The following is a 57,671-nucleotide window of genomic DNA, read 5'->3' on the forward strand; positions in this document are numbered from 1 at the left end:
GCAGGAAATACCCTAGTGGAAACACTTACGCTTTTGACTACTTCAATTACAGCCATTGCGCTCATCCTTACTCTTATTCAAAACAACAATTAATTCCGCTTTATGAGCATCGATCAGGAAGATAAAGACCTTTTTCACGAAGAGGATAGTAGTTTTGATTTAAAGGCCATTTTGCCAAAAATTCTGAAAATTTGGCCTTGGATCATATTAAGTTTGATTTTGGCCTGTTCAATGGCCTTTTACATTACGCAGACTACTCCTCCTAGCTATAGAGTCTCCTCTAAGTTCTTTATCAAAGAAAATGAAAAGTCTATCTCCTTTTTCGAAAACCCAACAATGGGTCAGGAGCAGGGGATGGGATTGACGAATGAAATGATCATTCTCAGATCCAGGCCAATTGCAGAAGCCACCCTTTCAAAATTAGATTTCCAAGTGGAATACTATGAAAAGGGGACTTTCATCAATAAGGAACTCTACAGACAGACGCCCATTGTAGTGGAAGCGGACTGGAAAGCACCTCAATTGTTGAATGGATTGATCGAAATCAATTGGACTAAAATTGATGAGTTTCAAATTGTTTTCCCTCAGGAAAGTTACAGTCAGCTTTTTCCCGATGGCAGCTACGAAGTTGTAAGCAATCTGGAATCCAAGACATTCAAATTTGGGGAATGGGTAGAAACCCCTCAATTCAAATTGAAAATCAACAATACCTCAGGACAGGAATCTGGTTCCTCCATGTTTCTGCTGCGAGATAAAAACTTCCTGATCAATACCTATTCATTGGGGCTGATCATTGAGCTGGCTGAAAAGAATTCCTCCATTCTATCCTTAAGCTTAGTGGTCCAAAATAGAGCGAAGGGTGAAGCCTACCTCAATGCCTTAATGGAAACTTATCTCGAGTTGGAGCTCTTTGAGAAGAATGAAATTGCCAACAGGACAATTAATTTTATCGATTCCCAAGTAGCTGGCGTAGCAGATTCCCTGACATTCTTTGAGACCCAACTCCAGGATTTCAGATCCTCCAACCAGACTTTCAACCTGAGCACAGAAAGCTCCGCTATTTTCAATCAACTGACAGAAATTGAGTCTCAGTTGGCAAATGAAAACCTGAAACGCAGATATTATCAGTCCCTAAAGGATTATTTGGTTCGAGAGAATTACAATGAAATTGTTGTTCCTTCCGGTTTGGGAATAGAAGATCCCTATTTGAATGGGCTCATTGAAAACCTACTTGCAGTGCAGGTAGAACGATCCAGACTGATGGCTACCCAGACCGAACTTTCCCCTCAGGTCAAAGAAGCCAACAAAAAACTTTCTGATCTCAACAAATCGATTTCTGAGATCTTGAATAACGTGGACCTCAACAATAAAATGTCCATCGAAGATCTTGAAAACAGAAAGCGAAACATTGAATCCTCTTTCCGATCGCTCCCTCAGGCTGAGCAAAACCTGATCAGAATTCAGAGACAAGCCACACTCAACGAGAATATTTACAACTTCTTATCTGAGCGAAGAGCTGAGTCCGCGATCTCCAAAGCATCCAATACCCCTGCCAATAAAATCATTGAATACGCAAGGGCAGGTATGCTACAAGTAAGCCCCAAGCCAGGGCGAAATTACCTCGCTGCAATATTTGCCGGTCTTTTGTTTCCAATTCTTTTTGTCTTTGCCAGAGAATTCTTCCAAACCAAAATCGAAGAACCGAAATATTTGGAGCGTAAGCTGAAAATCCCTGTTCTTTCCACCATTCTTCAGAACAAAGGCAAAGAGAACCTAGTCGTCTTTGGTTCAGGAAAATCGGGAATAGCAGAAGGATTTAGATCACTCAGATCCAACATCAAGTTCTTGGTCCCCAAGGAAAAGCAACTCACTTTCATGATCACCTCGACGATTTCGGGTGAAGGAAAGACATTTTGCGCCATGAACCTTGCCTCAGTATATTCCTTGACTGGTAAGAAAACTGTTCTTGTAGGTTGTGATATGCGTAAGCCAAAGATTTTCGAAGATTTTGGACTGAAGAATGATGTGGGTCTTTCAACATACCTCAGTGGACAAGAAGATGATTTCCTCAAGGTGGTAAAGCCAACCAAATTTGAAAATCTAGACTTGATCCTTTCTGGGCCTATTCCTCCAAACCCTTCTGAATTGTTGTTCTCTCCTAACTTTGAAGACCTCATCAACAAACTTAGGGAAACGTATGACGTCGTAATCCTCGATACTCCTCCGGTAGGTTTGGTGTCGGAGACACTCGATCTCCTGACAATGGTGGACTTTACACTTTTCGTATTCAGACAGGGTTATTCTGAAAAGGGCTTCATCGACGCAGTCAATGGGTTGAAGGAACAAAAAGGCGTCAAAAACATTTACGCCATTTTCAATGGCCTAGATGCCAGCAAAGTATCCTATGGCGGATATGGGTATACCTACGGATATGGGTATGGCTACTATGACGAGGATGTGAAAAAGAAAAAGAAATTCCGCATTTAATTACCCTAATTGAAAAAGTTCCTTCAAAAATACTTCAGGTACTTCGCATTCTTCTACGAATACCTGGGGTACAAAGTCTTTTTACTTCTAGCTTCCAGCCTTTTGGTTGGGCTGCTTGATGGATTTGGATTGGCATTGTTTATTCCGGTTTTCCAGATAGCAGCCGATGGAATCACCCAAGAAAACAGAGATGCTCTGGGCAATCTGGAATTTTTGTTGGACTGGATCGAAATGCTGGGATTTGGGCTCAACCTCAATGTAATTCTTGGAGTGATGGTTGCGCTTTTCTTCTTCAAATCTATCCTTAAATTCTACGATGGGATTTTCAAGACCAAACTTCAAATGGAGTTTGTCAGAAAACTCAGGTATGAAATGGTCGATGGGCTTGGCGGAATGAGCTACAAAAACTTTTTGAATCTGGACGCCGGCAAAGTTCAAAATACACTCTCCGGAGAGGTTTTTAAAGTCACCTACAGCTTCCTTACCTTTTTTAGTACCATCCAGTTTTTGGTTCTATTATTGGTCTATGTGGGCTTGGCAATGCTGTCCAATTTCCAGTTTGCCATATTAGTCAGCATCGGAGGCTTTCTGTCAAATTTTATTTTCAAAATAATCTTCAAATTCACTGAAAAAGCCTCTGTGGGAGTGACTGCCTACAACCATGAGTTCCAGTCTTATCTGATTCAGGCAGTCCACAATTTCAAGTACCTAAAGGCCACCGATTATTTTGCTAAGTATAAAAATAAGCTAAAGGCGATTATTGATTCCATCGAAGATCAACAAAAGAAGATTGGCGTCTACAGCGCTTTTTTGGGAGCCACTCGTGAGCCGATTGTCCTGATTATAGTTGTAGCAGTAATCTTGATTCAAGTCAATTATCTGGGTGGGCAAATCGCCACGATCATGGCCAGTTTACTGTTTTTCTATCGCGCCTTGAATTATGTGATTAGTCTCCAGACCAGTTGGCAGGGATTCGTGGCACATTATGGGGGAATTGTCGCTGCCATGGAGCTGATGGATGAGTTTAGGCTCATGAAGGAGCCCACCGAAAGCGTAAACAAAATTTCTAAAATCCACCAGATCGAAATTGCCAATCTAAACTTTGCCTATAATCCTCAGACCCCAGTCTTGAATCAGGTGAATATCCGAATCGAAAACCTCAGCACTCTTGCTTTGGTAGGGGGATCAGGAAGTGGCAAGACGACGATGGTCAATTTGATTATAGGATTGCTGGAGCCTACTTCGGGCCATATTCTGGTCAATGGGAATGAGAGAGCCTATTTTGACAAATCTACCTATCGCATGAGATTTGGCTACATCACTCAGGAACCGGTGATCTTCAATGATAATATTTTTAACAATGTCACCTTCTGGGATGAAAGAAATCCAGAAAATGAAAGGCGATTCAGAGAGGCCATCCGATTGGCAAACATTGAGTCTTTCGTAGAAAATCTCCCGGAAAAAGATCTGACTCGACTTGGCGACAATGGTATGCTCGTCAGTGGAGGTCAAAAACAACGCATCTCTATTGCACGAGAATTGTATAAAGAGGTGGATATCTTGATTCTGGATGAAGCTACCTCCGCGCTAGACAGCGAAACCGAAAGATCCATCCAAGAAAACATCGAAAACCTCAAAGGAAAGTATACCATCATCATTGTTGCCCACAGACTTAGTACAGTCAAAAAGGCCGATAAAATTCTGGTATTGAACAAAGGGATAGTTGATGGTGAAGGTTCTTTTGATCAACTGATAGACCAAAATCTTCTCTTCAAGAGAATGGTTGAACTCCAGGAGTTCTAAAATCCAAGCATGCAAAAAGTAAAAATCCTAATTAGTGGATTAGGCTTACCTCCACACGTGATGGGGAGTTGGTTGTTTCGAATTCATCAGTTTCAGACCAACTTGAATTACTTTGATTTCATCCTTTCTCCGACCACGAAAGCTGACGAGCGCTATATTTTTTGCAAGAAAAAGAGCCTGAACATCTGGAATAAATTCCAAAAACCACATTCTCAAATCACATATGCGGCTTCAGATTATGTGGAGGCTTGCAAAAGACTTGGCCAAGGCAATACGCCGCTGCAAATCGTAGTCATGGATGACAGTTCCTTGCTTCAGGCTATCTGCCAGATCAAGGATTCTTTTCCTCAGGGTTCAGAGATCGTTTTTTCTTTTCACGGACATTGGCTCATCAATCCCAACAATGTTCTCGAAAAAGTGGACAAGGTCCTCTTTCTGACCAAGTCAGGATATAGGAAGTCTTTTCAAGCCAATTTCCAATTTACCCCTCAGGCATTTATCGTTGGCAATGGGGTCGAAGATGGTCTGTTTTTTCCACTAGATCCACTCGAAAAAGCGAATCAAAAGCTAGCCATGGGATACAATTCAGCGGACAGAATTTTAATCTGGATGGCCAATTCTAGAAGGGTAAAGGGGCTCCATTTATTCAAAAAAATTGCGGGTGAAATCCTCAAAAAACACCCAGATACCAAAATTTTATCTATTGGGCACCAGCAGGATGATTCGATCACGCATCCCAATTGGAAGCAGTTGGGTGTGCTGAAGCATGAAGACCTCGCAAAAAATCTGCAAATCGGGGATGTCTATTTCTTTACTTCTCTTTGGCAGGAGGGATTTGGGCTTTCTCTGGTGGAAGCTATGAAATGTGGCAACTGGGCAATTGCATCCAATGCCGGTGGGATCCCGGAGGTTTTGGCTGACCAATCCCGAGCCGCAATCGTAGATGACCCCAATATCGTAGAATCTTGGCTTGAGACGTATGAGACTTTGCTGTCCAGAATGGACACTGAGAACTTGGATTTCTCTAAAATAAAAACGCAATTGTCCGGATGGCATAGCTATTCGGACTGGCAAACCAGATTTTATAACGCATTGACCAACTAGCCATGTGCGGAATAGCAGGAATTTTATCGATTGACTCCGGCTTGCTTGATCAGGACCTTGCACTCCTACAGGAAGCATTGACCCTCCAGCACCATAGAGGTCCTGATGCTACTGGCGTATGGAGCAATCAAAAGGTGGCTCTGGGACACAACAGATTATCCATCATTGATCTTTCCCACGCTGCCGATCAGCCCTTTGTAAGAGAGGATCTGGGACTAAGGATAATTTTCAATGGGGAAATCTACAATTACAAAAGCCTGAAAAAAATCCTGGAATCAAAGGGATATGCCTTCAATACTGATTCTGATACTGAAGTTTTATTGGTTGGATATGCGGAGTTTGGTGAAGCTATCTGCTCCCATCTCATCGGCATGTTTGCCTTTTGCATTTGGGATGAAAGCCAAAACTCATTTTTCATGGCCAGAGATAGATTTGGTGAGAAGCCCATCTTTTTTATTGAAAAGGAAAATCGCTTCTACTGGGCTTCAGAGCTCAACGGTCTGACAACACTATACGATGCGCCGCTTCAGATCAATCAAAATGCAGTAATTGATCTTTTGGAAAACGGATTTATCCACCTCCATCACACGATTTACCAAGAGGTTTCCGTATTCCCTCCAGCACATTACCTCCGTGTTACCAGTTCTGGTGAGAAAAAATGGGTTTCCTATTACGCCTTTCCAACTCGGACTGAGGAACCTGTTTCTTTCCCCGACTTAAAGAAAAAAACCAAAGAACTGCTGTATAAAACCGTGGAGCGAGAGCTGAATGCCGATGTTCCGCTGGCTACCTTCTTGAGTGCCGGAGTTGACTCTGCATTGATTACTGCGGTAGCACATGACATCAAGCCCGACATCTCTGCCATCACTATCGGAACCAATGAGCAGATTACTGATGAAACGGAAGGTGCTAGTCAGCTGGCCAAAAAACTCTCCATCAAACATGAGATTGTACCAGTAAGTACCTCCTCAATAGAAGTTTTGGAGATCTTACTCAAGGATATCCAGCCTCTAGCCGATGCTTCACTTATCCCCAGCTTTTTGGTCACAGAGCAAGTCAAAGACCGGTATCGGGTCATGCTCTCGGGAGACGGAGGAGATGAAATATTCGGATCTTATAATAAGCCAAATCTGTACCTGGCGCTCGATGCTAAAGGTGTTCCCTTCGGTGAGCAACTCGTGGACTTTTTCCTAAATATCAAAAATCAGAAGCTGGCTGCAGGATTCAATGCTAAACTAAATGATGTTCAACGGCTAAAATTAGCCGGATGGGCAGGTCTATATTCCAAAAGCAGCTTGAGTGGAGGATACCTCACCCAAGTCTTCAAAACCGGGAAAATCCACGCTCAACCCAAAAACCTGCTGAAAGATCTCAAGCCACTCTACGTATCCAATCCCGAACGTCTTTCCTTTGGGATGGACTTTAAAGGAAGACTCCCGGGTGACTTTCTTTTCAAAGTAGATTCTGCCTCCATGCATTCTTCTGTGGAAGTACGGGCTCCATTTTTGGATCACGAATTGGTAGACTACCTGATGAAAATACCCACGCGCTCCCTCATGCCTAACGCGATAGATAAGGAACTAAGCAAGTCACTGCTTTCGGATTTCTCAGGTAGCGATTGGTTTCCGCCCAAACGTGGCTTCACCATTCCCTATTGGGAATACTTGCAGGGGAGATGGGGAAATATTTTGGAAGGCTACCTGAAAGAGGGGCTATCAGAAAATCACTTTAATTTCAATCAGCAGGGCATTTTGCAAATCCTTGAAAAGCACCGCAGTTCCCCTTCCATCATTTACGCAAGAATACTTTTTGCCGTATTGGTTATGGAGATTTGGTTGAGAGTGTTTCACCTGAAAGGAAAATATGAAAAGACCTCAAAATCATTTTTGTCAGAAACGAATTGAATCAGGCCACCCGCAATTTCACAACTCTCGCCCTTTCATCCGCTGACTTCTTTTCGATACCTCAACCACTTTTACAATCAACCGAAAAACTTGAATTCAAATATGATTTTAAGTCGATTTTTGACAGCATGATTTATATGGAAATAAAAACGAAAATTGAGCCTAAACAAGATCCCACCAATCTATGAGTAAGGTAAAAGACCTGCTGAGAAACATCATAAATTCCCGCTATAGGGTGTCTTTTTCGAAATCGGGAGAGGATATTCAGTTGTTTAAACTTTTCAATAAGCTCCAGGGAAAATACTTGGACATTGGTTGCTTCGAACCGGTGACGTTCTCTAATACCTATTTCTTCTACCTCAAAGGATGGGACGGATACGTAGTGGATCCCAACCCCACGCTGACAGCGATGTTTAAGAAAATCCGACCAAAGGATGTTTTTATCAACAGAGGGATTTCAGGGGAAGCGGGTACCTTGGATTATTACATGCTGCCACAGAAAATGGCATCCATGAATACCTTCGATTATTCCTTTTTGGAGAAAAACAATCTGACTTCCTACGTGGAAAAAGAGATAAAAATCCCGCTTTGTACCCTAGAGGAGCTAGTCGATGAATTTAAACTGAAAGACAAAATCGACTTCATTGACGTGGATGTGGAGGGTTTGGACCTGGAGGTTCTGCAATCCAATAACTGGGAGACTTTTCGCCCTTCAATCGTCATGGTGGAGACAGACTTAAGTCTGGATCAGGACATGGATTCTCCTGTCACCCGACTCTTGGAAGATAAAGATTACCGAATTCTTGCCAAACTCGTCCAGAGTACCTCAGGTTCAGGAAATTTGATTTTTTGCAAAAAGGAATTCAATCCCAAAAAATAACATGAGAGTAGGGATAAATCCATCGAAGCTAGACCCGAAAATCCCAAAGCAGTTCTATCACAGAATCATTATACCTGTTTTTGTGCCCAATTTCACTGGCTACTTCCAGGATATATTTGAAGTCTACAAGGTCTGCATAGAATCGGCTTTTCTGACTCAGCACAGCAGATCTGCCATTACCCTAGTGGACAACGGATCCTGTCAAGAAGTTAAAGATTGGATGAGACACCTGCTGGAAAAAGGGAAAATAGATACACTAATCACCCATAGCACCAACATTGGAAAGGTCGATGCCATTCTTGGTGCAGCCAGGGGATGCCGAGAGGACCTGATTACAATCTCTGATAGCGACATTCTTTTCAATAATGGATGGCAGGAGGCAGTGGAGTCAGTATTTTTGAATTTTGACAATGCCGGTTCGGTAGCTCCATTCCCTATCTCGAGGCACATGTACTACTATTCCACTGCTGTTCAAAAATCAGTGGTTTTGGGCCAGTTGGGTTTTCAGTTTGAGAAAACGAAAGATTCTAGTTTGATCAAAGAAAATTACGAATGCTACAATTGGAGCTTCGACGAAAGCTACGATTCCATTCTTCCGGTGGTCAAATCAGGGTCAGCTAAAGCGGTCATGGGTAGCGGACATCAGATCATGACGATCCGTAGAGAGGCGATATTCAAAATGCCTACCGATCCCTGTTTTATCAAAATTTCCTCTGGAAGTGAGAACTTCTGGATAGACAAGCCGATCGATGATGCCGGACTATGGAGATTGAGCACAGTAGATACTTGGGTCAATCACATGGGAAATTCACTGACATCCCAGAATAAAAAGGTCTTTCAGGGCTTAAAACAAAGTGATCACCAGCCAGATCTGATTCAGCTCCCAAAACAGAATTCAAAGCCCAACAGTAGTTTCTCCCAGCGGGTATTTGCCAAACTGTTCAAGAAAACCAAAGAAAACCGCCCGCCTGCACCTAAACTCAAAGTTCAGGCAGAACAGGACGGCGTCATCTCCAAAAGCTAATCCTCCAACCTAAAAAATTACCCCGTGATCATCGCAGAAATAGCCCAAGCCCATGACGGTAGCCTAGGTACCGCACATGCCTACATCGATGCTCTGGCAGATACCGGAGTAGATGCTGTGAAGTTTCAGACGCATATCGCTGAGGCTGAAAGTTCTGTCTATGAGCCCTTCCGGGTAAAATTTTCTAAGCAGGATGCGACCAGGTATGACTACTGGAAGCGGATGAGTTTTTCGCCAGAACAATGGAAAGGTTTGAAAGACCACTGTGAGGATAAAAATCTGGAATTCATTTCTTCGCCGTTCAGCAATGCAGCGGTGGATTTGTTGGAGGAATTGGGAGTGAAACGTTATAAGATTGGCTCCGGAGAAGTTTCAAATTGGTTGATGCTGGAGAAAATAGCGAAAACCGGCAAACCCATCATCCTGAGTTCTGGAATGAGTAGCTGGGATGAAATGGATGCCACAGTGGAGTTTTTGCGAGCTTTTGGGAATCCACTTAGCATCTTGCAATGCACCACGGCCTATCCAACCAGACCAGACCAATGGGGCTTGAATGTAATCAGCCAACTCAAAGAACGATACAAGTTGCCGGTTGGCTTCTCGGACCACAGTGGGGAAATTTTTGCTTGTAGCGCAGCTGCTGCCTTGGGTGCGGAGATTTTTGAATTTCATGTGGTCTTTGACAAAAGGCAATTTGGACCGGATACCCTGGCCAGTATCACACTCGACCAAACCATGGAACTGGTGCAAGGGATCAGAAAAATTCAGCAAGCTTTGGCAAATCCTATTCTTAAGGATCAAATTGAGCCATTTAAGGATTTAAAGAAGATTTTTGAAAAAAGCCTCGCCGTCAACAAAACTCTGAACAAAGGGAGTGTCATTACTATAGATGATTTGGAAGCAAAAAAACCTACAGGCTATGGAATCCCAGCCAAAGAATTTGCTGCTGTCGTCGGAAAAAAACTAAAGTCAGACCTTTCTCAATGGGACTTTCTCAATTGGGAAAATATTGAACTAGAATAAATATGTCCAAAAGGAAAATCAGTGTCGTCATCACGGCTAGACCGTCCTATTCACGGATCAAGACGGCATTGAAAGCCATCAAAAATCACCCTGACCTGGAGCTGCAACTCATCGTAGCAGCATCCGCATTGCTGGATCGGTACGGCTCCGCAGTCAATTACATTAAAAAGGACGGCTTTGAAATTGCCGCCAAAGTATTCAATGTCTTAGAAGGAGAAAACCTCACCGCAGCGGCCAAGACTACAGGAATTGGCATCTTGGAGCTCTCCACGGTTTTTGATAATCTGGCACCTGATATCGTGGTCACGATAGCGGATCGGTTTGAAACTATGGCCACCGCTATATCGGCCAGTTTCATGAATATTCCATTAGCTCACGTTCAGGGCGGAGAGGTCACGGGCAATATTGATGAAAAGGTAAGACACTCGATCACCAAGCTTTCAGATTACCACTTTGTAGCATCCCAAAGTGCCTATGAGAGAGTAATCCGACTAGGTGAAGATCCCGAATCGGTATTCAATACCGGCTGCCCAAGCATTGACTTAGCAGCAGAAGTCAAAGCTTCACCCGCTTTTGATTTTGACATCTATCAGAAATATGGTGGAGTAGGTGCCTTTCCTGATTTATCAGAAGGATATTGGGTGGTGATGCAGCATCCGGTGACTACAGAGGTGACCTCTTCCCGCAAGCAAATCGAAGAGACGCTCTTTGCCCTGATGGAATCCAATCAACCAGTGCTTTGGTTTTGGCCGAATGTAGATGCTGGTGCTGATGGTACCAGCACGGGTATTCGTGCATTTCGAGAAAAGTACAAGCTCGATAAGTTTCATTTTTTCAAAAACATGGAGCCCAATGACTTCCTCAGACTATTGGTTAATAGCAAAGGACTCATCGGCAACAGCAGCGTGGGAATTAGAGAGTGCGCTTTCCTCGGTGTGCCTGTAGTCAATATTGGTACCCGTCAGAATGCTCGGGATAGAGGACAAAATGTAATTGACGTTGACTACGATCGAATTGCAATCGCCGCCGCGCTCCAAAAACACCAAACTATCGAAAGACCGGATCCTTCCTATGTCTACGGTGGAGGAGATGCAGGGGAGAAAATTGCGGACCTTTTGGCCTCGCTTCCCCTGAAATTCCACAAAACAATTCAGTATTAATCTTCGGAATAACCGGATTCCATCTGACCAATAAAATCAAATTATAAACAGATGAAAATATTAGGGCTGATACCTGCCAGAGGAGGATCAAAAGGTATCCCTGGAAAGAATATTAAATCCTTGGCAGGTCAGCCACTCTTGGCCTATACCTTGAATTCTGCCCGGGAGTCCTCTCTTTTAACCAAAGTAATTCTCAGCTCAGATGATGCCGAGATCATACAGGTAGCAAGGCAGCTAAATCTGGAAGTACCCTTTGTCAGACCATCAGATTTTGCTTCTGATGCGGCTCCTACACTTCCTGTAATCATCCATGCCCTACAGTTTTTTGAAGAACAGGGACAGCAGTTTGATGCCGTTTGCCTGCTTCAGGTCACCAGTCCATTTCGCAGACCTGGGATGGTGGACGAAGCAATCCAACGATTTATCGATACTAGGGCAGATTCTTTGATTTCAGTTTTGCCTGTTCCTCATGAATTTAACCCCCATTGGGTTTTTGAGCCGGGAAGCAATGGATTACTTGAAATAGCCACAGGAGAAAAAACGATTATTCCCAGACGACAAGATTTGCCTCCTGCCTATTTTCGAGACGGGTCCATTTACCTGACTAAAACAGCCGTGCTTCTGAATCAGCACTCACTCTACGGTGAGAAAATCGCTCATATCTTAGGCGATCCCGAGCGCTATGTCAATCTGGACACAATGAAGGACTGGGAAAAGGCCGAATCCTTAATAACTAAGCTCCAATTCTGATATGTGTGGAATAGCAGGTATAGTCGGACCTCTGAGCAACCCCCAGACCATCACTGCGATGCTCAAAAGTCAGGCGCATCGTGGGCCTGACAATGAGGGGCACTGGAATGTAGACACCGAAATCAGCTTAGGGCACAACAGGCTCTCGATTTTGGATCTCTCGGAGGCGGCCAATCAACCTTTTCACTTCTCCGACGGCAGATACGTCATGGTGTTCAATGGAGAGATTTACAATTATTTGGAAATCAGACAAAGACTGGCCACCAAGTATTCATTTCGAACCCAATCTGATTCAGAAGTATTGCTCTATGCATTCATCGAATCGGGGCTGGAGTGCCTCCACGAACTCAACGGCATGTTTGCATTTGCCATTTGGGACAAAAAGGAGAAAAAACTCAGTGCAGCCAGAGACAGATTTGGAGTCAAACCATTCCATTATGCCCTTTGGCAGGGATCATTTTTGTTTTCCTCTGAAATCAATCCCATTTGGGCTGCCGGATTTCCAAAGAAAACCAAAGATTCAGTATGGGCAGGTTTTTTCACCAAAGGCACTTATGGAAGCCCTGAAGAAACCTTCTGGGAAGGAATCCACCAACTTCCGGCTGGACATACCTTGGAATGGAAGGCAGGAAAGAGCAGCATTCAGCCTTGGTATGATTTTGTAAAAAATGTCAACAGTCAACCTGAAATAAAGCCCGAAGAACAGTCCGAATACATCTTATGGCTCCTCAAAGATGCCGTAAGTCTGAGATTCCGATCGGATGTACCTGTTGGATTCAACCTAAGTGGAGGACTGGATTCCAGTACGCTTTTAGCCTTGGTTTCCGTCTTGTTTCCTGACAAGGAACAAATTGAGGCATTTACCTTCGTGACAGGTGATGATCGATATGACGAAGTACATTGGGTTAAAGAAATGCTTAAAGGAAGACCCTATCCGCTCAATACCTGCTTATTGACGCCTGAAGAGGTACCTTCATTAACTCAGAAGATCAGCCATCTCCAGTCTGAGCCTTTTGGAGGAATTCCTACATTGGCCTACAGCAAAGTATTTCAATCAGCCAGACAAAAGGGAATCCTGGTGCTCTTGGATGGGCAAGGTTCGGATGAAGCCTGGGCCGGATACGATTATTACCTCAACAAATCCGATAGCGTAGTTCAGGGAGTCAAGTCTTCTCCAGTAAAACCAGAGGCTTTAATAAAAGATTTTTCTGGAAAATATACCCACACCCCATATCCATCTTTGTTTAGTGATCCGCTGCTCAACCTCCAATACCGGGACCTGTTCTATACCAAAATCCCTCGCGCGTTACGCTTCAATGACCGGGTGAGTATGGCACATGGCACTGAGTTGAGAGAACCGTTTTTGGATTACAGGTTGGTGGAATATGTGTTTTCAAGGCCTACTGATTTTAAAATCAAAGATGGAAACCAAAAATGGCTTCTGCGGCAACTTGCCAAAACGTACCTCGGTGACCAGATCGCCTTGGCACCTAAGCGACCCCTTCAAACCCCTCAGCGGGAATGGCTGGGAGGCGAACTCACAGACTGGGTAGACGCTCAGCTGCATACCTTGGTTTCCAAATCGAATTGGTTTGACTCCAAAACAGTTTTCAGACTTTGGGAGGATTACAAAAAAGGGGACCAAGACAATAGTTTTTACCTGTGGCAATGGATAAATGCCGCTGAATTATTAAAATGAGCAAAATCTGTTTTTTGATTCCTGACGGAGTAGGAATTAGGAATTACTTATACTCCACTGTTTTAAAGGAACTCCACGACCAAGGTCACCAAATCCATATTTGGCATTCTTTGGAAGAAGAGGTTGTTTCTCTGACAGAAAGCATCAATGGTTTTAGACCCTACTCACACTCGCTATCCTCATTTCCTGAAGATGCTGTGACTCAGATTCTTCGCGAATCCGTTGCATTTGCAAGGCTGGTAAACAATGTGAAGCTCACTGGTAATCAGACCCTGATGTCCAATTGGTCTTTTGGCAATCCTGGCCTAAAGAAAAAGATCCTGATAAAACTGGCTGCCTGGCTGGGAGGAAGCCTCAAAAAGTACGATTCCATCTTGGCCGTTGAAAGCCTGCTCTGGAAAAAACTCCGAAACACGTATTCATACAAGTACAGTCAGGAAAAGCTCAAGGAGATTGCTCCGGACTTCCTCTTCTGTACCCATCAGCGTATGCCTGGCGCCAGCGCTGCAATGCTTGCGGCCAAAGACATGGGAATTCAGACTGCATCTGCGATTTTCTCTTGGGACAATCTGCCCAAAGCAAGATTGGCTATGCGACCCCACCACTATTTGGTCTGGTCGGAATACATGAAGGAGGAGTTGAAATTGTACTATCCAGAGCTTCCGCAAGATTCCATTCAGATTACGGGTACCCCCCAGTTTGACTACTATTCTGATCCTAGTCTGATTCAGTCTAGGGAGGATTTTGCTGCCGAGTTTGGCTTAGACCCATCCAAGCACTGGATTTTGTTTTCAGGCGATGACATCAAGACTTCACCTTATGATGCAGACTACTTGAGAGATATCGCTAATGCGCTCAAAGGTGAAGAAAACCTGCAAATCATATTCAGACAAGTGCCAGTGGAAACTACCGCAAGGTACAAATCTGTACTTCAGGCATTTCCTAATATTATTCATATCAATCCCTTTTGGAAAAGAGGGGAATTTTGGCAGCAATTTTTCCCTTATCCCAAAGATCTCTCACACTTGGTCAATTTGGCCTTTCATTGTGATACAGTAATCAATTTAGGTTCAACTATGGCCTTGGATTTTGCATTCTTTGATAAGCCTGCCCTGTATCTGAACTATGATCATACCCCTGATCAAACGTGGACTGTAAAGGAAATCTACGGGTTTCAGCATTTCCGAAGTATGGATGGCCTAGATCCGGTAGGATGGATTTCTGACCCAAACACCATCCTGAGTCAAGTGAAAAAGGCGATTGACTTTCCTCAGGAGGTTGGCAAGGATAGACGGAAATGGCTTGAGAAAATTGTAGATCTATCCACTGAAAAAACCGCCTCAGCTAAAATTGCGGCCTTTATTGACCAACTAGTACCTAACCTACAGACCAAGTAGTAGTTAATGCATATCTTTTTTCTTTCTCCTGAATTCCCTAGAAAAAATGCCGTTCACGGCGGCATAGGAACTTTTCTTTTGACTTTTTCCAAAAAGCTCATTGAAAATGGCCACCAAGTCACCGTGGCAGGAATCAATGGCAACTCCTATGTAGATGAAATAATCGATGGCGTGCGGGTGGTGATTTTTCCAAACAGCAAAGCCAAATTGGTGGGCTGGTGGAGGAACTTCTCCAAAATTTCCAAGTTCATTGACAAACTGAACAAAGTCCAGCCCATCGATATTGTAGAAGGCTCGGAGCTTTCCTTGGCTTTTCTGGATAAGAATCCTGCCATTAAATATGTTATTAGACTACATGGCGGCCATCATTTCTTTGCCGAAGGAGAGAAAAGAGGAATAAATAAGTGGAAGGGTTTCCAAGAAGTAAAGTCCTTTCAAAAGGCAGACGCTTTTGTGGCGGTTTCTGACTACGTCAAAGTCCACACAGCCAAGTACCTCTCGTACCATGGCAAACCGATTGAAATCATCAACTACCCCATTTCTTTCGATAAATTCTATCCGGCGGATCCCAAGAAAGCCGTCAAAAACAGATTGGTTTTCGCCGGGACGGTATGTGAAAAAAAAGGGATCAGACAACTGATCGAGGCTTTGCCTTTGATCGCAAAAAAAGTCCCGGATATTTCACTGGAAGTCTATGGGAGGGATTGGGCATTTCCAGATGGTAAATCCTACAAAGCTTTTCTCAAGGAGACAATTGCTCCGGAAATTCTTAAGCGGGTTCGATTTCATGGTGCAGTAAGCCATGAACAATTGCCCGGATTTTATGAAATGGCAGAAATCTGCATCTTTCCTTCCCACATGGAGACCCAGGGCTTGGTGGCGCCAGAAGCCATGGCCATGGAAAAGCCTGTGATTTTCTCCCAAACCGGGCCTGGCCCAGAGACCATTGATAATGGGGTAAACGGTTGGTTATGTGATCCTCTCCAGCCTGAAAGTATTGCAAATACGGTCTTGTTGGCATTGGAGGCTAAGGATCGCTTTCCCGAAATTGGAAAAGCTGCCCGAGCCAAAGCCCTTAGGAAATTCGACCCAGATCGGATAACCCAAGCAAATCTGGATTTTTTCAAAAAAATTCTTCAGCCCTAGGTGCATTTACTGGTAATCGGTCATGTGGTACACAAACTTCATGATGGTGTGTATTTTGCCTATGGTCCCTATGTGAGGGAGATGAATTTATGGTTTCGCCACGTGGATGCCGTCACTGTTGTGGCTCCCATTGACCATAACCTTCCACCTGATCCGATCGATTTACCTTACATGCATCCTTCCTTGAATTTGGTGGAGGTTTCGGAGTTTTCCATTCAATCTCCTGCCGAAATCCTTCGAACCTTAGGTAAGCTTCCGGGGATTTGGTCAAAGACTTGGAAGGAAATGCAGAAAGCCGACCATATTCATCTCAGATGCCCAGGCAATATGGGACTTCTGGGGGCCATTGTTCAGGTGTTTTTCTCGCATAAAATCAAATCTGCAAAATATGCAGGCAACTGGGATCGCAAAAGCAATCAGCCATTTACCTACAGACTTCAACAAAAAATCCTGAGCAATACCACGCTTTCAAAAAATATGCAGGTACTGGTCTATGGTGAATGGCCAAATGAAAGTCAAAACATTCGCCCATTTTTCACAGCCTCTTACTCAGAGTCAGAAAAGGAAGAGTGCCCGCCAAGACCACTGGATCCTGACAAAGAAATTCGCTTACTATTTGTGGGTGGACTAAACTCCGGTAAGCAACCCATCATCTCTGCCCAAGTCGTATCAAGACTCATCTCTGAAGGTAAAAATGTTAAATTGGACTACTTCGGTGAAGGTCCCGAGCGTGCTGCTATTGAATCGTTCATTGCAGAAAAAAAACTAGAGCACGCAATCACCATTCATGGGAACGTATCCGCAAATACGGTTAAGGAAGCTTTCCAAAAAGCTCACTTTCTGATATTTATCTCCAAAAGTGAAGGCTGGCCAAAGGTAGTGGCTGAAGCGATGTTTTGGGCTTGTCTGCCCATCACCACTGCCGTTTCCTGTGTCCCTCAAATGCTCGGTTTCGGGACTAGGGGAGAACTCGTACACGAAAATGAAGAAGAGGTATGTGCTGCAATCAATAGGTATCTGAATCAACCTGCAGGCTACGCAGCAAAAGCAACCGCAGCCATGGAATGGTCCAGGCAATATACCTTGGAAAGGTTCGATAGGGAAATTCAAACCCTCTTGCAGACCACATGAGAGAGGGAGGTTTGAGAATTATCCAATTGATCGATACCCTGGATACAGGGGGAGCAGAACGGATGGCTCTGAATATGGCCAATGCATTTGCAGCTCAAAATATTCCCAACCTATTGATTGTAAGCAGAAGAAAAGGTAGCCTCCATTCACTCCTTCATCAAGAGGATACTCTGAGAGTTTTAGGGAAAAACAGCACTTTGGATATCAAGGCCTTCAAAAAGCTTTTGGCAGAAGTGGATGAATTCCAACCGGATTTGATTCATGCTCATGGTACATCAGTCTATTGGGGAATTGGACTCAAACTTCTCAGGCCAGCTATAAAACTAATCTGGCATGACCACCTCGGGATTTCGGAGGAAGTAATTCAAAACAACCCGAGAAGAGAACTCCTTTGGATTGGAAAAAGACTGGATTTTGTCTTTACTGCCGATGAATCAACCCAAACCTATTGGCAGCAAAAAAAACTTTTAGCAAAAGACCGAATCGCCTATTTGCCTAATTTCCCTAGCCTTTCACCTTCAGTTAAAAAGCAAACTGAAAAATTCACCTTTCTCCACCTTGCCAACTATCGATCCGAAAAGGGACAGCTTAACCTGATCCACGCTGCAAAAATACTTCGTGATCAGGGTTTGGAATTTGTTGTAAGGATGGTTGGAAAAGAGGTAGATTCGTCTTGGAAAAAGGAGGTTCTAAAGCAGAGAGCCGACTTTGGACTCGAAGATTCAGTACTAGTGGAAGATACTGTCCATGATGTTTCCGGTCTTCTGTCGGAAGTGAATGCAGGATTGGTGGCCTCTGACCGGGAAGGCCTTCCAGTATCTTTGCTTGAATATGGTCTGGCTGACTTGCCAGTAATTTCCACCAAGGTAGGGCAATGTTCAGAAGTCTTGGGTAATGGAAAGTTTGGGAGAATTGTAGCTGTCGGAAGACCTGATCTCTTGGCCGAGCAAATGGAAGCGTTCATCCGTAACCCCTCAGAGGCACTTGCTCTGGGAAAGTCTTTCGGCAAGCAGGTAGCCGAAAATTACGGGGAAGCCCAGTTTAAAAAGACCTATTTCAGCGTAGTAGAAAGAATTTTAACCTTAAAGCAAAAAACTAGTTGATAAAGCAACTGATATTAAACAGATACCCGCTTTTTTGGATTGTATTCCATATCGGGCTAGGCTTGTCAGCTACTTTTTCGCCGATTCCGGTGATTGCCTGGTTTTATCTGGTCATTCTCACTTCCTTAGGTCTGATCCTGAGACGCACCCAATCTCCGTTTTTATTGATTGGAATCTTACTTTACCTCATCTCATTTGAGCTTTTAGCTCGGATGGCCCGGACTTCTCCATTTATACCTTATGAATTGGGGAAATATCTGCTCTGTGCCGGGATGATTTGGGGAATATTCAAATTTAAGCCCAAAGGAAAAGAAGGATGGATCATGCTGCTTTGCCTAATCCCTTCTGCATTCATTGATTTTTCAGGACAAGTCTCTAGTTCGGATTTGGTCTTTAATATTCTTGGACCCATCAATGTGGCCCTTGTCGTGATTTTTTTCTACAAACAGCGGATAACCACCCGACAATTAAGCCATTTGATTAGACTGGTAATCTATCCAATGCTCGGAGTATTGGGCTATACCATTATCAAGTCCCCCGATTTTAAAGACGTGGAATTTGCTCTCGGAGCCAATGTGGACTGGAGTGGAGGCTTTGGTTCCAATCAGGTTTCTACCCTGTTTGGTCTTGGCGCGTTTTTCATGTTTATCCTGATGATCAACAGGTGGAAATTTTCAGGATATCTCCTTTTGGATGCCTTGATATTATTTGCTTTCACCTTTCAGGGTCTACTTACTTTTTCAAGAGGAGGGATGCTCGGAGCAGTCTTGGGAATCATCATAGTCTTATTTTTCCTCAGGAAAGCTCCGCTCAAAGAGCGAAAGAAATATGGGCTGCCAAATATTGGGAAATACGTTCTTCCAGCCATACTTGTGGCAGTAGTCGCTTACATTACCGTAGATGAAATCACCGGAGGTATGCTCAGCCTGAGGTATCAGGGTGAGACCATGGGAACTCTGGCAGGAAGCAAAGCGAAGTCTATCAATACCGTGACTACAGGAAGGTTTGAAATTTTCGAAGGTGATATCAGCCTATGGGTAGATCATTTCTTTCTCGGTGTAGGTGCCGGAGCTTCCCGGTTTTTGCGTGAAACTATGACCGGAACTGTGGCACACGTAGAACTCAGCCGCTTGCTTGCCGAGCATGGGGTTCTGGGTTTTATCTATTTCCTGATTTTGTGCAGGTTGGGGATTCAACTCTTTAAGTCCAGTCCCAATCCGCTGATTAAGGGGATTCTCATGGCTTTGTTTTTGGTGGCCATGTACACCTCATTCCATGCCGCGATGCGGACCTTTGTCACTCCGGCTTTGATCGGTCTATCCCTGCTCAGTATCAAACTTCCCGAACCCAAGAAAATTTCTCCGACTAAGGGAAGGGCTAAGGTAGAAATGCTGAGTTAAGAGAATTTTCCACAAGTATCGAATGAACCTTTTTACTTCTATCCTTGAAAACTTCCTCTTGCCCCTAGGGGATAGGATGCTCGGTGCTACGTTCATGACTAGCCTGAAGTCCTGGAGGAGTACTTTGTCTAGAAGTGCATCTCAACTTGAAGATCTCCAAAGGCAAAAACTCAAAGATCTTCTGAATCACGCTACTAAAAATTCACCCTTTTACGAGCTTCAGCACATCCCCGAAAGTAGGGATCCCTACATTTGGCTCAAGTCTTATCCTATCCTTTCCAAAAAATCCTTCAAGCATAATCTGGAGTATATCCTTACCAAGCCTATTGATCAAAACATCACCTCTGTGATGTCATCAGGCTCAACTGGGCCACCCTCACAGGTGTATTTTTCAAAAACCGAACTATCAAATAACCGGGCACTCCAAATAATCTGGTGGGAATGGGCAGGCTATCGCTTTGGTAATTCTCTCCTCCAAACTGGAGTGAACATGAAGCGATCCAAAGAAAAACTCATCAAGGATAAGCTGCTCAGGACGAGATACATTGACGCGATGAGCCATTCAGAAGCTCAAATCCTGAATGAATTGAAGCTGTTAAGAAGCAATCCTCGGCAACATTTTGTCGCTTACGCGTCCAGTCTTTACCTATTTGCAAAGACAGCTCTCGCACATAATATCCGAGATGTCAAGTTTCAATCGGTCATTTCTCTCGGAGAAAAATTACTTCCTCAGTTTAGGGAGGCCATCGAAACTGCATTTTCCTGCAAGGTCTATGACACCTATGGAGCATCGGAGGGTTTTCTCATCGCCTCCCAATGCAGCGAAGGACGGTACCACATCATGACACCTCATGTGGTCGTGGAAATATTGGATGAAAAAAACCATGAAGTGCAACCTGGTCAGACAGGCAGAGTGGTGCTGACAGGCTTGGATAATTTCACTACGCCTTTGATCCGCTACGAGGTAGGAGACCTGGCTGTAAAAGGACACCCAGTCAAATGTAATTGCGGACTGGAATTACCCGTTTTGGGAGAAATAATCGGCAGGATGACTGAATTTTTACTAACACCCTCAGGTAAGTTTATCACAGTACAGACAGTCGTCAGGGTATTAAAGCAATTTCCTGAAATTGACCAATTCAAAGTCATCCAATTGGATGCTGACCTTTACAAACTCATTTACATTTCCCCTAAAAGCCAATCTGATTCGATGGAAAAGCGAGTAAAAGAGATGTTTGAGGACGTGTTTGGTGAGCCACTTCGTTTTGAATTTGAAAAGGTCAGAGAATTGCCAAAAGCAAAAACAGGAAAATTCCAACTCATCGAAAATCAGTTCACGTCAATCTAATGTTGAAGCAACTAAAAAGACTTCGTTCGCAGTCCATTGATATGCTGGTTTTTTCTTTTCCTGATGGAGCCACGTCCAGCCAAGAAAACTTGAATTGGAAAATTGAATATGATCAGGCAACTCAGGAATACAGAATCATGGATCAGGATATCCTGGTTCACCGAAGCCGGGTTTTTCACAGCAGTAGGTTATTGAGGAACTTTCATTTTGAAAAGCCTCTGATCACCATCGGAGATTGTTTCACCGATGACCGCTACCGCGGAAAAGGAATCTATCCGTATGTTTTGGGCAAAATTGCCAAGCAATATGCCCACACGACGCAAGTATTCATCTTAGTCGCCCCGGATAATATCCCTTCTATCAAAGGCATAGAAAAGGCAGGTTTTCAGTTCACGGCAAGACTTCGCAGCTTCAGATTTTTAGTGTTTTATTTTCGCAAAAGAATTTCAATCACCAGAAAATGATCAAAGCCATTCGGGCGAATTTTCTGGTAGATGGAGTTTCCAAAGAATTTCAAGATCAGATTGATTCTCAAATTAAAATCGAAAAGGGCTCTTGTAGTTTTCGGTTTGAGTTTACTGAGGACATTTGGGTATCTGAGTTGTTTCTTGATATCGAGTTTGATGATCCCATAGCTTTTTGGAGATTTTTGGATTATTCCTGGGTAAAGCCAGGCAAAGACCACCTGATTGCCAATACGCATAGTCCAAAAATCCTCAAACTCAGCTCGGGCTTGACGGTGGTGGCCAGCCAAACTTCCGGATGCTGGGAATACCAGCCCGATTCAGGCTCACTTCGTTGGTATTTTTATCATCCCATGCTCAGTCCAACGATGGTGTATGATCAAAATGATCAGCGGATATTTTTGAAAAAACAACTTGTCCCAAAAGGGACACTTATTCAAAATGGCCTGCTCTCGGCTGCCGGAAGTGTGGAAGAATGGGCCAGAACCCCCATAGGCTTTTTGCCTACGGTCTGTTTTACGGATCACTCTGACTTTGATACCACCTCCTTACTCAAGGTTCAGCGCAAGCTGTTTTCAGACTTGGGAATCAAAGTGACCAAAGGTTTTTTTCTTTATGATTACACCCATAAAGCAGAGAATGCCAGCTTTGAAGCTGAAGATTCCAGAAATGAGCTGATTCTTTGGGCTGAAGAAGGTCATGAACTTGCCTACCACGCCCTCAGTCAAAGCTATCGGGGCGAAGTAAGCGAAACAGAATTTCAGAAATTTGAAAGTCCAGCGGCTCTTCCTAAGATCAACTGCTACATCGACCATGGTTTTCACCCATACAATTACACCAAACAGCCACTAGGGCAATGGGAAAAATGGTATTCACATATCGTACCTAAAGGAATCAACCTGATTTGGAGTTATATCGATGCAGGTGAGGGCAACCTCTTCACAGTAAATCAGCTCAATCCTCAAGGATACACCTTAGAAGCGATATCCAAATCTTCTTCGTACTTCAGCTCAAAAGGTAAAAAAAGGAGTAGAAAGACGGATCTGAGGAATTTCCTCATGTATGGAGTGCCGGAGAATATTCTGATTAAATCCAAGTACCTGAAAGGCAGCTTGGGTGGCTTGCTCTCCAACCCAGGTCTAAAGTCCCTAAAAGGCGCTTCCTCTTCGGCGTTTTCCATGTTTCGGCAAATCTTGAGCAGGGAAACCCTCGCCGAAATCAAAAAAAGAAGGAAAAGCATTTTTGAAGTGAATCGATTTGGACCGGTGTTTTTTCAGGCTTGCAATCAAGTCAATACTTCCATCCAAGTTTTTCAAACCCTTTCAGTTCGGGATTTTGATATTGTATTCTCGGAAGAATCCTTGGATCGGTTGCAAAAAGAATCCGGCCTGATGATCGCCCATACCTATTTTGCCTACACGGGGGAAAACCACGAAGGCAGGTTGTTTAAAAATCCATCTGGGGTTTTTAGAGATGAAGCCAAATCAGCCCTGAAAAGACTGGGGGACAAAATTCAAGAGGATAAAATCTGGAATCCAACCGTTTCTGAATTGAACGCATTCTTTCGAAAATTTGAATCAATTACTTATGTCAAAGACGGAGACAACTTAAAAATCTCCCAGTTTGACGGAATTACAAAAACTATTGCATGAGTAAAATCAAGTGGATTGTAACCAAAGATCCTAATTGGCTTGATAAATGGGACACGCTCCAGCTTTCCCACGAATCAGGAATGTTTACACAGACCTCCACTTGGCTGAGCTCTTACCAGCCCTATGGATTTGATTTTGAGCTACTGCTCGGAGTCAATTCGGACAATGTAATCGAGGTGGGATTTGGGAATCTAATTGTCAAGGCAGGCCCATTTAAAATATACAATTGCCCCTGGGGCCCATGGCATCTAAAGGCAGACTTGCTGGATGAGGCTTTGAAGGCCTTTGTAAATCGCGCTTCTGAAATCGGTGCTTTTGCCTGTCAGGTAAATCCCGCCTTTCTTACCGAATCCAATCCTTTTGCCGCTAACTTGAATTCTTCTGGTTTCCAAAAAGGCGATCTCCTCAATAAAATCTATTCTCCGGTTCACTTTAATATTATCTCGATTCCAGCCTGTGAAAGCTCAGAATTGGAGGCCAAGTTGCTCAAGAGCTTTTCTGAAAATGCCAAAAGGAACATCAAATCGGGATTGAAAAACGGAGTGGAAATGATCCAGGCAAACTCTCCGGAAGAGGTAAAGCTGGCCTACACCTGTTTTGAACAAAATGCCGAAAGAGAAGGCTATCAAATCAGGGACTTTGTGGATGTAGGACCTGCTCTTACTGCTTCGGTGATGAAGGGAAATGCCATTATTTTCCTTGCTAAGCATGAAGGAGAAATAGTGGGAGCAATCTGGGTTGCCAAAGGCGGTAGAATGCTGTCTTACATCATGGGCGGTGTGGAGCGCGCTCAAAAAGATCTCAAAGTAGGCCACCTTCTCCAATGGACCTGTATACTTGAAGCTGCCAAACTGGGCTATTCGCAATACAATATCTCAGTAGGAGGTAGTGATGGCGTGGTGAGATTCAAGTCCAGCTTTTATCCTCAACAAGTCAGTTCAGCAGGCCCTTATTCGCTTCCTTTGTCCAAATGGAAGTATGCTTCCTTCAAACTTGCCTATCCGTTTTTGGAAAAGAATAAGAAAACCGTGGCAAAATTCCTGAAACTACTCCGGTGAAAATCCTCTACTTCTACCAATATTATGCAACGCCAAAAGGCTCATGGGGCACTAGGGTTCATGAGTTCGCACAGGAATGGGTAAAGCAAGGCCATGAAGTCCAGGTAGTCACTTCCATCTATTCCAAATCCGACCTGACTGCAACCCGATTCATCGAAAATCAGAATTTTGAAGGGGTCAAGGTCACGGTCATCAATGTCCGAATCGATAACAAGCAACCTTTTCTCAAGCGGATTTTTACATTCTTGGCTTATGCCGTCTGCTCAGTCTGGTATGCTCTGACTGCCAAAGCAGATGTCGTGATCGCATCCTCAGGACCAATCACAGTCGGGATTCCAGGCTTGGTGGCCAGATATATTCGAGGTAGAAAGCTGGTCTTTGAAGCCCGGGACCTCTGGCCCGAAGGAGCGATCGAATTGGGTTTGATCAAAAACCAATTCCTTCAAAAAATTGCCTATGCGCTGGAAGCGAGATGCTACAAAGCCTCCTCTCTGGTCGTGGCACTTTCCATCGGAATGAAACAAAATATTAAGGTGCGGTTTCCCCTCACCAAAGTGATTGACGTAACCAATGCCGCCAATATCCCGCTCTTTTCAGGTAAAGCTCCCTTTCAAAACCGCGGGCTACTTCAACCAAAGAAATATGCCATTTATACCGGAAATATCGGTTTAGTAAATAACTCCCTCTGGTTGCTGGAAGCAGCAAAAGTGCTACAGGCAAAAGGAAGAACAGACCTGAAAATCTTATTGGTAGGAGAGGGGCAGCAACGTGAACAGATCGAGGCAGAGATCCAAAGCAATGATTTGCAGACCATGCTGATTTGGGGCTTGATGCCCAAAAAAGACTTGGTAGGCCTGATTCAGAATGCCAGCGTTTCTCTGGTTCCACTTCGGGGCACTCCTGTATTGGATACCTCATCACCCAATAAGTTTTTTGAATCTTTGGCTGCGGGTGTACCTGTCATCCAAAATACTCAGGGTTGGATGAAAGATTTCCTAGCGGAACATCAGGTCGGTTTTACACTAGATCCCAATGACCCGATACAGCTGGCAGAGAAACTCATCGAGCTGGATGATCAGCAGGCTATGCTGGAGGAAATGGGGAAGAAAGCCCAGCACTTGGCCGCCAAGCTTTTCGATAAAGATTACTTAGCTCAAAAAATGCTCAACGGAATCTTAGAAGCAACAAAGTGAAAATCTTACTCACAGGAGGTACAGGGTTTTTGGGTAAAATCCTGAAGAAAAACTTAGAAGCTAATCACGAAGTGATAACCCTTGGGCGACAAACCCAAAATCAAATTTCCGTCGACCTTAGTAGAGATTATCCTCAGCTTCCACCCGCAGACATGATCATCCATGCTGCAGGCAAAGCACATGTACTACCCAAATCGGAGGCGGAAAAGCAGGAGTTTTGGGAGGTAAATCTGAACGGAACTGTTAATCTGCTTCAATCGATAAAAAGCATGCCTCAAATCTTTGTTTTCATCAGCACCGTAGCCGTCTACGGTCTGGAAGAGGGAACGGACATTGCAGAAAATAGTCCCTTGCTGGGAGATACGCCTTATGCCCAAAGCAAGATTGAAGCGGAAAACTTAGTCAGAAATTGGGGGACAGCCAATCAGGTCAAAGTACTGATCCTTCGTCTCCCTCTGCTGGTAGGCGAAAATCCCCCAGGGAATCTCGGTGCGATGATAAAAGCCATTCGTGGAGGTTTCTATCGAAGATTGGGTGAAGGCTCTGCCCGCAAATCCATGGTATTGGTAGAGGATATAGCCAAAGCTCTTCCGACTTGGCAGAACCTGTCAGGTACCTATAACCTTACAGATGGCAATCATCCTACGATGGCAGAACTTGATACCCAACTGTCTACATTGCTGGGTAAAAAAGTAAAAACCATTCCCATCTGGACCCTTCGGGTTCTGGCAAAAATCGGTGACCTCATCCCGGTTTTTCCCATCAATTCTTACCGAATGAAAAAACTTTCAACGCATTTGACTTTTTCAGATAAAAAAGCCCAAACTGAACTCAACTGGTCTCCGAGACCTGTTTTGGAAAATCTGGAATCCATCCTATGAGAATTCTTTTCCTTGGAGAAACCTATAGAGCTGATGCCCAGACTTGGATCAAAGGGATAGAAAAAGCTTCGGGAATCAAAATTGAAACTAAAGAACTCCCAAAGACAGGATCTAGAGTTGCACGCCTGCTCAATGCTTTTACCTTTCTAGGCTCTTTGTATTTCAACAAGGTGACCTATGATATTACCCTTGCGGAGCGATCGACAAGCTATGGCTTTTTTAGTCTTCTTGTCAAGACCAAGATTAGGGTAGTAGCACAGCAGGGTATTTCAGATGCTTTTCCCGAGACAGGCTTTGCAGGTTGGTATAAGCGGATTCTCCAGCGGGCAATCTACACACGTGCGGATTTGATTCATGCATGGGGCTATGTGATGACCTATGCGATGCTCGAGTGCGGCGCGCCACCATCCAAGATCCTCGTCAAGCCAAAAGGATTGAATCTGGGCTTGTTTCAATTTCAAGCGCATTCCCGGAATTTGCCAATTACAGCAATAGTCACCCGAAGCCTATATGACATTTACCGACACAATGAGATTCTGGAGGCTTTGGCCATCCTAAGAAACAGAGGAATAGAAATCACCTGCCTGATGGTAGGTGACGGAGCGGAGAAAGATCGGCTTCTGGCCCAAACTGAAGACTTGAAATTGAATAATCAGGTCCAATGGCTGGGAAGAGTGCCCAATGACGACCTTCCCAAACTACTCCAATCTGCCCAACTTTACCTCGCAATCCCAGAGACCGAAGGGGTCTCCGCTTCACTTTTTGAGGCGATGGCCTCGGGTTGCTTCCCGATTGTCACAGATTTGCCAGCCAACAGAGCTTTCATTCAGGATGGTCATAACGGAATGCTTGTGCAGGTCGGTAATCCAGTTGATCTTGCGGATAAAATTGAAATTTTCTTCAAAAACCCAAGCAATTATTCTTCCTTTATCCTGCAGAATCGGGCTTTCATTGAACGGCACTGCGACCTGGAGAAAAATATGCAGGAGTTTTTTCTTACCTATCAAAAGATCCTAAACAACAAATAATTCATGTGCGGAATCGCAGGATTTTGGAACAAAAATAATCAACCCGCAGCCCCTCATAGACTGGTTTCGATGAGGGATTCAATGATCCATCGGGGTCCGGATGCGGGTGGTGAATACTTCGACCGCGACTTGGCTTTTGGCCATAGGAGACTCTCCATCCTGGATCTCAGCCCCGGTGCCAATCAACCTTTTATATCTCCCTGTGGGAATTTCGTACTGCTTTTCAATGGGGAAATTTTCAATTTTCAGGAATTCTACCCCGAGCTAAAAAATAAAGGTTACCAGTTCAAAACTTCCTCCGATACCGAAGTGCTGCTCCTCCTTCTGATGGAGTATGGAATGGAAGTCCTGCCACGTCTCAATGGCTTTTTCGCCTTTGCTTTCTGGGAAAAAGAAAACAGAAAGCTGACTCTGGTGAAGGATCGATATGGGGTCAAGCCACTTTTTTGGTCGGAAACTGAAGAAGGATTGGCATTTGCCTCTGAGCCCAAAGCCTTTTTTGCTTGGGGAATGGACAAGAAAATCGCCTCCGAAAACCTGGATGAACTCTTTTTTTACCGGCATGTAAGTGGAGAAAATACCGTCTTTCATGGCGTAAAACGAATGCTCCCCGGTCACTACCAAGTCTGGACCGATGGAGTCAAACTCCAAAAAACAGTTCGCTGGTACCATCTCGGGGAAGAAGCTGCCGCCCAGTCCAAAATAGCTGATCCTAAAGCATGGTATGAAGAGACTTTCCTGGATGCGGTCCGTCTGAGAATGATCTCAGATGTCCCCGTCGGGACCATGCTCAGCGGGGGCTTGGATAGCAGTAGCATTCTCTATGCGCAGCATCATCTAGGCTATAAAGGCCTCAGTTCTTGGAATCTCAAGTTTCCGGGATTTGAAAAAGATGAATCGCACCTTGCGAAAAGACTCAGTGAAGAGTACGAAATCGACTACAATGGCCATGAATTTGTCGGAGATGGATTGGCAGATCTGCTGACGGAATCCATACACATCAATGACGAACCCTTGATGCATTTCACCGATGGAGTTTTGCTGGGATTGTCAAAAAAAGCAAAACAGCAAGTCACCGTACTGCTCACTGGAGAAGGAGCTGATGAAGTCATGGCAGGCTATGTCAGGCATAAGGTTTTTGGCAATGCTTCCCGATACCAAATGCTGCAATTGCTGCGGTTTGTGCCCGAAAAATGGTTGAAACAGGAAAGATTGAAGAAGATGCAGCGCTATCTTTCTGTGAATAATCCTGACTTTCAGCTTTTATCCAATGCCAATGAACTTTACCTCTCGGATTTCAAAAAAATGGGAATCCAATCGCTTAATCTTCTGCCTGAATATCGGCTGGGGATACTGGAAGAGGCCAAAAAGTTCTACCCAAACAATAGATTACGCCAGCTGCTATACTTGGAACTGCATACCCATCTCTGCTCGCTCAATGATAAAAATGACCGGACTACCATGGGAGCATCCATTGAATGCCGGGAGCCATTCCTCGACTATCGTCTGGTAACCGGTATCACTAGCTTGCCCGATGAAAACTTCTCCACAGCTGGCAAAGGCAAGTGGCTTTCGATGAATACTATCGGAAAAAAACTGCCGGATTACATTCAAAATCATGAAAAAATAGGTTTGGCTATTCCTTGGGCAAAGTATTTTCTAGAAAATCCGGTATTCAGAGCTCATCTTGAATCCATGCATACCTGTCCGCTTTTCGAAATGTCCTGGCTGGCCTATCTGGATGTGAAAAAGATTGTTGCTGATTTCAAAACTGACCCGGTAAGACATTATCCAATCATGAGACTGCTATTCTTCAACTCATACTGGTACAAAACCATTTTTGCCAACTGATGATTTTATCTTCACTCATCGTATTCCTCGTTCTCTTGCTCATCGGACTGATCTACCATAGATTGGCCATGAAGTTTGGAATAGTGGATAAGCCCAATCACAGGAGTTCCCACACATTCTCTACAGTCAGAGGTGGAGGAATATTGTTCCCTCTTGCGGTGATTTTTTGGTGGTTGATATTCGATTTTCAGCACACATGGATGGTTTTGGGACTGATTTGGGTATCAGCGATCAGCATGCTGGATGACATGTATACCCTTTCACGAAAGTTGAGGTTCGGTGTGCAATTTCTTGCCCTTTCTATGGCGTTTTATGATCTGGGCGTATTTGAGCAAATCAACATTTTTGCATTACCGGTGCTGTATTTTATCAGTTTGGGTATCATCAATGCCATTAATTTCATGGATGGGATCAATGGAATCTCTGGACTTTACTTTCTTGTATTCTTTGGAACCATGCTGGCTATCCAAGTATACTTGCCGGTGTTTGAGGATTCACTGATCCGGTATATCATTCTTTCTATTTTGGCATTTCTGTTTTTTAACCTTCGCAAAAAAGCACTCATGTTTGCCGGAGATATCGGTAGTATCTCTCTGGCTTACCTGACCATTTATTTCCTGTTGAATTGGTATCTGATCGAACAAAACTGGACCATCATTCTGATATTGGGTGTCTATGGCGTGGAGGTTTCGGTGACGATGGTGGAGCGATTATTGAGAAAAGAAAATTTGCTCCAACCACATCGCACCCATCTCTATCAACTCATCGTCAACGAATTGAAAGTGAATCACGTCACTTTGGCTATAATTTATGCCATAGCTCAGGCAGCTATAAATTTGTTTTTGTTTATCATCCCACAGAAGGCACCCGGAGCATTGACTGCTTCGCTTGTTCTGGTATCACTTTTACTCATTTACCTGGCCATCAAGATCCCACTTAGAAAAAAAATTAGGATTTAATGAAATGCCCATAATCCCGTAAGTACGGGATCATACAGGGTGATGGTTATTTAGGGCATTCCATCTGACCTTAAAAAATCAAATTATAAACAGATGAAATCGAGCATGATTTGGGCATCACATACTGGTACGACTATCAATCCCGCGAGATTCCATGTGACCTTTGAAAATCAACTATAGACACATGAAACTTCCCGTGATCGAGCTTTTGTCAATTCCCAATTTCTATTCCTCATACTATGTCTTGGGCTTGTATCAAACCGGTAGTTTGAAGTATAGGCCTGACAGAAAATTCGAAAAGTTCAACAACAGAGGCTACGTGATTTTCAAAATTGACGGCAAACTCGGCGTTATAGATAATCACGACCCAGTAGGAGTCAATGACGAGTTGTACCAAGTTTCTGATGTGTATTTCGCTACCAATAAATTGCTCAATCACCGCGAATACGATCAGGAGAAAGTGCGGCCAATTTTCCCACACTACCCAGTCAACATAATTCCTATTTACCTGAAGCTTTTTGGCTTGGATTTGTTGCTTAAATTAAAACCCAAGGACTTTGCCCGGGAGCTTTATGTGCTCAAATCCAGGCCTAAATACCAGGAAGTCGAACCAAATTATTTTTTCGACAACTATGTGTTTTTCTCAGGAAGTACCTGGAAAAAAGAGCCTTGGGCCAATCAAATCCGAGCTGAGTTTATCCGTGCCTGCAAGGCAGATGCGCGGATCAGATTCGAAGGTGGATTCATCCCAAGAGCTGACGGGAACAATTTTGGCTACGATCAGGAATTGAACAAAGTCAAATATCCTCCCAAGCGGTTTTCAGAACTAAGCGCTAAGTCGCTTCTTTCTTTAAACAATCCTGCTGTTTTGGGTGCTGTAAGCTGGAGATTGGCAGAGTACTGGGGCAATTCCTCGTTTGTGATCTCTTTTCCATTTGCTATCGATCTACCGATATCACCCAAGCATGGAGAACATATCCACTACATCACTGACTCCAAAGAATATGCAGAAGTGATCAATCTGATTTTTGAAAATCCTGACTACCACAAGAAAATAGCGCTGGGCGGCTATGATTTTTTCAAACAGCAGTGTACTCCTTCAGCCCAAATCAAGTATATCCTTCAGGAATTGAAGGTCAATCAGGCACCTTAATTTTTTTACTGCCAACGTCTCAGTGCCGCAGATGGGAAATCCTTTACCTATCCCCAACTCCCCCTTTTGAATGTGTCCTTTTTTCCTCCTCTATTCTCAGTTCTATGAGCTGTAAGATAGGGCAGGAGCTTAGCCTTATGTAAATCAGCTAAACCTAAAACTCATTTCTTCCTTCAGTATTTGGTGTTTTGAATGACCAACAAAAGGTACTCTGAAACGCGCTGATCAGAAATAATCCTCGAGCGATTGGGTAAATAGAGCCGTTGCTTCATTCCTCCCCAAGTTGTTTACGTGGTTGATGTCAAAAAAATATTTGGCTTCCTTCAGTGCACCCGAATGGTTGATGACGGGATAGGTTCCAGTTTCCGTAATAGAAAGGGTAGTTCCGTAGTAAGGAGCTACATACACAATGAGTTTACAGTTTTTTGACTTCAAGTATTCTTCCAATTCAGTTAGAATTGGATTTCCCAGGGTCTTTGGTACTGTTTTCCAAGGTTCCTTTTCCTGATCCTCCGGAAGTACCTGGTCGGGATAAAAATAGTTTCCATTTGAATCAAATCTATTCTTAAACTGGGGATTCACAGTCGAATAGAGAGCAGGCCAAAACAATTCCATGTTGTAATAGCTGAATGCAAACAAGGGGAAGTATCTTGATAGGGTAAGTGGACGGACGATTCCTTCTTCTTTGGATCGAAAATACTCCCAGACATAATCCCGATCCGAATAGGATACAAATCTGTAGTCATTGTCTCCCAATCCATTCTTAGATCCCTCCATATGGGACAAGTCCAAAGTCAAAACACAATAGTCTGCAGTATATCCCGACTCAAAGTAATGCTTGATCATCAGAAATTGACTGGGAAGGCCAGTGTCATCCATGGAAATATTTAAGCCCTTAACGTTCAGATTGCGGTCTACCTCCTCGGTATTGACTGTGGTTAATCCTCTACTTGAGCCAGCAAGGATGTAAGTATAATGGCTGTTTTTTCCGAGATTATTTACAATGAAATTGGGTTTGTAGAATTGACTTTTGGATAAAAAGTAACTGGCCGCAAAAGATATACCCATCCCGATCAGTAAAATTACCGACAGATAAAGCGACACATCTCTTAGGAATTTTTTCATTTTTCTTAGAATTGAAAATAGACAAAATCCAGGTGATTTTTGAAAGCTCCCAGAAAGAGCGTACACAGCCCGATAAAGACCAAATCATACTTGGATAGCTTTACTTCTATCAAATTTTTCCTTTTGGATGCAATCTCATAGGCCATTAGAATGAGGATGCCGATGCAAGATATAATCGTCATAATCATCTGCCTGCTATTGCCCAGCAAAAATGAGGATTCTCCTTTTCCTACGAATATCCCCGACAAATACCCCATCGAGTCATGAATACTGGGTGATCTGAAAAATATAAATGCCAGAGAAACCAGACTAAAGGTGACCAAGATATTCCCAAGTGTAGAAAATGATAAAACCAATGTGTCATCCTCTTTTTTCTCTCCTGCTATTAGATAAAAAAGGTAAACCAAACCGTGGATCATCCCCCAAACTATGAAGGTCCAATTGGCACCATGCCAAAATCCAGAGACCAAAAACACGATGAAAATATTCACCATAGCTCTTTTTTTGCCAAGTCTATTGCCACCAAGTGGTATGTATAAATAGTCCCTAAACCAGGTAGAAAGTGAAATGTGCCAATGCTTCCAAAATGCACTGATGTTTCTGGAGAGATAAGGGAACTTAAAATTGGAAATGAGGTCAAACCCAAGCATACGGCTCAGTCCCACCGCCATGTCCGAATACCCGCTGAAATCCCCATAGATCTGAAAAGAAAATAGGATGCTGCCCATGATCAGTGTCAAACTGCTCTGCTCTCCATACTTGGAAAATATTCCTTCTACCAAAATCGCCGCATTATCCGCAATGACGATTTTTTTAAACATCCCCCAAACAAAAATCTTGGCACCCGAAATCGCCCAGGAGTAATTGAAATTCCTGACGCTGTTGAATTGGGGTAGGAGGTGGCTCGCCCGCTCTATCGGACCGGCCACTAATTGAGGAAAAAAACTCACAAACGCCATGAAACTTATGACATCATGGCTCGCTTTGATCTTTCTACGATAGATATCCAGCGTATAGCTCATCGTCTGAAACGTATAAAAGCTGATCCCAACCGGCAAAATAATGTCCAAGCGGTAGACCGGGATTGTATAGCCAAAAAAGGTGAAAGCCTCAGAAAAGCTCGTAATGAAGAAATTGAAGTATTTGAAAAAGCCCAGCAATCCGAGATTAACCAATACGCTGAGCCAAAGCCAGATTTTCCTTTTCCTTTCTGCTGTTTCAGATTCGAGGTTCTTTCCAATAAAATAATCCAAAATCGAACTGAATGCGATCAAAAACAGAAAACGCCAATCCCACCATCCATAGAAAAAGTAACTTCCAACCAACAACAGCAAATTTTGCCCTTTTATGTTTTTGGAAAGGGGAAACCAGTAAATCAAAAATATGGGTATTACAAAAAGAAAAAACTCTATTGAATTAAATAGCATTTGGAGCTTTTGAAATTAAAACAGACATATGAGAACTAGCGGCATCTTGATTTAAAATCAATGCTTTTTATTCGAGTTTGTAGAGCTTTAGTATCTGTACAGCCGATTCCAAGCGCAAATTGGGGAAATTTGAAACATTTGCCAATAAATTCCAAATTAGTACACCGACGGAAAGATTGGTGTGATTCGATCCACTTCTTTATTTTTTAAATCGAGGATAACTCTAGACTATCGCTTCAGGATTCTGACATTTTCAACTTCGGAGAAAACTCTACAGCAGACCTACCAATCGAAACCTGCTGCTTCTGATGTTTAAGATTAATGTATATCATTTCCCTCTCTGCACACCATCAATGCCGAAACAGGAGTCCGAGCCCAGTCACTGAGCTTGCCTGCACTGAGCTTGTCGATGTGTCGAAGTGCCGAGCCCATTTTGGTCTATTGGTAACAGGACGGATATCCATATTTAGAATTAATTCACCTCTTAAGATCGGAAATGAATGTCTCCTTCTATAAAAAGAAAAGGCCCCCAGAATCCAGAGGCCTTTTTAATAGGCTAATGCCTGACTTAAAACTTAACACAGTTCAAAAATGAGGCATAATTTATTCTTCCGAAATACCCTATAGAGGGTATTTTTTCAATGTTTTAAACAGTTAGGAGCAGGTTTTTCAGAGTTTTTGCTTTAAACTTTTTTTGTAGTCGGCATTTTGACCTTGACTAATTATTTCTTCACATTTCGACAGGCATTCCCCTCGTTCTTTTTGTATTGGCTCCATCGATTCCTATTCGACATTCGGAATTCGAGATTTGAGATTCGACATTCAACATTTAACCCTCAACAATTCATCATTCATCATTCAACATTCGAAATTCAACATTCGATATTCTTTATTCCTAATTCTCAATTCCTCATTCCTCATTCCTCATTCCTCATTCAACGTTTAACCCTCAACAATTCAACGTTTAACCCTCAACAATTCATCATTCATCATTCAACATTCGAAATTCAACATTCGATATTCTTTATTCCTAATTCTCAATTCCTCAATCCTCATTCCTCATTCCTCATTCAACGTTTAACCCTCAACAATTCAACGTTTAACCCTCAACAATTCATCATTCATCATTCAACATTCGAAATTCAACATTCGATATTCTTTATTCCTAATTCTCAATTCCTCAATCCTCATTCCTCATTCCTCATTCAACGTTTAACCCTCAACAATTCAACGTTTAACCCTCAACAATTCATCATTCATCATTCAACATTCGAAATTCAACATTCGATATTCTTTATTCCTAATTCTCAATTCCTCAATCCTCATTCCTCATTCCTCATTCAACGTTTAACCCTCAACAATTCAACGTTTAACCCTCAACAATTCATCATTCATCATTCAACATTCGAAATTCAACATTCGATATTCTTTATTCCTAATTCTCAATTCCTCAATCCTCATTCCTCATTCCTCATTCAACGTTTAACCCTCAACAATTCAATATTCATCATTCAACATTCGAAATTCAACATTCGATATTCAACAATCGATAATCTTTATTCCTAATTCTCAATTCCTCATTCCTCATTCCTCATTCAACGTTTACCCCTCAACAATTCAACATTCAACGTTTAACCCTCAACAATTCATCATTCATCATTCCTCATTCAACATTCGAAATTCAACATTCGATATTCTTTATTCCTAATTCTCAATTCCTCATTCCTTATTCCTCATTCACCATTTAACCCTCAACAATTCAACATTCAACCCCAACCCCTTCTTCCCAGCCTTACTTCAGCTCAAAAAATCCGTTCTTAAGGAAATTTGACTTACCATTTAGAAATAATTATCCTCATTCATAAATATCGGGGACCTTTGGAACAGCCTTTGCCTATATGTGGTCAGTTTTTATTTACTTTACATCACAATTCATCAGCCCTAAAAGGCGGTTTACAACTAACTCCTCAAACTAATTAATCAAAAAGATGAAACAATCTATGTTCGCTTTTTCACTCAGAAAAACCCTGTTTCTGGCTCTATTTGCCATGTTGGCTATGGGAGCCTGTAAGAGTAAAAAGAAGGCTGTACAACCCGAACCTACTCCTGCACCTGTCGAGCAACCTGTACAGCAAGCTCCACCACCACCCCCTGCACGTTCTGCTGAAGAAGTTGCTGCCGAAAAACTTGAAAACTACTTCAATGCTGTAGCAGCTGCTGGCAATGCAAATGTTGCAAATCAATCCATTCAGGAAACGCTTTCCATGTTTTCCAATCAGGAAACTCCTGTTTTGATTGTAATCCATGAGGAAAACGGAATCAAAGATTATGATGAGCCTACCACCATCAAAAAGTATCTCGATTACCTCAAAGACACCAAAAAGAACCTCAATTACATCTCTGATATCAGAATGGACGCAAGCGGTAAGGTGTCTGAACTTGAATTGAGAAGAAAATAATCCTCACATAGAAAATTCGTATTCACATGAACAATAAATTGATTCTCTTCTTGGGACTGTTCCTTTCTACCACCATGGTGGCTTTAGCTCAGGATAACATCAGCCCTGCACGTAAACAGGCTATTGACTCCCTGGCTTTGGAAAAAGTAAAGGATCTCTCAAAATATATCTCCATTATCGGAAGTAAGGAAACCCAGTTTTCTGAGGCTAATCGGGTCATGGACCGTGCTGAGGAGCTTTTTGCTCCAGGTGCTGAGATGGGAGTGTCTTCAATCAACACGCAAGAAATCGCTTACTACAAAGTAAGAAGATACTTCGAGCGTCTGATGGCCCTCAACTATGACCGGGTTAATATCACTTGGTACGATATCCAGTATATCTCTGATCTGGAAAGACAGCCCGACGGAAGATATGTAGGGGTGATCACAGTTTACCAACGCTTCGAAGGTACTTCCATCGAAACAGGCATGAACTACAAAGACACCACCAAAAAAGACATCACCATCTACGTGGAGAAAAAACAAACTCAGATTGCCGGTCGTACGATTGAATTCTGGGACGTCATGCTCGGAGACGTAAGAGTGACCGAAACTTCCGCATGAGAATAACTTATTTGATTTTTGCGTTTTTTATCGCAATCATCTCCAATGTTCCGGGGCAAGGCATAGGCAGCCCCGGAACTATTAAAGATGATGGCAGATTTGCAGCTTCAACCAAACAACTCAATCAATTTTTTAGAAGATTCAATGGAGAAGAATCCGTAGACGGTACCCAGAGGTTTTACCCGGGAGATTCCCTCTATCGGAACATCAACCTTCGAAAAGGCTTTATTTCCATCCTTTTTGATAATCAGACTTCCTCCATTTCCCAGGATCTCAAAAATCAATTCCTCCAAAATACCCTCTCGGAAGTCTATCCGCAATACCTCGTTTTCCATCGTGAAGGTTGGTATGCAGAAGTAGAAACAGAATTCATGTTTAAAGGAAAACGGGAAAAAGCTACCCTTTTCATGAAACTGCAGGCCGAAGGACTAGGCTATGAATGGGTGATTGACCAGGTGAGTTTTGATCCATTCAAAAATCTCTTCAACAAACCCGTGGGTGATCAGAAAGACTTCCTGCATCCGCTGAGCCACGAACTTGGATTCATGAATCTCAGGAGGGCATTTCAGGACTCCAAACTGCCGGAATCCTACACGGCCAACTCGTATAAACCCGATTACCTTGCGATTTTCCTATATGAAATGAAGCAAAATAATCTCAAATTCATTACCGTCTCCGGACTGAAATTCCATTTCTTCCAAATTGATGGCTGGTATTTTGAAGTAAATCAGTTCAACAGACCTGGATTCAATACCGGATGGTTAATTTCTAACCTTGTCAGACTCGGCCCGGGCGACAAAGAGACAATTCTCAAATACATCTATGATCAGGAGTAAGTATTTTCTAGGCATTAGCATTTTCTTTTTGCTAGCACTTTCGAGCAATGCCCAGACAATCAAAGGCTATTCGAAAGAACAGGTGACCGAATTCTCCGCAAAAGTGGAGGATCAGGTGCGTTTTCTCGAATACCTGCTCAATACCGTGGGCAATGCCGAAACCTCCCCCAGAGACAAGGATGTCATCATCCGTGAAAGCTACCTGAAGATCTTCCGCGATGAAAAAGTCCAGGTGGAGGACGATCTACTTCTCGATCGAAAGGTTGTCACCAACAAGGACGTCACCGCATACCTCAAAGACATTGAGTTCTTTTACAAGAATGTTGAGTTTAAATTTAAAATCAGAGACGTAAAACCCGGCCAAAAAGAAAATGGTGAAGTTTATTTTCTCGCCTCATTGGATCGGACGATCTCCGCGACTTCCACTACCGGGGAAAAAATCACCAACACCAAGCCCCGATTTGTGGAGGTAAACCTCAATGACAAATCCCAGGAACTCAAAATCGTCAGTGTCTATACGACCAAAGTCAGCCGCGACGAAGAACTCACCACCTGGTGGGAATCTCTGGATTTTCCTTGGAAGTCCTACTTTCAGACCCGCTTCAACCTAACCGAATCGGATTCAATCAATTTGGACTGGTTCTATAAATTTGTCAGCATCGATACGCTCAATATTTCGGGCAATTCACAAATCAGTACGCTAGCACCTCTATCGGAACTCAGAGACCTCAAAGTCATCAATATTTCCAATACCGGAATCACCGATTTGAGCCCGATCTCCAATGTGACTTTCCTGGAAAGTCTGGATATTTCCAATACACCTACCAGCGATATCCAGTTTATTAAATATTCCGACCGTCTAAAACATCTGGATATTTCCAATACCAACATTGAAGATATTGCCCAATTGCTCAATCTGAAGAGTTTGGTCTCGCTTAAAGTGCAGCGCACCCCCATACTGAGCTTTGCAGTCCTCAATGAATTCAAAAATCTGACGCAATTGGACCTGACCGAATCAGGATTTAACAATGCTGAAAATATCAATACACTTCAAAATCTTGAAAGTCTGAATTTGAGTAGGAATTTCATGATCAATTTTTCAGAACTGAAGGGCTTGACTGCCTTGAAAGCCCTCGATCTCTCCCAGACAAATATTCAGGACATATCGCCGCTGTCCAGCCTCACAAATCTTGAATTACTCGACATCACGGGGAGTCAAGTGGCGGATATTTCACCACTCGAGGCACTACCAAATCTCAAGAAAGTCGCTGCGGATGAAACCAAACTTTCAACCCAAGCTGCTGATATTTTCATCAGGAAAAACCCGGAAGTACTCCTGATTCATCATGTGAAAGATCTGGAAAGTTGGTGGGCTGGACTTTCCCCAGAATGGAAAGCTGTACTCAAACGAAACAACCCTAAGATCACTGGAGATAGCCCCGGAATCGAAACGCTCACCCAAACCACCACCTTATCCCGGCTTGATTTGGACAGTGCCCAATTGGAAAACCTAAATCCGATTACCCGGTTTGTGAACCTTTCTGATGTAGATTTTTCAAATAATCCGGTAACAGATCTACTTCCGCTGAGCGAGGTAAAAACATTGGTTAAACTCAAAGGAAAAAACACTGGGGTGACTGAAGTTTCGATTCTCAATGGAAACGAACTTCTGGAATCTATCGATCTTGAATTTAGCCCGGTCAACTCCATTGCCGGCGTGACCAAACTTCCAAAACTCACCTACCTCAATGTGAATGGCTCAACGATCGACCAAAGCCAGATACCTGAGGTTTTGATTCAGAGACCTGACCTGAATGTGATTTTCAGAACTGATGAATTGAATTCTTGGTGGGAGGAACTTAACCCAAGCTGGAAAGATGTTTTTCGAAGACAATACACCCTTTCTGAAAATCCGACCACCGAAGAACTGCATAGCCTTGCTGCCAAATCGGAACTGGTATTTCAAAACGTCAATGTCCCTGACCTGACTGCCTTAGCCGTATTTATTAATTTGAGAAGCTTGGAGGTTTTCGATGCTCCAGTATCCTCTGTGGCACCGCTAAGTGCCATGACTTTGCTTACCAAGCTTCGACTATCCCAGGTGCCTGTGACAGATTTTCTCCCACTTTCCGGCTTGGCTTTGCTGGAAAATCTAGATCTCTCCAACACAGGAATTGAAGATTTGACAGCTATCAGTAACTTGACTAACCTGAAAAAACTGAATATTTCAGGGACTAACCTAAAAACCTTGAAAGGACTTGAACCCCTTCTCGCCTTGGAAGAATTGGATGTGGCCAGCACCAATCTCAGAAATCTCAAACCACTCGATGGGTTGACAAACCTTAAAAAACTATCCTGCTTTAATACCAACCTTACCTCTCGGGCAGTTGACTCGTTTAAGTCCAATCATCCCGACTGTGAAGTTAGATTCTATTGATCCTCTTAAGGATTAACTAGGCCTCTGAAAACAATCAAGCATAAAAAAAGTGTTGCCCCTATCTTGGTGCAACACTTTTTTTTGACTTCAGCTTCTGAATCCGAAGCTGGCAATTAGAAGAACTCATTATTTCAAAATAAGAAAACAAAGGGGGCAAAAAATCTGAAAAAAATCCCTTTAAAGTTTTTTAGAAAAAATTCTGGCAAAAGTTGCTTAATCACCCTGATCAAAAGTACAGCTAGGCCATTTCTTATATATACCCAGTACTGGGTATTTTTTGTTTTTTGACTGATAAGTTTTCCACACAATTGAATCTTTTTAAGATAATTTTTCACTATTCATGTTTTGGCTTTCAGTCATTTACCATCACTGCTTGGGTTTTCATATTCAACTTTTGACATTTAACCTTCAACCTTTAACGCTTTAACCTTTAACCCAATTTGAGTTTTACCCTGGGGTCATTCGACATTCAACATCCAACATTCGACATTCATCATTCGACATTCGACATTCGACATTCGAAATTCGACATTCGAAATTCCTCATTCCTCATTCAACATTTAACCCTTAACCCTTATCGCTTCAAACCTCAACCCTCAACCCTTTTCACTTTTCACTTTAAACTTTACACTTTAAACTTTTCACTTTTCACTTCCCCATCCAACCTTCAACCCTGAACGCTTCAACCCTCAACCCTTTTCACTTTTCACTTTAAACTTTACACTTTAAACTTTTCACTTTTCACTCTCCTCCATTTTAGATTACTTTGGCGTATTAATAAATCACCATCAAAAAGCCCCCGCACATATCAATCGTAATCCCCGTGTACAAAGGAAAGAACTTGCTTTCCGAATTGCTGGAGCGGATAATGTTTGCATTGAAGTCACTTGATTCCTCCCCGGAGATCATTTTGGTGGAAGATGGCTGCCCAGAGGGTTCATGGGATAAAATCGTTGCCCTTCAGAAAGATTTTCCGGAAATCATCGGATTGAAGCTCTCCAGGAATTTCGGACAGCACTATGCCATCACAGCAGGATTGGACCATGCGGTGGGAGAGTGGGTAGTCGTGATGGACTGTGACTTGCAGGACAGACCTGAAGAGATTCCAAACCTCTATGCAGAGGCTCAAAAGGGTTTTGATGTGGTTTTGGCGAGAAGAGAAAACAGGAAGGACGGATTTTTCAAGCGTTTGGGTTCCCGAATCTTTTATCGAACGCTTGCTTATCTTACAGGATCTCGGCAGGATGAGTCTATTGGGAATTTTGGGATCTACCACCGAAAGGTTATCGATCAGGTGATTGGCATGCGGGAATCCATTCGGTACTTCCCTACCATGATCAAGTGGGTCGGGTTTTGCCAAACTTCCATCCCTGTGGTTCACGAGGCTAATGCGGGTCGAACCAGCACCTACAACACCCGAAAACTATTCAACCTAGCCCTGGATATCATGCTGGCTTACAGTGATAAACCCGTCCGATTAACGGTTAAACTGGGTCTGTTCGTAGCCTTGACCGGATTTTTGTTTGCCATCTTTACCCTATTCAGGTATTGGACTGGGGAGATCATCGTAGCAGGGTATGCCAGCTTGATCATTTCCCTTTGGGTTCTTTCAGGACTGGTTTTGATCACTTTGGGTGTGGTCGGTTTGTACATCGGCAAAACCTTCGAGGGCGTCAAAAATCGCCCCATTTACATCATTGAAAAAAAAACCACGCCTTAACATTCGATATTCGACATTCAACATTCAACATTCAACCCTCAACCCTTAACGATTTAACCTTTAACCCTTAACGCTTCAACCCTCAACCCTCAACGATTTAACCTTCACCCTTAACGTTTCAACCTTCAACCCTTAACGCTTCAACCCTCACCCCTCCATGATCCTTCCTCTTCCATTTGACACAAACCTCTTTGGCTATTCGGTAGGAAAAGTGCTTTGGACACAGGAGAAAAATGAAAAAAAGATCCTCGAGGAGGCTTCCGGATTCCAACTCGTTTACATTTTTTCATCCCATCCACTCTCCTTTATTTCTAAGCAAGTTATTCATGTGGATACCAAGCTTACCTTCTCCAAAAGATTGGAAAATACCACACCTCTTCCTGAAATCACATCCTTAAGAGGGAAACCTGAGTTTATAAATAATCCTCAACTTGCCTCGCAACTTCAATTTTTAGCTTTGGAGAGCGGTACCTATTCCCGATTCAAAACCGATCCCAGACTCCGAAAGAATGAATTTGAACAACTCTATCAGCTTTGGATTCAAAAAGCTATTGCAGGTGAAAATATCCTGATTGCTCCTGAAATGGCGGGAATGATCACTTACGACATCCAAGAATCCAATGCCCAGATCGGACTTATCGCTGTGCATCCGGATCACCGCCGAAAATCCTGGGGAAAGAAATTGCTGATGGCTGCAGAAGATGAGGTACTAGCCCAAGGTGCGCATACTTTGCTTATTCCTACACAAGAGGCAAATCTTCCAGCAGTCAAACTTTACACAGAGATGGGGTATCTCCTGCAGGAGCGAACCTACATTTATCATTATTGGAAAAGTTGATTGGTATAATGAGAATCCACGTTCTTGCACCTAGCCAAAGAATACCTAGGTTTGAAGCTGGTTTTTGGCAAATTTCCCTTTACTACCGAGGCTAGGAGCGAGTCCCGACAAATGGTGGGAGTATTCAAAAAGACCAACTTAAATTCAAATCTGATTATCCGCATTTTCCTTCCCTCCCCAAAAACAAACGCTCAACGAGCTCCTGCCACCCGGAGGGCAGGAAGTTGAGGTAAAACGTAAAAATAATGGCTACTGGAAGAATTGCGGAAATCCATTAAATCAAAAATGATTATCCGCAATGACACCACTAGGCAAATTTAATTAGTAGATATGAAGGTCAATGTTTGGTAGCCTAAGATCCGAAGGATCGTAACAATTCATACCTGTCCGCCGAGGCGGAACCCCCGGTGGAGCCGGGGGTAAAGTCAATGTTAATAAAGGAGCCCTGAAAGGGTGACACGTTGAAGTTTCACCCTTTCAGGGCTCAACGAAAGGAAATTTTCAATGGCTGCCCTGCACTTCGTACAGGGTTCCACCATGGTGGACAGGCATGAATAGTTTGGCTCCTTCGGAGCTACTTATGAAGAGTATTTGAAATTTTGTAAAAAAATCTACTTCAAAAATTTTATTCTGCTTTCACTTTAGTACAGGTGCAATTGCGGAAATCCATTAAATCAAATATTCTTAAAGGTGCACCAGTTCCAATGCTCATTTTTTTTTAGAACTTCTCAAAGTCTCAGCCTCCAGCTTTCCTATTCGGTCAGCATCCTGTAAATTCCGCACTTATGACTAAGATCCTTTTTGGAGCTACGCTGCTGTGTGTGGTAATCATTCTGGCCGGAATCAACCGTGGTTTTGACATTTCCGATGAGGGGCTATACCTGCTTCTGGCAAATCCACTCCAGCAAAATCAAGCTGGGATTTTCAATTACGATTTGTTTTTCAAAGCTATTTTCAAGGTCACAGGCTACTCCTTTTCCCTTATCGAACTCCGAATCTTGAGGTTACTAGGCTACGGTATGGCTGCATGGGCGCTGATGGGATTTTGGAAAAATATTTCCAATCAGGCCAAAGCAAAAACTGAAATCTTTTGGCTTTCCTGTCTAGGACTTTTCACAGGCTATGGTTTTTTACCACCTACGACTTCCTACAATTCACTTACCGTGGTGCTGACCTGTTTTTGGCTGTTTTTGATGACCAAAGAGGAAAAATCATTTCGAAGGATACTAGGTCTTGGGGTTCTTTTGGCGATTTGGATATATGTCAAAATATCCCTGGTCTTCGTATTTTTTCCTTTGACGCTGTTGATTTTGATTTTCTGGCAAAAAGTCAAACCTATTTATGTTTTGGGTTTGCTTCTGCCGATGATCTTTTCCGAACTCTTCTTTCTGACTTTCCTTGACGAAAATGCATGGCTCAGACTTCAGGACGGGATTCCACTGAATACCCAACGAAATGGATATCAATATTTTCTCATGCTAAAAAACATCGCGGTAGGAGGGTTTTGGAGCTTTAGTATGGGCTTGCTATTTATGGGTATTGGCTATTTTAGAAAATCAGAAAGCAGTCTATATCCTGCCTTGAAATTGATTACTGCCTATTTTTCACTTCTTATCGCATTCCTTACACACATTACTGACGAATGCAATCATTTATTCCTGCTGGCAGCTGCTGCTTTTTTAGGGTATCAACTTGGTGTCGGCGCTTTCAAACCCAGCAAAACAAACCTCTGGATTTTATTGCTACTGATTCTTCCCTTTTTACTTCACTTCGGTTCCAACGTGTACTGGTTGAGAATCGGGATCCATTACCTGGTTTTTTGGATCCTTGCCGCACGATGGATTCTGAAAGATCTCAAATGGGAATTGAATCTGGCAAGTCTACTGATCTGCTTGTTGTTGGTCTTCAATGGGATTTGGTGGCATCCATTTGGACATGAAAAGCCGCTTTGGTCTCAGAAAGTGCCTTGGCACATGGAGGACGGAACCCAGCTGTTTCTCGATCCGGATTTGGTTGATATTGTTTCGGAAATCAAAGAATTCAAAATCCAATATTCCAAAGCTGAAGTCCTTGCAGCCTATCGCATTCCTGGCTTATCTTTTCTGGCAGGTAGCACACTTCCTATTTCTCCGGCTATTTGGGACAAAAGTCAGGTAAATGCCCAGTTTTCAGGGAAACCCAAAATGATGATCTACAATAAATTCGAGGATTTGCCCGAAAGCTGGTCCTTCCGCTACCAAAAAGAGCTTGGAGTCTTTCGAAGTGATACCTTGCTGCTGCTATGGGATTGAGAAAGGAAAACCGGTTTTTTTTGTTTTGGAGTACGCTGGGTGCCCTAGCACTTTTAGTCATCTGGAATCTTCCCTGGCGCTTCCAAGTAAATGACGATGAGGTCATGATGTGGCTAGTCTCTGGTGCCTATACTGGCCAACCCGAACCCTATGCTGTATTTATCCACCCGATTCTGAGTTGGGCTTTTGCGCAGGCCTATTTAGTAGCGCCAAAGATCAACTGGTATGGAGGCTTATTTTTTTGTGTTATAGGTCTTTCTTGTTTTCTTTTATTTGGAAAAATTGCTGTTTGGAAAGAGAGTTTTTGGGTCAAAACTTTCGTTTCATTTTTGATCCTTTCGACAGCCCTTCATTTTGCAATTTTTCCACAGTTTACTTATGTAGCTGGGTTTGCAGCATTTGCTTCACTATCGGTTTGGTTTGGAGCCTCGCCCCAAAAACATTGGCCCCCCCGTTACCTTTCTATAGGATTATTCATACTTGCTGTCTTGATTAGGTGGGAGTCTGTAGCATTAATTGGAATTGGTTTTGGAACATTTGGATTGATTTTAAAAGGATTCTCATTCCTTAGAATAGAGTTTAAAAATCTTCTATTGATCTCTATTATCTTTTTGTCGCTTTCAGGATTTAAGTATATCTGGGAGAAACAATCTGATTATTCTAACTTTTTGAAGTTCAATAAAGTCAGGTCAGGAGTGATTGACCATCCGGTATTTAGACAGGAAATTGTGGATGGAGAAATCCAACCGAATTCCGAGTTTTATTTTTTTTCGCGATGGTATTTTGAAGGAGACTTTCCTTCAGAAAAAGATTTGATTGAGAAGAAAAGATCTCTTGATTCTCAATTATTCACCAAGAAACAAGTCTTCAAAGCCCTTGAACGACTTTGGCAAGTTCAACGAGTCGAAGCCTTTAAGTCCGTTTTGATTTTGATCTTTATTCTAATCTTCTGGTTTAGTGCTATCAAATCTGCCCGCTTGAGGATTTTTTTCCTGATTTGGATAGCGTTCTTTTTGCTATTTAACCATTTCTTTCTCCTCCAAGGCAGGGTAGTAATTCTGTTTTTCCTTTGTCTTTTGTTTCCGGTATTTTATTCCTCCTTTTCCTCCTTGCCTACTGTTTTGTCCAAAATCCTAATTGTGATTTTACCACTTCTTTTGAGTTTTCATTTTGTGAATTTTCTCAAAGAAGCCAAGGGACGGAAGATCATGGATTTGGAATTTTCCGAACTAAAATCAAAAGTTGATCCCGACGTTCCAATTATCATGGAAGGTTTTCAAGAACATAATTCGGAAATACACTATACCCGGATAAATAAAGTGCCTTTTTTGACAACTGGCTGGATTTCAAGAAGTCCATTTCAGAAAAAAGCATTAAATAGATTTGGCTTCGATAGTTTCGGTGAAATAAAGGAGTATGTTCTACTCTCACCGAGTACCAATTTGGAAATTGTTTTCCCTGACTATATGAACTCCACTTTTGGAGAATTTATCCAAATCGATTCCCTTCAGACCGACAATTTCATATTTCTCCGTTTTTCGAAAAAGTAGGCTTCTTATCCTTCGACATTCAACATTCAACATTCCCCATTCAACATTGAACCCTTAACCCTTAACCCTCAACAATTCAACATTCCCCATTGCTAATTCATCATTCAACATTCGACATTCGACATTCGACATTCAATATTCCCCATTCAACATTGAACCCTTAACCTCAACAATTCCTCATTCCCCATCCCTAATTCATCATTCATCATTCCCCATTCAACATTGAACCCTTAACCTCAACAATTCCTCATTCCCCATCCCTAATTCATCATTCATCATTCAGCATTCAATATTTAACCCATAACCCTCAACAATTCAACATTCCCAATTTATCATTCAACATTCCTCATTCAACCTTCAACATTTAACCCTCAACAATTCCTCATTCCCCATTCAACATTTAACCCTTAACCCTTCGCTCCTCGACCTTTTTAATGTCTATGTCTATCCATAGGATTTTTAATCCGACAAATTCTCAATACCTCCTCGGCATTCACCTCTTCGTCCTCAACATACTTCTGCGCCGAGGTTGTAAAACCTTGGTCATTTTTACCCGGGGCTTAAGCCCTGTCTACCAATATTTGACCCTCCCGAAATCGCTTTGCTCATCGGGACTTTCGCTTCCTGGTCCAGTTTCGTTCCTCATTCCCCATCCCTAATTCATCATTCTGCATTCAACATTCATCATTCAACATTCCTCATTCAGCATTCAATATTTAACCCTTAACCCTCACAATATTTAACCCTTAACCCTCAACAATTCCTCATTCCCCATTCCTAATTCATCATTCGATATTCCTCATTGCTCATTTCTCACTTTACACTTAACTCACTTTAAACTTTACACTCATCACTTTACACTCTCCACTTTACACTCTTCCCTTTAAACTTTACACTCTCCACTTTAAACTCATCACTCCCTTTAAACTTCACACTCCTTCCATTCCTCATTCCAAATGGAACACTCAGCTTTTTCCCTAAACCCAACATTAAAATAGGTCAATTTCCCGACTACCTAATAAAATATTCCTTTGATTATCAATAGGTAAACTAAAGTCTAAAAAATTAATTTGGACGATTATGATTTAATTTTTTAATTCAAATTAAAATTTTATCTCAAAACGCCATGCTCAAAAAATTCCCCACTTTCTTCTTATTTGTCTTTTTATCTTTTTCACTCTTTTCATGCGGAGAGGACGAAAGCAATCCTTCATCAGACGACCTTACCGGTTCTTGGGCCTTACAATCTATGGTTTATGAGGGGACAATAACTTCCGTTTTTAATGGAGAGGAGTTGGCAGAATCCCCGATGTCAGGTGAAGCTTCAAATATCTCTATGGTTTTCAATTTCGATAATGGGAAATTGATCTCTACAGGTCAAATGAATGTTTCGGTAGAATACGACGATTTTGCAGGAGTTGATTTTGTTTATCCAATTACTGGAGCCGAGTACTCAGGTACATACACGAGAAGCGGGAATTCATTGGATATAAAAGTGCTAACCAGCACCATTAAAGCTGAAATTGTTACGCTCACAGAAACCGAATTGGTGTTAAATATCGAAAGGGAGTATAAATTAAGTGGCGAAGGGCTGGTAAATACCTCCAATGAAACGGGAGTCATGAGATTCACCAAGAATTAAAAAGCAAAAAAAAACTTGCCCCATTAACCATTTAGTATCTTCTGAAAATAAAATTAAGCTTGCCTTTCAATGCCCTGCCTAAGTATTCTGGAAGGGCTTTGGGAGCTTCCTCAACAATAGGAATCCTCCTAAGGGCTTCCAATAACAAAATATAACCCATTAAATGTCACATTGAAGAGTGAATTTTTCATACCAAGTTTTTTTGTATCTGTTAAACATCAAATTGTAATCACTTGAAAATCAATTTTTCCAAAATTTTTGCAGGTATCTTACCAGCGTTGTTGATGTTTCTTCTCATTTTTTCCTGTAAAAAAACAGGGGAGGAGGAGCCGTATATCATTCCTTTAGTTGAAATCAAAGGAGCGACAAAGCTTAATGATCGAGAAGTGAAACTTATTTCAACAATAAAGGAAATGGGCTCGCTAGAGATTCTTGAACACGGGTTTTTGTTTTCAGAAAATAACACACCCTCTTATGCTACAGATTTGGCTTGGAAATCTACTGAGGAGCCAGATTTCGAGTTTGAGATAGTCCTTGAAAAAGCTCTGCCTAAGGGTGAAACCTACTATATCCAGTCTTATCTTAAGACAGAAAAAGCGATCACTTATTCCCAAGTTTTTGAGTTCATTACACCCGGTCCCACTACCCTGACCATTGATGAGATCTTTTTTCCTGACATTCTCTATTACGATGATACGGTTAGAGTCACTGCAAGAAATCTTCCCGCAAAACTTGGTGACCTTTTTGTCCAGTTTCAAAAAGCTAATGTGGAAGTAATTGATATGACAGATAAGGAGTTTCGATTCAAAATACCCAGATCAGCACCTCTTCATCAGGGATATGAACAAAATGGATCTCCACTGGAATTCAGGGTAGGCACGGATATCGTCAACCGTATAGAAATGGTAGAATTCCGTAAACCAGTGTTCCCGGAAAAAACTGAGGTATCGATGGCCTATCCTTGGAAGCTTGATGGAAATTACCTCTATGGGCTTGACCTGAAATTAATTCAGGGCGATAATACTACGCAGACCGGGAGCCTGGATATCAACGACCTTAAAGACGATGTAATAACTGTTCTCCCTAGAACCCGTTTTGAAACTTCTACTCCAGAATTTCTTTTCCTAATCCGAGGTGTTTTTTATCCCATCTCTCACATCAAAATCAAAACTTCTGATTTTGAACCCAATCAGCAGATCGATTACAGCAGTATATACGATCCGATCAGAATCAAGACCAAAGATTTCAATGCCTTTGTTCCTCAATCCAATCGAATCGTGACTGAGGTCCCCAATCAAGCGTTCGTTCAAGTATCAGATGTACAGGATGGTGTGGCACATGTGTCACTGAATATCAATGGGCCTGTTCCGAATAGAAAAATGATTCTTTTTGCTGAAAATCATGGAGAACGAGGAAAAATACCGGTTCAGATAAATATTAAGACCCCTTCCATTCCGGTTGGCTTCCTTGAACCTGGAGAAGTTGAAACTATACTTTACGACGTAATCGGATTTCAGAAACAGGACGAAGTCCATTATTTATCAGAATATGGTGTAGTTGTCTACGATACTAAGACAGGAAACCTTAGCCTAGGTGGTGCCAATACGATTGAATCATTCAGCATCAGTAATTTTTTGGTCGAAAAGGATGGTAAGTATTACTTTTCTGAAGTGCCTCGCTATTCAGGTTCCTTGAATACTTCTCGGATGTTTGAATATGATCCACAAAAAAAAGAAGCAAAGTTTATCAACTATCTCCCCCAAGACGGATCAATTATCGGTTCGTTTGAATCGGATGGATATCTTTTTTATGAAGTCATGTTTCCTTTTGGTGATCAAAACATTCTGAATCTCTGGAAATGGGAGGGAAAACTTGGTACCGAGTGGGAAATGGTGAGAACAGACACCATAGGTGAAGTACCCATTTATACGTCTGGGAAGAATTTTAAAAGGGGAAACATCAACTATCGCCTTATTGCTGATTCTGATGCCAGCGGAACAATCAGAGAAAATGTCGAACGCTACAATACCGAAACTACCAGATGGGTGTTTATGAAATCTTTTCCACAGGATCTTAGCTATGGATTTAAAGCAATTTCAGCTCCTGAAGGAATTTATTTTTCCGATGGGAATGAATTTTACCTTCTCAATCCGGCCAATTGGAATCTTTCTTTTTTGGGAAAAACTGAAACTGTTTCTCCCAAAGCGAAATCTATGGTTTACTCAAATGGGGCGCTCTATTATGTATCTTCTTTGGGAGGACAATCCTTAAACTTTAAACTCGATATTAACCTCCTTAAACCTTAAAAATAAATTGATTAACACTCTTATGATCTGACCCTTTTTAAACTTCCAATGACACGGAAAAGGTAACTATTGAGTTATTCAATAGGATTTAGAATTGGACAACCCATTCCCGACTTTGCTATTCTACTCGTTCTCCTGAATAGATTTCCATTCGATTTCCTTTTCCATTGCGCCGAAAGGACCATATTTTTCCAAACAAGCTTCCCGCTCAAGCGCTGGTTTTCATCTACTTTCTTATTCACGGGCTCACACCCAGAGTTATGAATAATTTGACCCTCCCGAAATCGCTTTGCTCATCGGGACTTTCGCTACAGGGTCATTCCTAATTCATCATTCACCATTCATTATTCGATATTCCTAATTCATCATTCGACATTCAACATTCCTCATTCAACCCTTAACGCTTAACCCACAACAATTCAACATTCCCCATTCCTAATTCATCATTCGATATTCCCCATTCCCCATTCCACATTCGACATTCGACATTCAACATTCCTCATTCAACCCTTAACGCTTAACCCTCAACAATTCAACATTCCCCATTCCTAATTCCTCATTCACCATTCATCATTCGATATTCCTCATTCCTCATTTCACACTTTACACTTAACTCCCTTTAAACTTTACACTCTCCACTTTACACTCTTCCCTTTAAACTTTACACTCTCCACTTTACACTCTCCCCTTTAAACTTTAAACTCTTCACTTTAAACTCTTCACTTTACACTCTCCACTTTACACTCTTCCCTTTAAACTTTAAACTCATCACTTTAAACTTTACACTCTCCACTTTACACTCTCCCCTTTAAACTTTAAACTCATCACTTTACACTCTCCACTTTACACTCTTCCCTTTAAACTTTAAACTCATCACTTTACACTTTACACTCATCACTTTAAACTCATCACTTTACACCCTCCACTTTACACTCTTCCCTTTAAACTTTAAACTCTTCCCTTTAAACTTTACACTCTTCCCTTTAAACTCATCACTTTACACTTCACACTCTTCACTTTAAACTTTAAACTCTTCCCTTTAAACTTTAAACTCTTCACTTTACACTCTCCACTTTACACTCTTCCCTTTAAACTTTAAACTCATCACTTTAAACTTTACACTCTCCACTTTACACTCTCCCCTTTAAACTTTAAACTCATCACTTTACACTCTCCACTTTACACTCTTCCCTTTAAACTTTAAACTCATCACTTTACACTTTACACTCATCACTTTAAACTCATCACTTTACACCCTCCACTTTACACTCTTCCCTTTAAACTTTAAACTCTTCCCTTTAAACTTTACACTCTTCCCTTTAAACTCATCACTTTACACTTCACACTCTTCACTTTAAACTTTAAACTCTTCCCTTTAAACTTTAAACTCTTCACTTTACACTCTCCACTTTACACTCTTCCCTTTAAACTTTAAACTCATCACTTTAAACTTTACACTCTCCACTTTACACTCTCCCCTTTAAACTTTAAACTCATCACTTTACACTCTCCACTTTACACTCTTCCCTTTAAACTTTAAACTCATCACTTTACACTTTACACTCATCACTTTAAACTCATCACTCCCTTTAAACCTCACACTCCTTCCCTTCAACCTTTAACCTTCACCTTTGAAAATTCCGCAAATCCCATAAATTTGTTTTATAGAGTAATTTTTTTACTCAGTCGCTAATTCCCGCACGGGACTGACCTGGCGAAGCTGTAGAAAAAACGTTCAAAGTTCAGAGCTCAACGTTCCCAAACTTCAACACTTTAACCCTTAACGTTCAACGTTCAACGTTTAACGTGCAACACTTTAACCCTTAACGTTTAACGTTCAACATTTAACTCCTAAACGAATTCCTTGCTCGACTCACTAGTCACTTCCAAAACCCGAATCAAACTTCTCCTGAAGTTCTTTTCCCATACCAATTCAGGTTATCTCAGATCTTTGGCAAAAGATTTTGATGAATCCACCAACTCTGTCCGGGTCGAACTCAACAGACTCACCGAAGCAGGACTGTTAGTGTCTGAGGATGAAGGCAAAACCAAGGTTTACAGAGCCAATGATTCTCATCCTTTTTTCTCGGAAATTTCAGCAATGGTTAGTAAATTCCTAGGACTTGATGAACTCATGGAAAAAATCGTCAAACGAATGGGAGAGGTGGAAAGCGCCTATATCGTCGGTGACTATGCCCAAGGCATTGACTCCGGAACTGTAAAAATGATCCTGATTGGAAAAAATCTCGATATCCAATACCTCGACTTTATCAAAAACAAAACCTTTGAAAAGGTAAACCGAAAAGTGGAAATCAGTATTCTTGAATCCGACCCCGGATCAATATCAGGCATCCTAGTCTATGGAAAATAATCAGGTACAATACATCAAACCCAACTATAAGATCCTTGGGCGATTTGTATCTGAATGCCTTAAATTCATCCGGACTGGCCAAGATATCAGTCTGGCGATCAAAGATTTTAAGGCCTATTTTCACTATAACAGGGAACTTGTTCCTCCCTATTTATCATCCAAACCATGGATCGCTCACCGTGCTTATCTTGATTTAGAATCAAAGATTCGACCCGATATGCAGGTCTTGGAATTTGGCTCTGGCGGAAGTACCCTGTACCTAGCCGATAAGGTCGCCTCCATCTACAGTATTGAGCATGATGAAAAATGGTTCACTGAGATCCATGCCAAACTGAAAGCCTATCCCAAAGTGACCCACATCCTGGTCAAACCCGAAAAAAAACAGGGAAAACCTGAATATGCCAGTATAAATGGACTTTTTTCTCAAGGTCTAGATTTCGAAAAGTACGCCCATGCCGCTGATCATCTACCCAATGATTCTATTGATCTCCTGATTATTGATGGAAGAGTCAGGCCTCAGTGTCTTATCAATACCGTTGGCAAACTTAAAAAAGGTGGAATACTTATTTTCGATAATGCAGAAAGAGAATCCTATCAAAATATCTTGCAGCAAGTGCTCAGCGGCTGGAAAGTAAACCGGTATGCCGGAGTATCAGTGTATGACGCATTCTTTAGCACCACAGATATCTATGTTAAACCAGATCACTAAACCACCAAGGCCCAACCTCAGTTACAAGCATTCCTGCTCTCAGCTAGTTGAAGCAACGAAGTATTAACGCTTACCAATTCCACCTTTAACCTTTAACTCTTAACAATTCAACCTTTAACCTTTCACGCTCAACCTTCAACACTTAACCTTTAACCATTAACTCTTAACAATTCAACCTTTAACGCTCAACCTTTAACACTCATTCCTTATTCCTAAATTCCCAAACCACCACACCAAGAACTCTACGAATTTGGATAAACCCACACCTAACCCCAACCTAACCGTTTCAGCGATCCTTCCTATTTACAATGCTGAAATGACGCTGACAAGAGCTGTTGAATCCTTGCTTCTCCAACCTGAAATCACTCAAATCATCTTGGTGGAGGATGGAAGCAGGGACAAGAGCTTGGAGATTTGTAAAAAACTGGAATCACAACATGCCCAAATAACCCTTCTCCAACATCCAAATGGTCAAAATAAAGGCGCCCCAGCCAGTAGAAACCTCGGTTTGGAGCATGTCCGAAATCCCTGGATTCAATTTATGGATGCAGACGACCAGCTTCTGCCTGGCAAAATTGAAGACCAACTCAATTCCATTACTGGAGAGGAGAGCTTCGTCGTAGGGGAATTCATCAGGCGAAGCAAACAGGACCATGTCTTCATTCCATTCAGGGACATCTGGGCTGGATTGATCGCTACCCGACTGGGCAACACCGTGTCCAACCTCTGGAGTACGCAATGGGTACGTGCCGCCGGTGCCTGGAATGTTACACTGCCAAACGTGCAGGAATATCACCTCATGTTTGAATTATTGAAGCTTAATCCCAAAGTTAGCTTTTCTTCAAAAAGACTGACTTTGGTTTTTCCTCAGCCTAATTCCATCACAAACTCAGAAAACAACCAAAGGAATAAGCGGGAAACCTATTTTTCATTCCGCGAGTCGGTTCGCAAATACCTCATATCAAAAGGACTGTATTCCTTCAAGCGAAGACATTATTACAATGTATGCACCGGAGAAATGCTACGCTATCATCAACCAACCTTTCTGGTGCCGTTCAGCAGCACCTACTATTTTTTCTATTCTAAATTCAAAAGTTTCAACCGCCGCTAATTTTGAAAGCATTTTTTAAATCTGGGATTCCACAAAGGCTTAAAGATCACGCCTATTACCTAAAAGAAAAATCGGCGGGTTTTCCTAAAACCAAAGCCTTTTTTCAGAAAATGAACGGCTATCCATTAGATATCCTAAATCCCCAAACACATAATCAGCGGATCGTTCACAAGATGCTTACGGAGAAAAATCCGCTACTCACGATCACCTCTGACAAAGTAAAAGTCCAGGATTACATTCGGGAAAGATTGGGAGCCAATGTCGCCAAAGACCTGCTTATCCCCATCTACCATATCAGCAAAACAGGTATGGATATTCCTGTTCCCCCCAGAGGCCAAGAGTTTTTTATGAAAGCCAACCATGCCTCAGGATTCAACAAGCTGATCAATGCAGATTCCAATCCAACCGAAATCCAGAAACTGGCAAAATACTGGCTATCCCAGAGTTTTGGACAGGTTTCCCATGCTTGGGCTTATAGGGATATCCCCAGGAGAATCCTCTGCGAAAAGGTCCTCCGCGATGAAAACGGTTCAATTCCCATGGATATCAAGTTTTATTGTTTTCATGGCAAAGTGAAAATGATCCTTTTCCTGAAAGATCGATTTAATGACGCCTCAAGAATTTTTACAGACGAAAACCTCCGCGAAATCCCCGGTGCACAGATGTTTGGCGATAAGAAGTTGACCCCCATTCCGGTTCATCAAAACCTGGAGGAAATGAAAAAACTCAGCGAAAAACTAGCGCAAGACTTCAATTATTGCCGGGTGGACCTCTATTCCATCCAAGGAAAAATTTACTTTGGGGAAATCACACACTACACCGGTGCAGGAATCGAACGGTTTGATGACTACGCCACCGATCTGGCATTGGGCCAACTCTGGCTTCCTGAAAACAAAGACAAATCCATCTTTCAAATTCTGGAAGCCAAACAATCTTTGGAACCGACCGATGCAATTGAATTTTCCTAAACCCTTAGAGCCAAATTGCCTCATCTGAAAATCTGCCTAACCAAATTTTAAAGCCCCAATCTTGTAAATCCCATTTCACTGAGTAATTTTATTACTCGGTCGCTAGCTCAAAATGGGAGTGAAAGGGCGAAGCTCTAAGAAAATGAGAAGTTTAAAGTGATAAAGTTTAAAATTAGGGATGAGCAAAACTGTTAAATTAGATTTAGGTAAATCAAATAAACAGGGCTATGAATCCAAACATCCAAGACCGGACTTTTCATTTTGCTGAAAAAATTCTTGATGCGTATTTTTTACTTAGAGAAGGAAATCATTTCCGCTTAGCGGACCAGTTGGTAGGTGCAGGAACCTCCATTGGAGCAAATGTAGAAGAAGCCCAAGCAGCCCATTCTAAAGCAGATTTTATCAGTAAAATGGTGATTGCAAACAAAGAAGCCCGTGAATCCCGTTATTGGTTAAGGCTTTTAGATAGAAAAAAATTATTGGAAGATTATTCAGATATGAACTTTTTAAAAAGTGAGATCGAAGAGATTATCCTGGTTATCAATGCCATTATTAAAAAATCCCGACAAAATCTCAACTCACTTTAACCTAAAACTCTTTAAACTTTACCCTCAACCACTTTAAACTTTAAACTAAAACTCTTTAAACTTTACCCTCAACCACTTTAAACTTTAAACTAAAACTCTTTAAACTTTACCCTAAAACCCTTAACCCTGAACTCCCCTCACTACAAAGTAATCGAACCCTCATCCGGCTGGAAGATGGTGGACTTCAAGGAACTCTGGAGATACAAAGACCTCCTGTACTTCCTCACCCTGCGCGGCATCAAGGCCCGCTATGCACAGTCCATTCTGGGAGTTTCCTGGGCGATTATCCAACCCCTGTTCACCACCTTGGTCTTCACGCTGGTCTTCGGCGGACTGGCCAAAGTGGATTCCGACGGCATGCCTTACCTGCTGTTTTCCTACCTCGCACTCTGGCCTTGGAACTACTTCTCCGGCACCCTTACCGAGTCGGCCAACTCGTTGATTCAGAATGCCAACATGATTACCAAGGTCTATTTCCCCAGAATGGTCCTGCCCCTTTCCGCCATCCTGTCCAAACTCCTGGACTTTATCATCGCCTTTGTGGTAGTCATCGTATTACTCATCTACTTCGGACAGGTACCCGGCTGGGGAATTCTATTTCTGCCTATTTTGATCCTTATCTTGCTGATGACCTCATTGGGTATCGGCATGTTTCTCTCTGCTTTGGCGGTCAAATACCGGGACGTGAAGCACGCCCTGACCTTTCTGGTGCAACTGCTGCTCTACGCCGCGCCGGTGGTCTACAGTACCAATGCAGTCCCGGAGCAGTACCAAAAATTCTATATACTCAATCCCATGGTAGGCGTGATCGAAGGCTTCCGCGCGGCTTTCCTCAACCGCCCCATGCCCTGGGAATGGATCTGGCCCGGCAGCATCCTTGCAGTCGTGTTCTTTGTCTTCGGCATGATGTACTTCCGCCGAATGGAACGAACTTTTGCCGACGTGGCATAAACGTTCAACATTCAACGTTCAACACTTCAACCTTTAACGTTCTACGTTCAACGTTCAACGTTCAACGCTTCAACACTTAACGTTCAACGCTTTAACGTTCAACGCTTCAACCCTTCAACGTTCAACCCTTTAACGTTCAACGT

At 42.4% G+C, this 57,671-nt stretch carries 44 protein-coding genes (1 of these 44 only partly in view); 42 read left to right on the forward strand and 2 right to left on the reverse strand.

Translation table 11 applies throughout. The features are described from left to right. The 26 genes from DK188_RS17480 to DK188_RS17610 all read left to right on the forward strand — a co-directional run. Positions 1-93, forward strand: partial view of a polysaccharide biosynthesis/export family protein gene (locus tag DK188_RS17480; RefSeq protein WP_232825761.1) — the 3' portion only. Its footprint begins 738 nt before the window's first position; only the last 93 of its 831 coding nucleotides appear in the window; its start codon lies off the left edge, out of view; it ends in the stop codon at positions 91-93. Positions 94-102: 9 nt separating this feature from the next. Next, positions 103-2,487 (forward strand): GumC family protein, encoded by a 2,385-nt coding sequence (locus tag DK188_RS17485; RefSeq protein WP_111672136.1) that lies wholly within the window; start codon positions 103-105, stop codon positions 2,485-2,487. A 9-nt stretch (positions 2,488-2,496) separates the two neighbouring features. Beyond that, positions 2,497-4,290 carry an ABC transporter ATP-binding protein gene (locus DK188_RS17490; RefSeq protein WP_111672137.1) on the forward strand — a complete coding sequence of 598 codons (1,794 nt, stop codon included), beginning with the start codon at positions 2,497-2,499 and terminating at the stop codon, positions 4,288-4,290. 9 nt (positions 4,291-4,299) lie between these two features. Then, entirely contained in the window at positions 4,300-5,394 is a 1,095-nt protein-coding gene (locus tag DK188_RS17495; RefSeq protein WP_111672138.1) for a glycosyltransferase family 4 protein, read from the forward strand. Positions 5,395-5,396: 2 nt separating this feature from the next. After that, entirely contained in the window at positions 5,397-7,298 is a 1,902-nt protein-coding gene (asnB, locus tag DK188_RS17500; protein WP_111672139.1) for an asparagine synthase (glutamine-hydrolyzing), read from the forward strand. 184 nt (positions 7,299-7,482) lie between these two features. Beyond that, positions 7,483-8,178 carry an FkbM family methyltransferase gene (locus tag DK188_RS17510; protein WP_111672141.1) on the forward strand — a complete coding sequence of 232 codons (696 nt, stop codon included), beginning with the start codon at positions 7,483-7,485 and terminating at the stop codon, positions 8,176-8,178. Between the two features lies 1 nt (position 8,179). After that, complete coding sequence (locus DK188_RS17515; RefSeq protein ID WP_111672142.1) at positions 8,180-9,202, forward strand: glycosyltransferase family A protein; 1,023 nt, start codon at positions 8,180-8,182, stop codon at positions 9,200-9,202. Positions 9,203-9,226: 24 nt separating this feature from the next. After that, complete coding sequence (locus DK188_RS17520; RefSeq protein ID WP_111672143.1) at positions 9,227-10,225, forward strand: N-acetylneuraminate synthase family protein; 999 nt, start codon at positions 9,227-9,229, stop codon at positions 10,223-10,225. Between the two features lie 2 nt (positions 10,226-10,227). Then, positions 10,228-11,385, forward strand: coding sequence for a UDP-N-acetylglucosamine 2-epimerase (gene neuC / locus DK188_RS17525; RefSeq protein ID WP_111672144.1), 1,158 nt, complete (start codon positions 10,228-10,230; stop codon positions 11,383-11,385). A 51-nt stretch (positions 11,386-11,436) separates the two neighbouring features. Then, entirely contained in the window at positions 11,437-12,135 is a 699-nt protein-coding gene (locus DK188_RS17530) for an acylneuraminate cytidylyltransferase family protein (protein ID WP_111672145.1), read from the forward strand. A gap of 1 nt (position 12,136) precedes the next feature. Further along, a complete protein-coding gene (asnB, locus tag DK188_RS17535; RefSeq protein ID WP_111672146.1) occupies positions 12,137-13,834 on the forward strand; it encodes an asparagine synthase (glutamine-hydrolyzing) in 1,698 nt (565 codons plus the stop codon). Further along, positions 13,831-15,231, forward strand: coding sequence for a glycosyltransferase family protein (locus tag DK188_RS17540; RefSeq protein WP_111672147.1), 1,401 nt, complete (start codon positions 13,831-13,833; stop codon positions 15,229-15,231). Before asnB (DK188_RS17535) ends, DK188_RS17540 begins: the two co-directional genes overlap by 4 nt. 6 nt (positions 15,232-15,237) lie before the next feature. Then, positions 15,238-16,377: a glycosyltransferase family 4 protein gene (locus DK188_RS17545; RefSeq protein WP_111672148.1), complete on the forward strand. Its 1,140-nt coding sequence runs from the start codon at positions 15,238-15,240 to the stop codon at positions 16,375-16,377. Further along, positions 16,378-17,508, forward strand: a complete 1,131-nt coding sequence (locus DK188_RS17550; RefSeq protein WP_111672149.1) for a glycosyltransferase family 4 protein — start codon at positions 16,378-16,380, stop codon at positions 17,506-17,508. Next, a complete protein-coding gene (locus DK188_RS17555) occupies positions 17,505-18,611 on the forward strand; it encodes a glycosyltransferase family 4 protein (protein WP_111672150.1) in 1,107 nt (368 codons plus the stop codon). Before DK188_RS17550 ends, DK188_RS17555 begins: the two co-directional genes overlap by 4 nt. Positions 18,612-18,673: 62 nt before the next feature. Further along, positions 18,674-20,011 carry an O-antigen ligase family protein gene (locus DK188_RS17560; RefSeq protein WP_198673043.1) on the forward strand — a complete coding sequence of 446 codons (1,338 nt, stop codon included), beginning with the start codon at positions 18,674-18,676 and terminating at the stop codon, positions 20,009-20,011. A gap of 22 nt (positions 20,012-20,033) precedes the next feature. Next, on the forward strand, positions 20,034-21,359 hold the full coding sequence (locus tag DK188_RS17565; RefSeq protein WP_111672152.1) for a phenylacetate--CoA ligase family protein: 1,326 nt from the start codon (positions 20,034-20,036) through the stop codon (positions 21,357-21,359). Then, positions 21,359-21,823 (forward strand): GNAT family N-acetyltransferase, encoded by a 465-nt coding sequence (locus DK188_RS17570; RefSeq protein WP_111672153.1) that lies wholly within the window; start codon positions 21,359-21,361, stop codon positions 21,821-21,823. The genes DK188_RS17565 and DK188_RS17570 overlap by 1 nt, the downstream gene beginning before the upstream one ends. Continuing rightward, on the forward strand, positions 21,820-23,475 hold the full coding sequence (locus tag DK188_RS17575; RefSeq protein ID WP_111672154.1) for a hypothetical protein: 1,656 nt from the start codon (positions 21,820-21,822) through the stop codon (positions 23,473-23,475). Before DK188_RS17570 ends, DK188_RS17575 begins: the two co-directional genes overlap by 4 nt. Beyond that, a complete protein-coding gene (locus DK188_RS17580; protein ID WP_111672155.1) occupies positions 23,472-24,533 on the forward strand; it encodes a lipid II:glycine glycyltransferase FemX in 1,062 nt (353 codons plus the stop codon). Before DK188_RS17575 ends, DK188_RS17580 begins: the two co-directional genes overlap by 4 nt. Beyond that, positions 24,530-25,726: a glycosyltransferase family 4 protein gene (locus DK188_RS17585; RefSeq protein ID WP_111672156.1), complete on the forward strand. Its 1,197-nt coding sequence runs from the start codon at positions 24,530-24,532 to the stop codon at positions 25,724-25,726. The genes DK188_RS17580 and DK188_RS17585 overlap by 4 nt, the downstream gene beginning before the upstream one ends. Continuing rightward, positions 25,723-26,607, forward strand: a complete 885-nt coding sequence (locus DK188_RS17590) for an NAD-dependent epimerase/dehydratase family protein (RefSeq protein ID WP_111672157.1) — start codon at positions 25,723-25,725, stop codon at positions 26,605-26,607. Before DK188_RS17585 ends, DK188_RS17590 begins: the two co-directional genes overlap by 4 nt. Then, positions 26,604-27,635: a glycosyltransferase gene (locus DK188_RS17595; RefSeq protein ID WP_111672158.1), complete on the forward strand. Its 1,032-nt coding sequence runs from the start codon at positions 26,604-26,606 to the stop codon at positions 27,633-27,635. The genes DK188_RS17590 and DK188_RS17595 overlap by 4 nt, the downstream gene beginning before the upstream one ends. A 3-nt stretch (positions 27,636-27,638) precedes the next feature. After that, positions 27,639-29,486: an asparagine synthase (glutamine-hydrolyzing) gene (asnB, locus tag DK188_RS17600; protein ID WP_111672159.1), complete on the forward strand. Its 1,848-nt coding sequence runs from the start codon at positions 27,639-27,641 to the stop codon at positions 29,484-29,486. Next, positions 29,486-30,445: an MraY family glycosyltransferase gene (locus tag DK188_RS17605; protein WP_111672160.1), complete on the forward strand. Its 960-nt coding sequence runs from the start codon at positions 29,486-29,488 to the stop codon at positions 30,443-30,445. Before asnB (DK188_RS17600) ends, DK188_RS17605 begins: the two co-directional genes overlap by 1 nt. Before the next feature lie 184 nt (positions 30,446-30,629). Continuing rightward, a complete protein-coding gene (locus tag DK188_RS17610; protein ID WP_111672161.1) occupies positions 30,630-31,598 on the forward strand; it encodes a glycosyltransferase in 969 nt (322 codons plus the stop codon). Positions 31,599-31,823: 225 nt separating this feature from the next. Here DK188_RS17610 and DK188_RS17615 read toward each other — a convergent pair whose 3' ends face one another. Then, on the reverse strand, positions 31,824-32,723 hold the full coding sequence (locus DK188_RS17615; RefSeq protein WP_111672162.1) for a hypothetical protein: 900 nt from the start codon (positions 32,721-32,723) through the stop codon (positions 31,824-31,826). Positions 32,724-32,728: 5 nt separating this feature from the next. Continuing rightward, positions 32,729-34,048: an MBOAT family O-acyltransferase gene (locus DK188_RS17620; RefSeq protein WP_232825762.1), complete on the reverse strand. Its 1,320-nt coding sequence runs from the start codon at positions 34,046-34,048 to the stop codon at positions 32,729-32,731. Positions 34,049-36,138: 2,090 nt separating this feature from the next. Here DK188_RS17620 and DK188_RS17625 point away from each other — a divergent pair. The 16 genes from DK188_RS17625 to DK188_RS17710 all read left to right on the forward strand — a co-directional run bounded on the left by DK188_RS17625 (position 36,139) and on the right by DK188_RS17710 (position 57,528). Then, positions 36,139-36,609: a nucleoid-structuring protein H-NS gene (locus DK188_RS17625; protein ID WP_111672164.1), complete on the forward strand. Its 471-nt coding sequence runs from the start codon at positions 36,139-36,141 to the stop codon at positions 36,607-36,609. 26 nt (positions 36,610-36,635) lie between these two features. Continuing rightward, positions 36,636-37,211 (forward strand): hypothetical protein, encoded by a 576-nt coding sequence (locus DK188_RS17630; RefSeq protein ID WP_111672165.1) that lies wholly within the window; start codon positions 36,636-36,638, stop codon positions 37,209-37,211. Next, entirely contained in the window at positions 37,208-38,047 is an 840-nt protein-coding gene (locus DK188_RS17635) for a hypothetical protein (RefSeq protein ID WP_111672166.1), read from the forward strand. Before DK188_RS17630 ends, DK188_RS17635 begins: the two co-directional genes overlap by 4 nt. Next, positions 38,034-40,484, forward strand: a complete 2,451-nt coding sequence (locus tag DK188_RS17640) for a leucine-rich repeat domain-containing protein (RefSeq protein ID WP_111672167.1) — start codon at positions 38,034-38,036, stop codon at positions 40,482-40,484. The genes DK188_RS17635 and DK188_RS17640 overlap by 14 nt, the downstream gene beginning before the upstream one ends. An 811-nt stretch (positions 40,485-41,295) precedes the next feature. Then, the gene (locus tag DK188_RS17650) at positions 41,296-42,204 is read left to right on the forward strand and encodes a glycosyltransferase family 2 protein (protein WP_317046881.1); all 909 of its coding nucleotides are present in this window, start codon (positions 41,296-41,298) and stop codon (positions 42,202-42,204) included. Positions 42,205-42,361: 157 nt separating this feature from the next. Next, positions 42,362-43,042 (forward strand): GNAT family N-acetyltransferase, encoded by a 681-nt coding sequence (locus DK188_RS17655; protein ID WP_111672169.1) that lies wholly within the window; start codon positions 42,362-42,364, stop codon positions 43,040-43,042. A gap of 785 nt (positions 43,043-43,827) precedes the next feature. After that, the gene (locus tag DK188_RS17665; RefSeq protein ID WP_111672171.1) at positions 43,828-45,333 is read left to right on the forward strand and encodes a hypothetical protein; all 1,506 of its coding nucleotides are present in this window, start codon (positions 43,828-43,830) and stop codon (positions 45,331-45,333) included. A 20-nt stretch (positions 45,334-45,353) separates the two neighbouring features. Next, on the forward strand, positions 45,354-46,883 hold the full coding sequence (locus DK188_RS17670; RefSeq protein ID WP_157963272.1) for a hypothetical protein: 1,530 nt from the start codon (positions 45,354-45,356) through the stop codon (positions 46,881-46,883). Between the two features lie 1,126 nt (positions 46,884-48,009). After that, positions 48,010-48,525, forward strand: coding sequence for a lipocalin family protein (locus DK188_RS17675; RefSeq protein ID WP_111672173.1), 516 nt, complete (start codon positions 48,010-48,012; stop codon positions 48,523-48,525). Positions 48,526-48,758: 233 nt separating this feature from the next. Further along, entirely contained in the window at positions 48,759-50,831 is a 2,073-nt protein-coding gene (locus DK188_RS17680) for a hypothetical protein (RefSeq protein WP_111672174.1), read from the forward strand. A gap of 1,864 nt (positions 50,832-52,695) precedes the next feature. Then, on the forward strand, positions 52,696-53,202 hold the full coding sequence (locus DK188_RS17685) for a winged helix-turn-helix domain-containing protein (RefSeq protein WP_111672175.1): 507 nt from the start codon (positions 52,696-52,698) through the stop codon (positions 53,200-53,202). Beyond that, a complete protein-coding gene (locus tag DK188_RS17690) occupies positions 53,192-53,911 on the forward strand; it encodes an O-methyltransferase (RefSeq protein WP_111672176.1) in 720 nt (239 codons plus the stop codon). Before DK188_RS17685 ends, DK188_RS17690 begins: the two co-directional genes overlap by 11 nt. Before the next feature lie 250 nt (positions 53,912-54,161). Continuing rightward, a complete protein-coding gene (locus DK188_RS17695; RefSeq protein ID WP_111672177.1) occupies positions 54,162-55,022 on the forward strand; it encodes a glycosyltransferase family 2 protein in 861 nt (286 codons plus the stop codon). Between the two features lie 2 nt (positions 55,023-55,024). Further along, positions 55,025-55,990, forward strand: a complete 966-nt coding sequence (locus DK188_RS17700; protein ID WP_111672178.1) for an ATP-grasp fold amidoligase family protein — start codon at positions 55,025-55,027, stop codon at positions 55,988-55,990. A gap of 227 nt (positions 55,991-56,217) precedes the next feature. Continuing rightward, positions 56,218-56,577 carry a four helix bundle protein gene (locus tag DK188_RS17705; protein ID WP_111672179.1) on the forward strand — a complete coding sequence of 120 codons (360 nt, stop codon included), beginning with the start codon at positions 56,218-56,220 and terminating at the stop codon, positions 56,575-56,577. A 174-nt stretch (positions 56,578-56,751) separates the two neighbouring features. Then, positions 56,752-57,528, forward strand: coding sequence for an ABC transporter permease (locus tag DK188_RS17710; RefSeq protein ID WP_111672180.1), 777 nt, complete (start codon positions 56,752-56,754; stop codon positions 57,526-57,528). The last annotated feature ends 143 nt before the right edge of the window (positions 57,529-57,671 follow it).

The organism is Algoriphagus litoralis, from assembly GCF_003259255.1.
In the GTDB taxonomy this organism is placed as follows: Bacteria; Bacteroidota; Bacteroidia; order Cytophagales; family Cyclobacteriaceae; genus Algoriphagus; species Algoriphagus litoralis.

Bases quoted from the DNA above. Each gene is read 5' to 3' on its own strand.
- DK188_RS17485 (WP_111672136.1), top strand. From the start codon at position 103: ATGAGCATCGATCAGGAAGATAAAGACCTTTTTCACGAAGAGGATAGT.
- DK188_RS17495 (WP_111672138.1), top strand. From the start codon at position 4,300: ATGCAAAAAGTAAAAATCCTAATTAGTGGATTAGGCTTACCTCCACAC.
- asnB (WP_111672139.1), top strand. From the start codon at position 5,397: ATGTGCGGAATAGCAGGAATTTTATCGATTGACTCCGGCTTGCTTGAT.
- DK188_RS17510 (WP_111672141.1), top strand. From the start codon at position 7,483: ATGAGTAAGGTAAAAGACCTGCTGAGAAACATCATAAATTCCCGCTAT.
- DK188_RS17515 (WP_111672142.1), top strand. From the start codon at position 8,180: ATGAGAGTAGGGATAAATCCATCGAAGCTAGACCCGAAAATCCCAAAG.
- neuC (WP_111672144.1), top strand. From the start codon at position 10,228: ATGTCCAAAAGGAAAATCAGTGTCGTCATCACGGCTAGACCGTCCTAT.
- DK188_RS17530 (WP_111672145.1), top strand. From the start codon at position 11,437: ATGAAAATATTAGGGCTGATACCTGCCAGAGGAGGATCAAAAGGTATC.
- asnB (WP_111672146.1), top strand. From the start codon at position 12,137: ATGTGTGGAATAGCAGGTATAGTCGGACCTCTGAGCAACCCCCAGACC.
- DK188_RS17540 (WP_111672147.1), top strand. From the start codon at position 13,831: ATGAGCAAAATCTGTTTTTTGATTCCTGACGGAGTAGGAATTAGGAAT.
- DK188_RS17545 (WP_111672148.1), top strand. From the start codon at position 15,238: ATGCATATCTTTTTTCTTTCTCCTGAATTCCCTAGAAAAAATGCCGTT.
- DK188_RS17555 (WP_111672150.1), top strand. From the start codon at position 17,505: ATGAGAGAGGGAGGTTTGAGAATTATCCAATTGATCGATACCCTGGAT.
- DK188_RS17565 (WP_111672152.1), top strand. From the start codon at position 20,034: ATGAACCTTTTTACTTCTATCCTTGAAAACTTCCTCTTGCCCCTAGGG.
- DK188_RS17570 (WP_111672153.1), top strand. From the start codon at position 21,359: ATGTTGAAGCAACTAAAAAGACTTCGTTCGCAGTCCATTGATATGCTG.
- DK188_RS17575 (WP_111672154.1), top strand. From the start codon at position 21,820: ATGATCAAAGCCATTCGGGCGAATTTTCTGGTAGATGGAGTTTCCAAA.
- DK188_RS17580 (WP_111672155.1), top strand. From the start codon at position 23,472: ATGAGTAAAATCAAGTGGATTGTAACCAAAGATCCTAATTGGCTTGAT.
- DK188_RS17595 (WP_111672158.1), top strand. From the start codon at position 26,604: ATGAGAATTCTTTTCCTTGGAGAAACCTATAGAGCTGATGCCCAGACT.
- asnB (WP_111672159.1), top strand. From the start codon at position 27,639: ATGTGCGGAATCGCAGGATTTTGGAACAAAAATAATCAACCCGCAGCC.
- DK188_RS17605 (WP_111672160.1), top strand. From the start codon at position 29,486: ATGATTTTATCTTCACTCATCGTATTCCTCGTTCTCTTGCTCATCGGA.
- DK188_RS17610 (WP_111672161.1), top strand. From the start codon at position 30,630: ATGAAACTTCCCGTGATCGAGCTTTTGTCAATTCCCAATTTCTATTCC.
- DK188_RS17615 (WP_111672162.1), bottom strand. From the start codon at position 32,723: ATGAAAAAATTCCTAAGAGATGTGTCGCTTTATCTGTCGGTAATTTTA.
- DK188_RS17625 (WP_111672164.1), top strand. From the start codon at position 36,139: ATGAAACAATCTATGTTCGCTTTTTCACTCAGAAAAACCCTGTTTCTG.
- DK188_RS17630 (WP_111672165.1), top strand. From the start codon at position 36,636: ATGAACAATAAATTGATTCTCTTCTTGGGACTGTTCCTTTCTACCACC.
- DK188_RS17635 (WP_111672166.1), top strand. From the start codon at position 37,208: ATGAGAATAACTTATTTGATTTTTGCGTTTTTTATCGCAATCATCTCC.
- DK188_RS17640 (WP_111672167.1), top strand. From the start codon at position 38,034: ATGATCAGGAGTAAGTATTTTCTAGGCATTAGCATTTTCTTTTTGCTA.
- DK188_RS17655 (WP_111672169.1), top strand. From the start codon at position 42,362: ATGATCCTTCCTCTTCCATTTGACACAAACCTCTTTGGCTATTCGGTA.
- DK188_RS17665 (WP_111672171.1), top strand. From the start codon at position 43,828: ATGACTAAGATCCTTTTTGGAGCTACGCTGCTGTGTGTGGTAATCATT.
- DK188_RS17675 (WP_111672173.1), top strand. From the start codon at position 48,010: ATGCTCAAAAAATTCCCCACTTTCTTCTTATTTGTCTTTTTATCTTTT.
- DK188_RS17690 (WP_111672176.1), top strand. From the start codon at position 53,192: ATGGAAAATAATCAGGTACAATACATCAAACCCAACTATAAGATCCTT.
- DK188_RS17705 (WP_111672179.1), top strand. From the start codon at position 56,218: ATGAATCCAAACATCCAAGACCGGACTTTTCATTTTGCTGAAAAAATT.
- DK188_RS17710 (WP_111672180.1), top strand. From the start codon at position 56,752: ATGGTGGACTTCAAGGAACTCTGGAGATACAAAGACCTCCTGTACTTC.